At 62.2% G+C, this 57,024-nt stretch carries 51 protein-coding genes (1 of these 51 only partly in view); 25 read left to right on the top strand and 26 right to left on the bottom strand.

The genetic code is table 11. The features are described 5' to 3' along the window. Positions 1–317 precede the first annotated feature (317 nt). Positions 318–575 carry a hypothetical protein gene (locus BLU85_RS27235; protein ID WP_092205584.1) on the top strand — a complete coding sequence of 86 codons (258 nt, stop codon included), beginning with the start codon at positions 318–320 and terminating at the stop codon, positions 573–575. 134 nt (positions 576–709) lie between these two features. On the opposite strand, the gene BLU85_RS27240 is transcribed toward BLU85_RS27235, so the two are convergent. The 9 genes from BLU85_RS27240 to BLU85_RS27280 form a co-directional block, all read right to left on the bottom strand. Then, complete coding sequence (locus BLU85_RS27240) at positions 710–1,690, bottom strand: peptide ABC transporter ATP-binding protein (protein WP_092205583.1); 981 nt, start codon at positions 1,688–1,690, stop codon at positions 710–712. Then, positions 1,690–2,658 (bottom strand): ABC transporter ATP-binding protein, encoded by a 969-nt coding sequence (locus BLU85_RS27245; RefSeq protein WP_053118412.1) that lies wholly within the window; start codon positions 2,656–2,658, stop codon positions 1,690–1,692. Before BLU85_RS27245 ends, BLU85_RS27240 begins: the two co-directional genes overlap by 1 nt. Before the next feature lie 10 nt (positions 2,659–2,668). Next, on the bottom strand, positions 2,669–3,580 hold the full coding sequence (locus BLU85_RS27250) for an ABC transporter permease subunit (RefSeq protein ID WP_060739191.1): 912 nt from the start codon (positions 3,578–3,580) through the stop codon (positions 2,669–2,671). 10 nt (positions 3,581–3,590) lie between these two features. Further along, entirely contained in the window at positions 3,591–4,601 is a 1,011-nt protein-coding gene (locus BLU85_RS27255) for an ABC transporter permease subunit (RefSeq protein ID WP_053145585.1), read from the bottom strand. 75 nt (positions 4,602–4,676) lie between these two features. Continuing rightward, positions 4,677–6,272: an ABC transporter substrate-binding protein gene (locus tag BLU85_RS27260; RefSeq protein WP_092205582.1), complete on the bottom strand. Its 1,596-nt coding sequence runs from the start codon at positions 6,270–6,272 to the stop codon at positions 4,677–4,679. Between the two features lie 74 nt (positions 6,273–6,346). Beyond that, positions 6,347–7,762 carry an OprD family porin gene (locus BLU85_RS27265; RefSeq protein ID WP_092205581.1) on the bottom strand — a complete coding sequence of 472 codons (1,416 nt, stop codon included), beginning with the start codon at positions 7,760–7,762 and terminating at the stop codon, positions 6,347–6,349. 171 nt (positions 7,763–7,933) lie between these two features. Beyond that, positions 7,934–9,535 carry an ABC transporter substrate-binding protein gene (locus BLU85_RS27270; RefSeq protein ID WP_092205580.1) on the bottom strand — a complete coding sequence of 534 codons (1,602 nt, stop codon included), beginning with the start codon at positions 9,533–9,535 and terminating at the stop codon, positions 7,934–7,936. Between the two features lie 399 nt (positions 9,536–9,934). Continuing rightward, positions 9,935–11,560, bottom strand: a complete 1,626-nt coding sequence (locus BLU85_RS27275; RefSeq protein WP_092205579.1) for an ABC transporter substrate-binding protein — start codon at positions 11,558–11,560, stop codon at positions 9,935–9,937. Positions 11,561–11,815: 255 nt separating this feature from the next. Then, positions 11,816–13,417 carry an ABC transporter substrate-binding protein gene (locus tag BLU85_RS27280; RefSeq protein WP_092205578.1) on the bottom strand — a complete coding sequence of 534 codons (1,602 nt, stop codon included), beginning with the start codon at positions 13,415–13,417 and terminating at the stop codon, positions 11,816–11,818. Positions 13,418–14,514: 1,097 nt separating this feature from the next. On the opposite strand from BLU85_RS27280, the gene BLU85_RS27290 reads away from it, so the two are divergent. Further along, entirely contained in the window at positions 14,515–14,907 is a 393-nt protein-coding gene (locus BLU85_RS27290) for a DUF6124 family protein (protein ID WP_092204985.1), read from the top strand. A 186-nt stretch (positions 14,908–15,093) separates the two neighbouring features. On the opposite strand, the gene BLU85_RS27295 is transcribed toward BLU85_RS27290, so the two are convergent. Further along, a complete protein-coding gene (locus tag BLU85_RS27295) occupies positions 15,094–15,810 on the bottom strand; it encodes an SIMPL domain-containing protein (protein WP_092204986.1) in 717 nt (238 codons plus the stop codon). Between the two features lie 404 nt (positions 15,811–16,214). Between BLU85_RS27295 and BLU85_RS27300 the strand changes: the two genes are divergently transcribed. The 4 genes from BLU85_RS27300 (at position 16,215) to BLU85_RS27315 (ending at position 21,034) form a co-directional block, all read left to right on the top strand. After that, positions 16,215–17,474 (top strand): ATP-binding protein, encoded by a 1,260-nt coding sequence (locus BLU85_RS27300; protein ID WP_072410828.1) that lies wholly within the window; start codon positions 16,215–16,217, stop codon positions 17,472–17,474. Continuing rightward, positions 17,471–18,031: a response regulator transcription factor gene (locus BLU85_RS27305; RefSeq protein WP_003177957.1), complete on the top strand. Its 561-nt coding sequence runs from the start codon at positions 17,471–17,473 to the stop codon at positions 18,029–18,031. Before BLU85_RS27300 ends, BLU85_RS27305 begins: the two co-directional genes overlap by 4 nt. Before the next feature lie 251 nt (positions 18,032–18,282). Beyond that, positions 18,283–20,010 (top strand): ABC transporter ATP-binding protein/permease, encoded by a 1,728-nt coding sequence (locus BLU85_RS27310; RefSeq protein ID WP_072410830.1) that lies wholly within the window; start codon positions 18,283–18,285, stop codon positions 20,008–20,010. Between the two features lie 277 nt (positions 20,011–20,287). Then, positions 20,288–21,034 carry a FadR/GntR family transcriptional regulator gene (locus tag BLU85_RS27315; protein WP_072410832.1) on the top strand — a complete coding sequence of 249 codons (747 nt, stop codon included), beginning with the start codon at positions 20,288–20,290 and terminating at the stop codon, positions 21,032–21,034. A gap of 147 nt (positions 21,035–21,181) precedes the next feature. Here the strand turns inward: BLU85_RS27315 and BLU85_RS31505 are convergent, their stop codons facing one another. Next, on the bottom strand, positions 21,182–21,370 hold the full coding sequence (locus tag BLU85_RS31505; protein ID WP_256572899.1) for a hypothetical protein: 189 nt from the start codon (positions 21,368–21,370) through the stop codon (positions 21,182–21,184). Between the two features lie 481 nt (positions 21,371–21,851). Between BLU85_RS31505 and kdgD the strand changes: the two genes are divergently transcribed. The 5 genes from kdgD to BLU85_RS27345 all read left to right on the top strand — a co-directional run bounded on the left by kdgD (position 21,852) and on the right by BLU85_RS27345 (position 28,554). After that, positions 21,852–22,763 (top strand): 5-dehydro-4-deoxyglucarate dehydratase, encoded by a 912-nt coding sequence (gene kdgD / locus BLU85_RS27325; RefSeq protein ID WP_014336610.1) that lies wholly within the window; start codon positions 21,852–21,854, stop codon positions 22,761–22,763. Positions 22,764–22,892: 129 nt separating this feature from the next. After that, positions 22,893–24,338, top strand: coding sequence for an aldehyde dehydrogenase family protein (locus tag BLU85_RS27330; protein ID WP_092204987.1), 1,446 nt, complete (start codon positions 22,893–22,895; stop codon positions 24,336–24,338). A gap of 85 nt (positions 24,339–24,423) precedes the next feature. Then, positions 24,424–25,788: an MFS transporter gene (locus BLU85_RS27335; RefSeq protein ID WP_092204988.1), complete on the top strand. Its 1,365-nt coding sequence runs from the start codon at positions 24,424–24,426 to the stop codon at positions 25,786–25,788. A gap of 13 nt (positions 25,789–25,801) precedes the next feature. Beyond that, positions 25,802–27,355 carry a galactarate dehydratase gene (garD, locus tag BLU85_RS27340; RefSeq protein WP_092204989.1) on the top strand — a complete coding sequence of 518 codons (1,554 nt, stop codon included), beginning with the start codon at positions 25,802–25,804 and terminating at the stop codon, positions 27,353–27,355. Between the two features lie 257 nt (positions 27,356–27,612). After that, positions 27,613–28,554 (top strand): AEC family transporter, encoded by a 942-nt coding sequence (locus tag BLU85_RS27345; protein ID WP_092204990.1) that lies wholly within the window; start codon positions 27,613–27,615, stop codon positions 28,552–28,554. Positions 28,555–28,684: 130 nt separating this feature from the next. On the opposite strand, the gene BLU85_RS27350 is transcribed toward BLU85_RS27345, so the two are convergent. The 6 genes from BLU85_RS27350 to gatC all read right to left on the bottom strand — a co-directional run bounded on the left by BLU85_RS27350 (position 28,685) and on the right by gatC (position 33,914). Further along, positions 28,685–29,065, bottom strand: coding sequence for a carboxymuconolactone decarboxylase family protein (locus tag BLU85_RS27350; RefSeq protein ID WP_025211835.1), 381 nt, complete (start codon positions 29,063–29,065; stop codon positions 28,685–28,687). Then, entirely contained in the window at positions 29,062–30,123 is a 1,062-nt protein-coding gene (locus tag BLU85_RS27355) for a calcium/sodium antiporter (RefSeq protein WP_092204991.1), read from the bottom strand. Before BLU85_RS27355 ends, BLU85_RS27350 begins: the two co-directional genes overlap by 4 nt. A gap of 49 nt (positions 30,124–30,172) precedes the next feature. After that, the gene (locus BLU85_RS27360; protein WP_092204992.1) at positions 30,173–30,550 is read right to left on the bottom strand and encodes a septal ring lytic transglycosylase RlpA family protein; all 378 of its coding nucleotides are present in this window, start codon (positions 30,548–30,550) and stop codon (positions 30,173–30,175) included. Positions 30,551–30,702: 152 nt separating this feature from the next. Then, positions 30,703–32,148 carry an Asp-tRNA(Asn)/Glu-tRNA(Gln) amidotransferase subunit GatB gene (gene gatB / locus BLU85_RS27370; RefSeq protein WP_092204993.1) on the bottom strand — a complete coding sequence of 482 codons (1,446 nt, stop codon included), beginning with the start codon at positions 32,146–32,148 and terminating at the stop codon, positions 30,703–30,705. Between the two features lie 10 nt (positions 32,149–32,158). Then, positions 32,159–33,610 (bottom strand): Asp-tRNA(Asn)/Glu-tRNA(Gln) amidotransferase subunit GatA, encoded by a 1,452-nt coding sequence (gene gatA / locus BLU85_RS27375; protein WP_092204994.1) that lies wholly within the window; start codon positions 33,608–33,610, stop codon positions 32,159–32,161. Positions 33,611–33,626: 16 nt separating this feature from the next. After that, the gene (gatC, locus tag BLU85_RS27380) at positions 33,627–33,914 is read right to left on the bottom strand and encodes an Asp-tRNA(Asn)/Glu-tRNA(Gln) amidotransferase subunit GatC (RefSeq protein ID WP_020297123.1); all 288 of its coding nucleotides are present in this window, start codon (positions 33,912–33,914) and stop codon (positions 33,627–33,629) included. Between the two features lie 214 nt (positions 33,915–34,128). On the opposite strand from gatC, the gene mreB reads away from it, so the two are divergent. The 8 genes from mreB (at position 34,129) to tldD (ending at position 45,394) form a co-directional block, all read left to right on the top strand. Further along, entirely contained in the window at positions 34,129–35,166 is a 1,038-nt protein-coding gene (gene mreB / locus BLU85_RS27385) for a rod shape-determining protein MreB (RefSeq protein ID WP_002555108.1), read from the top strand. A gap of 141 nt (positions 35,167–35,307) precedes the next feature. Next, positions 35,308–36,447 carry a rod shape-determining protein MreC gene (gene mreC, locus BLU85_RS27390; RefSeq protein ID WP_092204995.1) on the top strand — a complete coding sequence of 380 codons (1,140 nt, stop codon included), beginning with the start codon at positions 35,308–35,310 and terminating at the stop codon, positions 36,445–36,447. Next, on the top strand, positions 36,444–36,932 hold the full coding sequence (mreD, locus tag BLU85_RS27395; RefSeq protein WP_092204996.1) for a rod shape-determining protein MreD: 489 nt from the start codon (positions 36,444–36,446) through the stop codon (positions 36,930–36,932). Before mreC ends, mreD begins: the two co-directional genes overlap by 4 nt. Positions 36,933–36,969: 37 nt before the next feature. Next, a complete protein-coding gene (locus tag BLU85_RS27400) occupies positions 36,970–37,566 on the top strand; it encodes a Maf family protein (RefSeq protein WP_092204997.1) in 597 nt (198 codons plus the stop codon). Positions 37,567–37,622: 56 nt separating this feature from the next. Next, a complete protein-coding gene (gene rng / locus BLU85_RS27405; RefSeq protein WP_018613976.1) occupies positions 37,623–39,080 on the top strand; it encodes a ribonuclease G in 1,458 nt (485 codons plus the stop codon). Positions 39,081–39,140: 60 nt separating this feature from the next. Next, entirely contained in the window at positions 39,141–42,944 is a 3,804-nt protein-coding gene (locus BLU85_RS27410; RefSeq protein ID WP_092204998.1) for a YhdP family protein, read from the top strand. A 138-nt stretch (positions 42,945–43,082) separates the two neighbouring features. Then, complete coding sequence (locus BLU85_RS27415; RefSeq protein ID WP_092204999.1) at positions 43,083–43,946, top strand: carbon-nitrogen hydrolase family protein; 864 nt, start codon at positions 43,083–43,085, stop codon at positions 43,944–43,946. Between the two features lie 5 nt (positions 43,947–43,951). Next, on the top strand, positions 43,952–45,394 hold the full coding sequence (gene tldD, locus BLU85_RS27420; protein ID WP_003197828.1) for a metalloprotease TldD: 1,443 nt from the start codon (positions 43,952–43,954) through the stop codon (positions 45,392–45,394). 147 nt (positions 45,395–45,541) lie between these two features. Here tldD and yjgA read toward each other — a convergent pair whose 3' ends face one another. Beyond that, positions 45,542–46,066 (bottom strand): ribosome biogenesis factor YjgA, encoded by a 525-nt coding sequence (gene yjgA, locus BLU85_RS27425; protein WP_003197830.1) that lies wholly within the window; start codon positions 46,064–46,066, stop codon positions 45,542–45,544. Between the two features lie 108 nt (positions 46,067–46,174). Here yjgA and pmbA point away from each other — a divergent pair, with 108 nt between their 5' ends. The 6 genes from pmbA (at position 46,175) to BLU85_RS27455 (ending at position 51,495) form a co-directional block, all read left to right on the top strand. After that, complete coding sequence (gene pmbA / locus BLU85_RS27430) at positions 46,175–47,521, top strand: metalloprotease PmbA (protein WP_060739165.1); 1,347 nt, start codon at positions 46,175–46,177, stop codon at positions 47,519–47,521. A gap of 205 nt (positions 47,522–47,726) precedes the next feature. Further along, entirely contained in the window at positions 47,727–48,122 is a 396-nt protein-coding gene (locus BLU85_RS27435; protein ID WP_053118468.1) for a hypothetical protein, read from the top strand. After that, positions 48,115–49,491 carry a class II fumarate hydratase gene (locus BLU85_RS27440; protein WP_092205000.1) on the top strand — a complete coding sequence of 459 codons (1,377 nt, stop codon included), beginning with the start codon at positions 48,115–48,117 and terminating at the stop codon, positions 49,489–49,491. Before BLU85_RS27435 ends, BLU85_RS27440 begins: the two co-directional genes overlap by 8 nt. A gap of 27 nt (positions 49,492–49,518) precedes the next feature. Continuing rightward, positions 49,519–49,959, top strand: a complete 441-nt coding sequence (locus tag BLU85_RS27445) for a hypothetical protein (protein ID WP_060739163.1) — start codon at positions 49,519–49,521, stop codon at positions 49,957–49,959. A 2-nt stretch (positions 49,960–49,961) separates the two neighbouring features. After that, a complete protein-coding gene (locus BLU85_RS27450; RefSeq protein WP_092205001.1) occupies positions 49,962–50,585 on the top strand; it encodes a superoxide dismutase in 624 nt (207 codons plus the stop codon). A gap of 19 nt (positions 50,586–50,604) precedes the next feature. Next, positions 50,605–51,495, top strand: coding sequence for a ZIP family metal transporter (locus BLU85_RS27455; protein WP_092205002.1), 891 nt, complete (start codon positions 50,605–50,607; stop codon positions 51,493–51,495). An 81-nt stretch (positions 51,496–51,576) separates the two neighbouring features. Here the strand turns inward: BLU85_RS27455 and BLU85_RS27460 are convergent, their stop codons facing one another. From BLU85_RS27460 to lptC, 8 genes are all read right to left on the bottom strand, one after another. Beyond that, the gene (locus BLU85_RS27460) at positions 51,577–51,852 is read right to left on the bottom strand and encodes an HPr family phosphocarrier protein (RefSeq protein ID WP_092205003.1); all 276 of its coding nucleotides are present in this window, start codon (positions 51,850–51,852) and stop codon (positions 51,577–51,579) included. A gap of 15 nt (positions 51,853–51,867) precedes the next feature. Next, positions 51,868–52,725 carry an RNase adapter RapZ gene (rapZ, locus tag BLU85_RS27465; RefSeq protein WP_092171547.1) on the bottom strand — a complete coding sequence of 286 codons (858 nt, stop codon included), beginning with the start codon at positions 52,723–52,725 and terminating at the stop codon, positions 51,868–51,870. 2 nt (positions 52,726–52,727) lie between these two features. Further along, on the bottom strand, positions 52,728–53,192 hold the full coding sequence (gene ptsN, locus BLU85_RS27470) for a PTS IIA-like nitrogen regulatory protein PtsN (protein ID WP_092205004.1): 465 nt from the start codon (positions 53,190–53,192) through the stop codon (positions 52,728–52,730). A gap of 12 nt (positions 53,193–53,204) precedes the next feature. Further along, positions 53,205–53,513, bottom strand: a complete 309-nt coding sequence (gene hpf, locus BLU85_RS27475; protein ID WP_003178005.1) for a ribosome hibernation-promoting factor, HPF/YfiA family — start codon at positions 53,511–53,513, stop codon at positions 53,205–53,207. Between the two features lie 76 nt (positions 53,514–53,589). Continuing rightward, positions 53,590–55,083 (bottom strand): RNA polymerase factor sigma-54, encoded by a 1,494-nt coding sequence (locus tag BLU85_RS27480; protein WP_092205005.1) that lies wholly within the window; start codon positions 55,081–55,083, stop codon positions 53,590–53,592. A 164-nt stretch (positions 55,084–55,247) separates the two neighbouring features. Continuing rightward, complete coding sequence (gene lptB, locus BLU85_RS27485) at positions 55,248–55,973, bottom strand: LPS export ABC transporter ATP-binding protein (protein ID WP_072410876.1); 726 nt, start codon at positions 55,971–55,973, stop codon at positions 55,248–55,250. Then, positions 55,973–56,518 carry a lipopolysaccharide transport periplasmic protein LptA gene (gene lptA / locus BLU85_RS27490; RefSeq protein ID WP_092205006.1) on the bottom strand — a complete coding sequence of 182 codons (546 nt, stop codon included), beginning with the start codon at positions 56,516–56,518 and terminating at the stop codon, positions 55,973–55,975. The genes lptB and lptA overlap by 1 nt, the downstream gene beginning before the upstream one ends. After that, positions 56,505–57,024 carry the 3' portion of an LPS export ABC transporter periplasmic protein LptC gene (gene lptC / locus BLU85_RS27495; protein WP_092205007.1) on the bottom strand. It continues 50 nt past the right edge of the window, so the window shows 520 of its 570 coding nt (coding positions 51–570); its start codon lies off the right edge, out of view; it ends in the stop codon at positions 56,505–56,507. Before lptC ends, lptA begins: the two co-directional genes overlap by 14 nt.

Here is a 57,024-nt window from a genome sequence, read left to right on the forward strand (position 1 = left end):
GCTCGCTCCCACATTGGTTCTGTGCCAATCCTCAATCTCTCGGTCACTCATGACCCCTTGTGGGAGCGAGCTTGCTCGCGATGGCGGAGGGTCAGCTTGCCTGGATGTGGGATGTGCTGCCCATCGCGAGCAAGCTCGCTCCCACACTGGGGGTTGTCGTTAGTTGGATTGGAGATAACCCTTATTCGAAACCAATCTGTCGAGCAGCGGCATTCTGGCTGTTAGGCAGCGTCCTATCTGGTGAACCGACCTGTTCAGAACTAGATTTCTTGAGCGCCGTCAGGCCTCGGCTTCATCCGGAAAAGAAGGAGTTGGCTATGAACAAGCTTCTACGCATGATGTTTTTGCTGAAGGTTTTGGTGATGCTGTCCCTGGGCTCTACCGCCGCATGGGCCGAATGCGATGAGCATGAGCAGCACGCGTCGAGTGGGCAAGTGGCGCAAGGCGAGATGATGCTTGCCGCGACCACCACAGAGGAGTCGGGTGATCAGGATAATGATGACTCGACCATCGACCAGGAGCCCGACGACGGTGGAGATAGTGGTGAGGACGACGAAGGCGATAGCCAGACGTAGAGTCGAGACGAATAAAAAACCCTCCTGCCCGGCTATTGCTTCGTAGGGCGGAGGGTTTTTCAGGTGTTCAGTTTGATGCATTACCCGCGGCGAGGGAGCAAGCTCCCTCGCCACAAGTGCGCTATCTGCTTGCCTTACGCCGCGCCTTCGAGGAACCGCTCGGCGTAGTGACAGGCCACCAGACGGTTATCGAGCGGGCGAAGCGCCGGTTCTTCGGTCTTGCAACGCTGGGTGGCGTACGGACAACGCTTGTGGAAGGCGCAGCCGGGCGGTGGGTTGAGCGGGTTGGGCAGTTCGCCGACGATCTTGATCTTCGGCTTGTTCGGGTCCGGGTGGATGGTCGGCGTGGCCGACAGCAGCGCCTGGGTGTACGGGTGCAGCGGGCGGCTGTAGATGGACTCGTTGGGGCCCATCTCCACCGGGCGACCGAGGTACATCACCATCACGTCGTCGGCCACGTGTTGCACCACCGCCAGGTTGTGGGAAATGAACACGTAGGCGGTGTTGAATTCCTGCTGCAAATCCATGAACAGGTTCAGCACCTGGGCCTGGATCGACACGTCCAGCGCCGATGTCGGTTCGTCCGCCACCAACACCTTGGGTTGCAGCATCATGGCGCGGGCCAGGGCGATGCGCTGGCGCTGGCCGCCGGAGAACATGTGCGGGTAGCGCTGGTAATGCTCGGGACGCAAGCCCACCTGCTTCATCATCGCCTGGACTTTTTCCCGCCGTTCGGTGGCCGACAGGTTGGTGTTGATCAGCAACGGCTCGGCCAGCTGATCGCCGATCTTCTGCCGTGGGTTGAGGGACGCATAGGGGCTCTGGAACACCATCTGCACGTCTTTGCGCAATTGCTTGCGTTCGGCCTTGTTGGCACCGGCGACTTCCTGGCCGGCGATTTTCAGGGAGCCGGAGGACGGCTCCTCGATCAGCGTCAGGGCCCGGGCGAGGGTGGATTTGCCGCAACCGGATTCACCCACCACGGCCAGGGTCTTGCCGGCTTCCAGTTCGAACGACACACCGTTGAGGGCGCGCACGGTCGCATGGCCCTTGAACATGCCACGGGACACTTCGTAATGACGGGTCAGGTCACGGGCGGTAAGTACGACGGCCATCACGCCACCTCCTGGTTCAACGGGTAGAAGCAACGGGCGAGGCTGTTGGATTTCGGATCGAGGGCCGGGCGTTGTTGCCGGCAGTTGTCCTGCACGTACGGGCAGCGCGGCGACAGCAGGCAGCCTTGCGGACGGTCGTAGCGACCGGGCACGATGCCCGGCAGCGTGGCCAGGCGCTCGGCGCCCATGCTGTGTTCCGGGATCGCCGCCAGCAGCGCTTCGCTGTACGGGTGGGCCGGGATGTCGAACAGCTCGGGCACCTGGCCTACTTCCACGGCCTGGCCGGCGTACATCACGCACACGCGCTGGGCGGTTTCAGCCACCACGGCCAGGTCATGGGTGATCAGCACCAGGCCCATGTCCTGTTCTTTTTGCAGGGCCAGCAGCAGGTCCATGATCTGGGCCTGGATGGTCACGTCGAGGGCGGTGGTCGGTTCGTCGGCGATCAGCAACTTTGGCTCGCCGGCAATCGCCATGGCAATTGCCACGCGCTGGCTCATGCCGCCGGACAGCTGATGCGGGTAAGCGTCCATGCGGCTGGCAGCGCCCGGGATCTCGACTTTTTCCAGCAGTTCGATGGCGCGCTTGCGGGCGGCCTTGCCGGACATCTTCAGGTGCAGGCGCAGCACTTCTTCGATCTGGAAACCCACGGTGTAGCTGGGGTTGAGTGCGGTCATCGGGTCCTGGAAGACCATCGCCAGGTCTTTGCCGACGATCTGCCGACGCTGACGGTTGCTCAGCTTGAGCATGTTCTTGCCGTCGAAGTTCAGCGCATCGGCGGTGACAATGCCGGGGTGCTCGATCAGGCCCATCAGCGCCATCATGGTCACGGATTTACCCGAGCCCGATTCGCCGACGATCGCCAGGACTTCGCCTTTTTCCACGCTCAGGTCCAGGCCATCGACCACCGGCACGGCGGTGGCGTCGCCGAAGCGAACGTTGAGATTCTTGATTTCTAGCAGTGACATGGGAATCTCCTCAGGCGGCATTCTTGAGTTTCGGGTCCAGCGCATCGCGCAGACCGTCGCCCATCAGGTTGATTGCCAGCACGCTGAGCAAAATGGTCAAGCCAGGCAGGCTCACGACCCACCAGGCGCGTTCGATGTAGTCCCGGGCCGAGGCCAGCATGGTGCCCCACTCCGGGGTTGGCGGCTGTACGCCGAGGCCGAGGAAGCCCAGGGCGGCGGCGTCGAGGATGGCCGAGGAAAAGCTCAGCGTCGCCTGGACGATCAGCGGTGCCATGCAGTTGGGCAGCACGGTGATGAACATCAGGCGCGGCAGGCCGGCACCGGCCAGGCGCGCGGCGGTCACGTAGTCGCGGTTCAGTTCGCCCATCACGGCGGCGCGGGTCAGGCGCACGTAGGACGGCAGCGAGACGATGGCGATGGCGATGACGGTGTTGATCAGGCCTGGGCCGAGGATGGCGACAATGGCCACGGCCAGCAGCAGCGAAGGCAGGGCCAGCATGATGTCCATCAGGCGCATGATGGTCGGGCCGAGGATGCGCGGGAAGAACCCGGCGAACAGCCCCAGCAGGATGCCCGGGATCAGCGACATCACCACCGACGACAAACCGATCAGCAGCGACAGGCGCGAACCCTGGATCAGCCGCGACAGCAAATCGCGGCCCAGTTCGTCGGTGCCCAGCAGGAACTGGATCTGCCCGCCTTCAAGCCACGCCGGTGGCGTCAGCAGGAAATCGCGGTACTGCTCGCTCGGGTCGTGAGGCGCGACCCACGGCGCGAAGAGCGCGCAGAACACCACCAGGATCATGAACAGCAGCCCGGCCACGGCACCCTTGTTGCGGGAAAACGCGTGCCAGAATTCTTTGTACGGGGACGGGTACAGCAGGCTTTGATCGACTGCTACCGCGGTAGTTGGAGTACTCATGGTTTTGATCTCAGCGCTGGTGACGGATGCGTGGGTTGGCAAAGCCGTAGAGGATGTCCACGACGAAGTTGACCAGAATCACCAGGCAGGCGATTAACAGGATGCCGTTCTGCACCACGGGGTAGTCCCGGGCGCCGATGGCTTCGATCAGCCACTTGCCGATGCCCGGCCAGGAGAAGATCGTTTCGGTCAGGACTGCACCGGCCAGCAGCGTGCCGACTTGCAGGCCGACCACGGTCAGCACCGGGATCAGTGCGTTGCGCAGGCCATGCACGAACACCACGCGCGACGGCGACAGGCCTTTGGCCTTGGCGGTACGGATGTAGTCTTCACGCAGCACTTCGAGCATCGAAGAGCGGGTCATGCGGGCGATCACCGCCAGCGGAATGGTGCCCAGCACGATGGCCGGCAGGATCAGGTGGTGCAGGGCATCGAGGAACGCGCCCGGCTCGTCGGCCAACAGCGTGTCGATCAGCATGAAGCCGGTTTTCGGCTCGATGTCGTAGAGCAGGTCGATCCGTCCCGACACCGGCGTCCAGCCCAGGGACACCGAGAAGAACATGATCAGGATCAGGCCCCACCAGAAGATCGGCATCGAATACCCCGCCAGGGAGACGCCCATCACCCCATGGTCGAACAGGGATCCTCGCTTGAGTGCCGCGATCACCCCGGCCAGCAGGCCCAGGATACCGGCGAACAACAGGGCGGCCATGGACAGTTCCAGGGTCGCGGGAAACAGGGAGCTGAACTCGGTCCATACGCTTTCACGGGTACGCAGCGATTCGCCGAGGTCGCCGTGGGCCAGCTTGCCGATGTAGTCCAGGTACTGGGCATACAGCGGTTTATTGAGGCCAAGGCGTTCCATTGCCTGTGCATGCATTTCGGGATCGACCCGACGTTCGCCCATCATCACTTCCACGGGGTCGCCGGGGATCATGCGAATCAACGCGAAGGTCAGCAAGGTGATGCCGAAGAACGTGGGGATCAATAATCCCAGTCGGCGGGCAATAAAACTAAACATCTTCAGGTGTACCTCATCAGCCGGTTAGGCGTGCCCGGCAGCTCTTGGGTCAAGAGCGGCCGGGCGTTTTCTTATCTACTTCACCTGGGTGGTGGCGAAGTTGTTGGTGGTGAGCGGGCTAATCACATAACCCTCTACGTTGTTGCGCATGGCCGTGAACATACGGGTGTGAGCCATGCTGATCCAAGGCAGGTCCTGGTTGAAAAGCACCTGGGCCTGCTCATAGAGCTTGATACGCTCCTCGGGGTTCACTGTGGCGCGAGCCTGGTCGATCAGTGCCTGGAACTTCTCGTTGCACCAGCGCGCGTAGTTTTCGCCGTTCTTGGCGGCCTCGCAACTGAGCATAGGCGTCAGGAAGTTATCCGGGTCGCCGTTATCACCCGCCCATCCGGCGGAGACCATGTCGTGCTCGCCGTTTTTCGCGCGCTTGAGCATTTCGCCCCATTCCATCACGCGAATGTCGACCTTGATCCCGACCTTCGCCAGGTCCGCCTGCATCATCTGTGCACCGAGCATCGGGTTGGGGTTGGTCGGGCCGCCGCCGTTGCGGGTGAACAGGGTGAACACGGTGCCTTCCGGCACGCCGGCTTCCTTGAGCAGCTCGCGGGCCTTGTCGAGGTTGCGGGGCGGGTTCTTCAGGTCGTGGTTGAAGCCCAGCAGCGTCGGCGGGTACGGGTTGACCGCCACGGTGGCGTTGCCCTTGCCGAACAGCGCGTTGACGTAGGCTTCCTTGTCGAAGGCCAAGTCGATGGCTTGGCGCACCCGCACGTCGCTCATGTATTTGTGGCTGGTGTTCAGGGCGGTGTAGGAGACGGTCATCGCGTCCAGTTCAGCGACCTTCAGGTTCGGGTCTTTCTTGATGCTGGGGATGTCATCGGGTTTGGGGTACAGCGCGATCTGGCACTCGTTGGTCTTGAGCTTCTGCATGCGCACGTTGTTGTCGGTGGCGATGGCCAATACCAGGGCATCGGCCGGTGGCTTGCCACGGAAGTAGTCCGGGTTGGCCTTGAAGCGAACCTGGGCGTCCTTGTTGTAGCGTTGGAAGATGAACGGCCCGGTGCCGACCGGCTTGCTGTTGAGGTCGCCGGCCTTGCCGGCCTTGAGCAACTGGTCGGCGTATTCGGCCGGGTAGATCGAGGAAAAGGCCATGGCGATGTCGGCCAGAAATGGCGCTTCGCGGCGGGTCAGGCTGAACTTGACCGTGTGCTCGTCGACCTTCTCGACGCTTTTGAGCAGTTCCTTGAAGCCCATGCTTTCAAAGTAGGGGAAGCCCACGCTCGACAGTTTGTGCCACGGGTGGTTCGGGTCCAGCTGGCGCTGGAAGCTCCAGACCACGTCGTCGGCGTTCATGTCGCGGGTCGGCTTGAAGTATTCGGTGGTGTGGAACTTGACGCCCTTGCGCAGGTGGAAGGTGTACGTCAGGCCATCGTCACTGATGTCCCAGGATTCGGCCAGGGCCGGAATCACCTCGGTGGTGCCGGGCTTGAAATCGGCCAGGCGATTGAAAATGGTTTCCGCCACGGCATCGGCGGTGACTGCAGTCGTGTACTGGACCATGTCGAAGCCTTCCGGGCTGGCTTCTGTGCAAACCACCAGGGGTTTGGCTGTGGCGCCAACGGCGACGCTCAGCAATGCGGCGGCGATGGCGGCGCGTAGGGGAATCATGTTCATCGTCAATCCTCTGCAATCGGGTCAGTGGCAAAGACCGGGCGGACGACCTCGTGAGTCGACCGCCCGGTGGCAGTTTAGAGAATGTTGAACGGAATGGTGGTGACCAGGCGGAACTCGTTGAGGCTGCCGTCGGCCTGGTTTTCGCTGGCGCGGTGTGCGGTGTAGGTCGCACGGATCGCGGTGGCTTTCAGAGGGCCGCTCTGTACGGCATAGGACGCGCCGACGCCGTATTCGTAGTGGTGCTCGCCGTCCATCGCCCGTACATCGCTGTAACCGGTGCTGTTGTAGTGCGTACCGTCGATACCCCAGCCGCGCGCCTGGTAGACGTTGAACTTCAGGCCTGGCACGCCGTATTCAGCCATGTTCAGGCCGTAGGCGATCTGGAAGGATTTCTCGTTCGGGCCGTTGAAGTCCGACAGCAGGGAGTTGGCCAGGTAGATGCCGTTGGTTTCGTGCAGGTAGTCGAAGTACTCGTTACCGTTCACTTCCTGGTACGAGAACGTCAGGCTGTGGGCCTGGTGCGTCAGGCCGAACGACAGGGAGTAGGTGTCGTTGTCGATTTCGCCCAGCTTGCTTTTGCCCGAGTCCACGGTCTTGTAGTAGTTCAGGCCGGTGGTCAGGCTCAGCACCGAGCTGTCGCCCAGCTCATGGGTGGCGCCGAAGTAGTACTGGTTCCACATGTCCTCGGCCTGGGTCGCCCAGAGGCTGGTCTTCAGGCTGGCCAGTGGCTGGTAGGTGATACCGGCGGTGTTGACGTGATCGGTCTCGACGCTGCTGTCACCGTATTCGGAGCGGAACTTGCGCAGGCTCTCTTCGGTACGCGGCGAGTTGCGATCGAAGGTGGCGATGTCGAAGCCCAGGTTTTCGAATTCTTCGCTGTGCAGGCTCACGCCCTGGAAGCTGGAGGGCAGGGCACGGTTGCCGATGACGTCGACCATCGGGCTGCTGAAGTTCTGACGGCCGGCGGTCAGGGTGGTGTTGGAAATGCGGGCCTTGACGTTCGCCAGGCCCAGCTTGCTCCACTGGCCCACGGCGTCGCCGCCTTCGCGGGTCAGGGTACGGTTGTTGCCGGCGCCAGGACGGGTGGTCGGCGCGCCGCCGTTGTTGGATGCCAGGTCCTTGCGGTCCTGGTCCAGGGCGATGGCGTTGTAGGCGGCCAGTTCGGTGCTGAAGCCCACGGTGCCCTCGGTGAAACCCGAGTTGTACTTGATGATGGTGCCTTGCAGCCAGTTGATCCGGCGGTCGGTCTCGCGTGCTTCACCGTTCTTGCGATAGGTGAGTTTCGTGCCGCGCTTGAATTGCTCGTTGGCGTACCAGTTGCGCGTGGTGCCCGTGATGGACTGGCCGTCGATGAAACCCTTGGCTTCGCTTTGCTCGCTGGTGGTCTTGAGGGTCACCGGGGTGACCGCCTGGCTCTGGGATTCTGCAAACGCTGTTGCGCTAATGCTGCTGATGGCCAAGGCCAATATCGCGGTGTTGCTCAGTTTCATCGGTAACGCTCCTTTTCTTTCTTTTTTAATGCCGTTCTTTTTTGGTGATACGGCTATCGGTTTTACAACTCATTCACAGCTTGCAAACGTTTGCCTGGTGCCTGATTGGCGAATTACGGCAAGACGTCGGCATGGGGCTTCCATAGGAAGCCCGCGCTGTGTGGCTAACGGTTATGGGTTCAGGCTGACGCCCGAAAAGACATTGCGACCGAAGGGGCTGACTTTGAACCCTTCGACTTTGGCACTCAGCGGCTGGTTGACCGTCGAGTGGGCAACAGGAGTGATCGGCACTTGCTGCTTGAGCAGTTGCTGGGCCTGTTTGTAGAGCACGGTGCGCTGGTCGCGGTCGGTGACGACCTTGGCCTGCTTGATCAGCTTGTCGTAGTCCTGGTCGCACCACATGGAGTAGTTGTTGCCGCCAATGGCGTCGCAGCTGTACAGCGTGCCGAGCCAGTTGTCCGGGTCCCCGTTGTCACCGGTCCAACCGATCAGGCTGACGTCGTGCTCGCCGTTCTTGGTGCGCTTGATGTACTCGCCCCATTCGTAGCTGACGATCTTCACTTTCAAGCCGATCTTCGCCCAGTCGGCCTGGAGCATCTCGGCCATCAGCTTGGCGTTGGGGTTGTACGGACGTTGCACGGGCATGGCCCAGAGAGTGATTTCGGTGCCTTCCTTGACCCCGGCGGCCTTGAGCAACTCCTTGGCTTTTTCCGGGTTGTAGGCGACGTCCTTGATGGTGTCGTCGTAGGACCACTGCGTCGGCGGCATGGCGTTGACCGCCAGTTGTCCCGCGCCCTGGTACACGGCATTGAGAATGCCTTGCTTGTTCACCGCCATGTCCAGCGCACGGCGCACTTCGACCTGGTCGAACGGCTTGTGGCGGGTGTTGTAGGCGATGTAGCCGAGGTTGAAGCCCGGTTTTTCGATCAGTTGCAGCTTGGGGTCGTTCTTCAAGGCCGGTACGTCGGCCGGACGTGGATGCAGGGTGACCTGGCACTCGTTGGCCTTGAGCTTCTGCACCCGCACCGAGGCGTCGGTGTTGATGGAGAAGATCAGGTTCTTCAGCTTGACCCGCTCCGGCGCCCAGTACTGCTGGCTGGCGACGTAGCGGATGTTGGAGTCTTTCTGGTAGCTCTTGAACTCGAACGGCCCGGTGCCGATCGGCTTCTGGTTGATGTCGCTCGGCTTGCCGCTCTTGAGCAACTGGTCGGCGTATTCGGCCGACAGGATCGCGGCGAAGCTCATGGCGATGTTCTGGATGAACGCGGCGTCCACGCTGTTGAGGGTCATGACCACGGTCAATGGCCCGGTCGCTTCCACCTTGGCGATGTTCTTGTTCAGGCTCATGCCGTTGAAGTAGGGGAACTCGGTGGGGTAGGCCTTGCGGAACGGATGCTGCGGATCAAGCATGCGGTTGAAGGTGAACAGCACGTCGTCGGCGTTGAAATCCCGGGTCGGTGTGAAGTAGTCGGTGGTGTGAAATTTCACCCCTTCGCGCAGGTGGAAGGTGTACTTCAAGCCGTCTTCGGAAATGTCCCAGCGGGTTGCCAGGCCTGGGACGACGTTGGTCGCGCCTTTTTCGAACTCGGCCAGGCGGTTGTACAGCGGTTCGGCGGCATCGTTGTCGGTGGCCGTGGTGTATTGCGCGGTGTCGAAACCGGCGGGGCTGCCTTCGGAACAGAACACCAGGCTACCGCCGGCGGCCTGGGTCGCGGATGTCGCGGCCAGCAGGCCGGTGCCCAGCAATGCGGATAAAACCAAGGTATGGCGCATGATGCTCCCTCTCTCGTTCGGGGTGTTTTAACAGTGAACCGGCGTCCTTCCGGGGACAGGTCCGGGACACTGAGCTCATTCCATTGCGTAGCGATGCCGCAGGGCTGGCAAGTCGTCCAAGTGCCGACGGTATGAGCCGTGGGCCGGGCGGTAAATGCGCAATGCCTGAAAGACTTGTGGGAAAAGGCGATACGTCCCAAACCAACTGCTGTGGTACGCAGTGCTTTTGGATGTAGGCGTTTTCCTAGGTCTTGGCGTAAAGCAACGGTATGCCGTGGGGGCGAGCCCTGCTCGCGATGGCGTTGCTTACCGCTCCACCATCGCGCTCAAAAGAGGGGCCGCTACGCTCGAAGCGTCGGACCGGCCCAGCGGGAGCAAGCTCCCTCGCCACAGGTCACCTTAGTTGCTGACGCTGACGCCGTAGAAGGAGTTCAAGCCAAAGGGGCTGATCTTGAAGTCCTGCACGTTGGCGCGCATGGGTTGGAACACCGTCGAGTGAGCGATGGGTGTCATCGGAACAGCATCTTTGAGGATGTGCTGCGCCTGTTTGTACAGCTCGGTGCGTTTGGATTGATCCGAAGTGCGCTTGGCTTGCTTGACGATGTCGTCGAACTTCTTGTCGCACCATTTCGAGAAGTTGTTGCCCTGCAGCGAGTCGCAGCCAAACAACACGTTGAGCCAGTTGTCCGGGTCACCGTTGTCGCCGCTCCAGCCGATCAGCATGGCGCCGTTTTCACCACCTTTGGAACGCTTGATGTACTCGCCCCACTCGTAAGTGACGATCTTGGCCTTGATCCCGATCTTGGCCCAGTCGGACTGCAGCATTTCAGCCATCAGCTTGGCGTTCGGGTTGTAGGGACGCTGGACCGGCATGGCCCACAAGGTGATCTCGGTGCCTTCCTTGATACCGGCTTCCTTGAGCAGTTCCTTGGCTTTCTCCGGGTTGTACGCCGCGTCCTTGATGGTGGTGTCGTAGGACCACTGGGTCGGCGGCATGGCATTGACGGCCAGTTGGCCGGCGCCCTGGTACACCGAGTCGATGATCTGCTGCTTGTTGACGGCCATGTCCAGTGCCTGGCGCACTTTCAACTGGGCCATCGGGTTGGGCTGGTCGCTGCCCTTGATCTTGTCCATCACGTTGTAGGCGATGTAGCCCAGGTTGAAGCCCGGTTGGTCCGGCATCTTCAGGTTCTTGTCTTCCTTGATCGCCTTGAGGTCGGCCGGGCGTGGGAAGAGCGTGACCTGGCATTCATTCTTTTTCAGCTTCTGGATACGCACTGACGGGTCGGTGGTGATGGCGAAGATCAGGTTGTCGATCTTCACGTCTTCCGGAAGCCAGTATTCCTTGTTGCCGGTGAAGCGGATGTTCGAGTCTTTCTGGTAGCTCTTGAACACGAACGGGCCGGTGCCGATCGGCTTCTGGTTGATGTCGGAAGGCTTGCCTTCCTTGAGCAACTGGGCGGCGTACTCGGCGGACTGGATGGAAGCGAAGTGCATGGCCATGTTCTGGATGAACGCGGCGTCTACAGCGTTGAGGGTGAACTTGACGGTCTTGTCGTCGAGCTTCTCGACCTTGGCAATGTTGGTGTCCATGCCCATGTCGGTGAAGTACGGGAATTCGGTCGGGTACGCCTTACGGAACGGGTCATCCTTGTTGATCATGCGATTGAAGGTGAACAGTACGTCGTCGGCGTTGAACTCGCGGGTCGGCTTGAAGTACGGCGTGGTGTGGAACTTGACGCCTTCACGCAGGTGGAAAGTGTAGGTCAGGCCATCTTCGGAAATATCCCACTTGGTCGCCAGGCCAGGAATCACAGCGGTGCCGCCGCGTTCAAACTGGGTCAGACGATTGAATACGGTCTCTGCAGAGGCGTCGAAGTCGGTTCCGGTGGTGTACTGACCAGGGTCAAAACCGGCTGGGCTCCCTTCGGAGCAGAACACCAGGTTAGTCGCGGCTTGGGCGAAAGATGCGCTGGCTAATAAGCTCGCGCCGACTAAAAACGGGATGACCGCTTGTTTAAGCATGTTGGCCTCATGATTTGTTGTCATTTTTTGATTTGAGGGCGACCTCGTGAGTCGTCCTGCGGATACTTATGCAGGCCCCATACCCAATGCAAGATCCAGAGCGGTCACAAGTCCGAAACAGTGGCACGAACGTACCTTAATGTCGCATCCGTGTAACTTCCGACGCATTTGATCGTTTGCGCGCGTTTTTTAGGGGCGAATTGCGCCCTTTTCCGGTGCGTCGCGGCGCTTCGATGCGCCGGAAAAGGGCGGGTATTACTTCTTCAAACCCACGCCGTAGAAGGGTGTGAGGCCGAATGGGCTGAGTTTGAAATCCACCACGTTCCTGTTTATCGGCTGGAAGACCGTGGAGTTGGCGATGGGTGTGATCGGCACCTGTTGCTTGAGGATTTTCTGCGCTTGCTGGTACAGATCGATCCGCTGCTGGCGGTCGGTGGACACCTTGGCCTGCTGGATCAAACGGTCGTAGGCCGGGTCGCACCACTTGGCGTAGTTGCTGCCCTTGACCGCCGCGCAGCTGTACAGCACCCCCAGCCAGTTGTCGGGGTCGCCGTTATCGCCGGTCCAACCGTAGATCATTGCGTCATGTTCGCCATTTTTTGCACGCTTGATGTACTCGCCCCATTCATAACTGACGATGTTGGCCTTGATACCGATCTTGGCCCAATCCTGCTGGATCATCTGTGCCGACATTCGTGCATTGGGGTTGGACGCGCGTTGCACCGTCATCGCCCATAAATTGAGGGTGGTACCCGGCGCAACCCCGGCCTCCTTGAGTAGCGCCTTGGCCTTGGTCACGTCGTGGGGGGCGTCCTGGATGCTCGGGTCGAACGACCACTGGGCCGGTGGCAAGGCGTTCTGCGCCAGTTGACCGGCGCTCTGGTACACGGCCTTGATAATCGCCGGCTTGTCGATGGCCATGTCCAGCGCCTGACGGACCTTGAGCTGGTCCAGGGGCGGGTGTGTCACGTTGTAGGCCAGGAAACCCAGGTTGAAACCCGGCTGCTTGAGCACCTGCAGGTTCGGATCCTGTTCGATCACCTCGATGTCGGCCGGGCGTGGGTAGCCACTGACCTGGCATTCACCGCGCTTGAGCTTTTGCAGGCGCACGGCGGCGTCCGGGGTGATGGAGAAAATCAGGTTGTCGAGCTTCACGTCCTCGGGTTTCCAGTACGCCGTGTTGGCGGCGTAGCGGATCTGCGAGTCCTTCTGGTAGCGCTTGAACACGAACGGCCCGGTGCCGACGGGTTTCTGGTTGAGGTCGCCGGCCTTGCCTTCCTTCAACAACTGCGCTGCGTATTCGGCGGACTGCACGGAGGCGAAACTCATCGCCAGGTTTTGCACGAAGGCGGCGTCAACGTTGTTCAGGTTGAAGCGCACGGTGTGCTCGTCGACTTTCTCGACGCTTTTGATCGTGGTGTTCAGGCCCATGTCGGTGAAGTACGGCGACTCGGTGGGGTAGGCCTGGCGGAACGGGTGCTGCGGGTCGAGCAGGCGCTGGAAGGTGAACAGCACGTCGTCGGCGTTGAAGTCGCGGGTGGGGGTGAAGTAGTCGGTGGTGTGGAATTTCACGCCTTCGCGCAGGTGGAAGGTGTAGGCCAGGCCGTCGGGCGATACGTCCCAGCTTGTGGCTAGTCCGGGTTCGACCTCGGTGCCGCCGCGCTTGAACTGGGTGAGGCGGTTGAAGACGGTTTCGGCCGAGGCATCGAAGTCGGTGCCGCTGGTGTATTGGCTGGGGTCGAACCCGGCGGGGCTGGCTTCGGAGCAGTAGACCAGGGTGGTGGCGGCTTGGGCCATTGGGGCGCAGCTGATCAGGGCCAGGGTGAGCAGGAGGGGCTTGAAGGTGGTTCTGTCCATGAAATCCCTTGGGGGGTGGTGAGGTTTTCAGGAGAGTAGCGTTGCGGGTGGGGTGTTGGAAATATCGAAAAGTGAGGGGGACCGTTGGGTTTGGGTATAGCGCTTTTCGACGAGGCGGCCTGATAGCCGACCTGTCTCTCCCGGGCGTACACCTGTCAGGTCTGTGGGAGCAAAGCTTGCTCGCGAGGCGGCCTGATGGCCGGCCTGTCTCCCAGGCATACTTCGATCAAACTGTGGGAGCGAGCTTGCTCGCGATGGCGGCCTGACAGCCGGCCAGGATGTTGTTGACGGAGTACATATCCATTGCTGCGGTAACGGCGGCTTATGGTTCCGCTCTTACAGCGGGTCACTTTTGGCAAACGCCCCAAAAGTAACCAAAAAGTCTTTGCCCCACCACTCGGCACCTCGCCTAGGCTCGGTGTGCCCTCACTCCGGCATTGCTCCGTGGGCCCGCCGCGAAGGGCCATCCATGGCCCAGCGCGGCTATCCCGGCATCCATGCCGGGATGCCCACTGCGCAATACCTGCGTTCGGCCAGCGTGGTCAACGGGGCCCCCAGATCAAAAGCCCGCCGAGGCGGCCTTATAGCCGACCTGGTTCTTGATGGAGACCGCGTTTCCCCTGTGGGAGCGGGCTTGCCCGCGAAGGCGGCCTGACAGCCGGCCTGGTTCCCTCGGGTGTACCCGATTCACTGGTTGAAGCAATACGCCTCCGTCTCGTCGAACAGCTAACCCCGTGGCGAGGGAGCTTGCTCCCGCTGGGGCGCGAAGCGGCCCTAAAAGCAGCGACTCCATCCAGCTGACACAACGCGGCGCTTGGGTTGGGGCTGCTGCGCAGCCCAGCGGGAGCAAGCTCCCTCGCCACGGGGTTTGCGGTGGGGCGGAAGGCTGGTTAAATCATTCAGGTTTGTCGGAAGGATCCGCTTTCCAGAACGAAAGATCCGACAAGCTTTTAAGGTTGTCCCTCGGAAGTGGGCTCTCTAGCCTATTGCGTGTCGCTGCGAAACAGCGGCCGGGAGTGGGAACCCGAAATTAATAGGTCGTAAGCCTCACGACCATAACGGCAAGTGATGGCTCCAATTTCATCAGGAGCATTCGCATGAACGAAGGAAAGACTGAACCGAATTTCAACAGAACAAATCCATTGGCGGATTTCGACGCCATCGAAGACCTACTCAAAGACCGCGCCGCCGCCGAGCGTGCCCTCGATCATTACCTGAATCCAAAAAAACCGGAGCCAAGCACCGATCAGCGCATCGATAGCCTGTTTTCAGTCACCGCCAAAGCCGACACCGATACGCTGCTCACCAGCACCTCGGAAACCCTGGCCTCGATAAAAGCCATGGCCGAGGACTTGGCTTTCGAAGTGGAGGGCACGCGTCGGAGCGTGGCGTTGGGGATTCATCAGTTGGTGGAGCTGTGCCAGTTGCTGGTGGACAAGGCATTGGATCAGGTCGAGACACCGGCCAGTTCGGCCTGCCCGCCCACTTAAGGTCGGGCACCGTCCTGTGGCGAGGGGATTTATCCCCGCTGGGCTGCGAAGCAGACCCAGGCCTGACACCTCGGTGTGTCAGGTAGATTGAGTCGCTGCCTTTGGGGCTGCTGCGCAGCCCAACGGGGATAAATCCCCTCGCCACAAGGGTGTTTCACTGGGCTGGATGTCTCTGTCAGACAACCATCACTGCAACAACACCTCAACCACCCCATCCGCCGTCATCGTCACCTTGCTGGTACCCGCTTCCACGTCAGGTGTCACGGACTCAGCATCCATGGACGCGCCTTTCATCATCATCTGCGGGCGCATGTACGGTTGTGGGTAGCCGTTGGTATTGAAGTTCAGGTTGACGATCTTGTAACCCTTGCCGCCCAGGGCTTCGGTGGCCAGTTGAGCGCGGGCCTTGAAGGCGTTGACGGCGTCTTTGAGCAGGGCGTCTTCGCTGCTCTGGCGGGTGGCGGTGGCGATGGCGAAGTCCATGCCGCCCATCTTCATGTCGCCCAGCAGCTCGCCGGTGAGTTTGGACAGTGCCGCGAAGTCGGCGCTTTCCAGGCGCAGTTCGGCGCGTTCGCGCCAGCCGGTGATTTTCCCGCCTTTGTTGTCGTAGATCGGGTAGCTGTTGCGGCTGCCCTGGCGCAGGGTGATGTCCTTGACCTCTTTAGCCTGGCCAATGGCTTTGTTCACCGTGGTGGTGATCGCGGCGGCGAGTTTGGCCGGGTCGGTGTTCTGTTCTTCGGTGTAGAGGGTGACGATCATCAGGTCACGGGCCACTTCCTGGCTGGCTTCGGCGCGCAGGGAAATCTGGTTGTAGTGAAGCTCGTCGGCGGCCAGGGCCGGCAGGCTGGCGACGGTGCCGAGGCTGAAGGCGAGCAGGGCGGCGGGGCGACTGAACGTGTGCATGAAAGCTCCTTGGGATGAGGCGCAGGGGTGAGGTCCGGGCCTGCGTGAAGGATAAGACTCTAGCTTTTATGGGTGGGTTCGCACAGTTACAACTTCTATACAGATACCTGAAGCCAATGAAGAGCCCCGTGGCGAGGGAGCTTGCTCCCGCTGGAATACGTCGTAGGAGCTGACGAGTGCAACGAGGCTGCGATCTTGTTCCGGCTAATTGAGTCGTGAGCGAAGGATCAAAAGATCGTAGCCTTCGGCAGCTCCTACACGCAGGCCAGCGGGAGCAAGCTCCCTCGCCACAAGGGGTATATGCAGCATTGAGAGCTGTGGCGCTTTGCCGCATATCTGCCGCTGCAACCCGCGCCTTGGTTATACTCCGTGCGATCCGCCTGGAGCGCTCATCAGGAGAGCTCATGCTCGCCCCTTTGCAAATGACTTCCGCTTCCCGCCAGAACCTCTGGCGCCTGACATTCATCCGTATTCTGGTCCTGGCGGCCCAGGCCGGCTCCGTGGGACTCGCCTATTGGTTCGACCTGCTGCCGCTGCCCTGGCTGCAGTTGGCGATCACCCTGGTCTGTTCCAGCGTGCTGTGCGCGCTGACGGCGATTCGCCTGCGTGCCTCGTGGCCGGTGACCGAGCTGGAATATGCGGTGCAACTGGCGTGTGACCTGTTTATCCACAGCGCGCTGCTGTATTTCTCCGGCGGCTCCACCAACCCCTTCGTCTCTTATTACCTGGTGCCGCTGACCATCGCCGCCGTGACGTTGCCGTGGCGGTTTTCGCTGATCCTTTCCGGCATCGCCCTGGCCCTGTACACCTTGCTGCTGGTGCGCTTCTACCCGCTGGAAACCTTTCCCATCGCCCGGGAAAACCTGCAGATCTATGGGATGTGGCTGAGTTTCGCCCTGGCGGCGGCGGTCATCACGTTTTTTGCCGCGCGCATGGCCGAGGAGCTGCGCCGTCAGGAAGAGCTGCGGGCTATCCGCCGTGAAGAAGGCCTGCGGGACGAGCAATTGCTGGCCGTGGCGACCCAGGCCGCCGGCGCCGCCCATGAACTGGGTACACCGCTGGCGACCATGAGTGTGCTGCTCAAGGAAATGCGCCAGGACCATCACGACCCGGCACTGCAGGACGATCTCAGCGTGCTTCAGGACCAGGTCAAGCTCTGCAAGGAAACCCTGCAATACCTGGTGCGTGCCGCCGAGGCCAATCGGCGGCTGGACATCGACATGCAGGCAGTCACCTTCTGGCTCGACGATGCGCTGAACCGCTGGCACCTGATGCGCCCGGAAGCCAGTTATCGCTTCCAGTGCCTGGGCAAGGGCGTGGTGCCGCGCATGGCACCGCCGCCGGACCTGACCCAGGCGCTGTTGAACCTGCTGAACAATGCCGCCGATGCCTGTCCCGACAACCTAGAAGTGGCGTTGGACTGGAACGCTTATGAATTGACCATCTGCATTCGCGACCACGGCGCCGGCGTGCCGCTGGCGATTGCCGAGCAGATCGGCAAGCCGTTCTATACCACCAAGGGCAAAGGTTTCGGCCTGGGCCTGTTCTTGAGCAAAGCCAGCGTGACACGCGCCGGCGGCTCGGTGAAACTCTACCCCCATGAGGAAGGCGGCACGCTCACCGAGCTGCGCCTGCCCCATGCCGACCGAGGAGACGAAACATGAGTGACGAGATCCAAGTCGACGGCGAAGAACTGCCGCACCTGTTGCTGGTGGATGACGACGCCACGTTTACCCGCGTCATGGCCCGGGCCATGTCCCGTCGCGGCTTTCGCGTCAGCACCGCCGGTTCCGCCGAGGAAGGCCTGACCATCGCCCAGGCCGACCTGCCGGACTACGCCGCCCTGGACCTGAAAATGGATGGCGATTCCGGCCTGGTGCTGCTGCCCAAGTTGCTGGAGCTGGACCCGGAAATGCGCGTGGTGATCCTCACCGGTTATTCGAGCATCGCCACGGCGGTCGAGGCCATCAAGCGCGGCGCCTGCAATTACCTGTGCAAACCGGCGGATGCCGATGACGTGCTGGCGGCGCTGTTGTCCGAGCACGCCGACCTCGACACCCTGGTGCCGGAAAACCCCATGTCGGTGGATCGCCTGCAATGGGAGCACATCCAGCGGGTGCTGACCGAGCACGAAGGCAATATCTCCGCCACCGCCCGCGCCCTGGGCATGCACCGGCGGACCCTGCAGCGCAAATTGCAAAAGCGTCCCGTGCGTCGCTGAACCTGCGCTGAACAGGTGTTGTCCACCCTCGCGACATATCGGGCCGTTGCTTTATGATCGGCCCCAGCGTCATGTATCACAAATACTGTTCCTTTTTGACGGCGTCTGTTGCCGTCATGCTGCGTTGCCGCTCCTCGCCATAGCGGGCTATGACTCGTCGCGGCGCCTTGCCTGACGACAACAGCCACTCGTCAAAAAGAAACGTATTTGCGAAACATGACACTAGTTCTTTTCTTTATCGAGCCTTAACCATGAATCAGAACGCTGAATATTCCGCGGTCAATGACGCGGTGCGCGGGCAGTTTTTCCGCCGTGTCTGGCAAATGACCACGCCGTACTGGCGCAGTGAGGAGAAGGGCAAGGCCTGGACGCTGTTGATCGCCGTCATCGCGCTGTCGCTGTTCAGCGTGGCGATTTCGGTGTGGATCAACAGTTGGTACAAGGATTTCTACAACGCCCTGCAGGAGAAGAACAGCGCGGCGTTCTGGCAGTTGATCCTGTATTTCTGCGGCATCGCGGCGGTGGCGATCCTTGGCGCCGTCTACCGCTTGTACCTCACGCAGATGCTCACCATTCGTTGGCGGGCCTGGCTGACCGAGCAGCATTTCGCCCGCTGGCTGGGCAACAAGAATTACTACCGGCTGGAGCAGGGCGGCTATACCGACAACCCGGACCAGCGGATTTCCGAAGACCTCAACAGTTTCACCACCAATACCCTGGGCCTGGGGCTGGGATTGCTGCGCACCGTGGTCAGCCTGGTGTCGTTCTCGATCATCTTGTGGGGCGTGTCCGGCAGCATCGAAGTGTTCGGCTACACCATCCCCGGCTACATGTTCTGGTGCGCCCTGGTGTATGCGGCGGTGGGCAGTTGGCTGACGCACCTGATCGGCCGACGCCTGATCGGGCTGAACAATAACCAGCAACGCTTCGAAGCCGACCTGCGTTTCTCCATGGTCCGGGTGCGTGAAAACGCCGAGAGCATTGCGCTGTACAACGGCGAGCCGAACGAGAACCGCCGCCTGAGCGGGCGCTTCGGCCTGGTCTGGCATAACTTCTGGGACATCATGCGGGTGTCCAAACGCTTGACGTTCTTCACCTCCGGCTACGGCCAGATCGCGATCATCTTCCCGTTCATCGTGGCCGCGCCGCGCTACTTCGCCGGCAAGATCCAACTGGGCGAGCTCATGCAGATCAACTCGGCGTTCGGCAATGTGCAGGAGAACTTCAGCTGGTTCATCAGCGCCTACGCCGACCTTGCCGCGTGGCGCGCCACCTGCGATCGTCTGTTGAGCTTCCGCCAGGCCATGAGTGACAACGAAGACCGCGTGCCGGCCATCGATGTGCAGAACCAGGGGAGCGCGTTGGCGGTTCATAACCTCGGCTTGGATCTGGCCGACGGTCGTCATCTGCTCGACAACGCCGATATGAGCGTGGCGCCGGGCGAGCGGGTCATGCTCAGCGGTCGTTCCGGCAGTGGTAAATCGACCCTGTTTCGCGCGATGGGGCATTTGTGGCCTGCGGGGCACGGGACGATCCGGCTTCCGGCGGCGCGTTACCTGTTCCTGCCGCAGAAGCCCTATCTGCCCATTGGCAGCCTGCGGGAAGTGTTGAGTTATCCACAGGCTGGCGACGTCTACCCCAACGAACGTTATGCACAGGTGCTGGAAACCTGCCGCCTGCCGCACCTGATCCCGCGGCTGGATGAAAGCAACCACTGGCAGCGCATGCTCTCGCCTGGCGAGCAGCAACGCCTGGCCTTTGCCCGTGCATTGCTTTATGCACCGCAATGGTTGTACATGGACGAAGCCACGTCGGCGATGGACGAAGAAGACGAGGCGACGCTGTATCAGGCGCTGATCGACCAGTTGCCGGGCCTGAGCATCGTCAGCGTCGGCCACCGAAGCAGTTTGAAACGTTTCCATCCGCGACATGTGCGTATCGAAAATGGCCAACTGGTGGAGCGCACCGTGACAGCATAAACACCCAAAACCTGTGGGAGCGAGCTTGCTCGCGATAGCGATGTATCAGTTGATATTGATGTGGCTGACCCACCGCCATCGCGAGCAAGCTCGCTCCCACAAGGGTTTGTGGTGAATCGGATGTTCATGTCTACAACCGATCCAATGTGGGAGCGAGCTTGCTCGCGATGAAGGCGACTAGGTGTCAGCCCTCGACTCGCCACTGCTCCCACGGTGATCGTACAACCACGTTGCGCTATGATGTTGTCATTCAGCCGCTTGCCGAGACACAGACACAATGGAAAACCCGATCGACGTACCCCGCCTTCCCCGCAAGCGCCGCAGCCTGGCGCAGGAGCTGGTGACGGTGCTGACCGAGCAGATTCGCGACGGCCTGCTCAAGCGTGGCGATAAATTGCCCACCGAGTCGGCGATCATGGAAGCCCATGGCGTCAGCCGCACCGTGGTGCGCGAGGCGATTTCCCGGTTGCAGGCCGCCGGCCAGGTGGAAACCCGCCATGGCATCGGCACCTTCGTGCTGGACACGCCCAGCCCGAGCGGTTTTCGCATCGACCCGGCCACGGTCGTCACCTTGCGGGACGTGCTGGCGATCCTGGAGTTGCGCATCAGCCTGGAAGTGGAATCCGCCGGGCTCGCGGCGCAGCGCCGTAGCGACGAGCAACTGGCGACGATGCGCGCCGCCCTCGACGCCTTGAAGGAAAGCGCCGCCCACGCCAGCGATGCGGTGGCCTCGGACTTCGCCTTCCACCTGGAAATCGCCCTGTCCACCGGCAACCGCTACTTCACCGACATCATGACCCACCTGGGCACTAGCATCATCCCGCGTACCCGGCTGAACTCGGCGCGCCTGGCCCACGACGACCACCAGCACTACATGGATCGCCTGAGCCGCGAGCACGAGGAAATCTATGAAGCCATCGCCCGCCAGGACTCTGACGCGGCCCGTGCGGCCATGCGCTTGCACCTGACCAACAGCCGCGAAAGGCTGCGCCAGGCCCATGAAGAGGCCCAGGCCCAAGGTTGATCTGACCAGCCGAGCCACCGCTATCGCGAGCCGGCTCGCTCCCACAGTGATTTCTTGTGGTCACTGGATTCAGGTCCGCCACAATCCCCCTGTGGGAGCGAGCCTGCTCGCGATGGCGTCCGGTCAACCGCCGCCGTGCCTGGGCGCCTAGGGCTCTATCTTCAACTTCACCGACGGATCGGAATACAAGTCATACCCCGATTCATTGGCAAACCGGTAGCGCAGTTCAACCTGTCGGCCCAGGTACTTTTGCAGTTCTGCCTTGGGCACGGTGACTTTCAGCCCCGTCAGTTTCACCATGCCGTCGTTGGCATCGTCCCAGGTGCCGGCCGCCACCTGCTGGCCGGACCAGTCGGGATGATCCTTGTTGGCGCCGAGAATCGGGTAGACCGACCAATCGGCGGAGATTTCATTCGAGTCAGGAATCTGGACTTCCAGATTGGCCCCAGCTTCGACAGGTTGATCGTGACCTTCTCGGCGGGTTTGTTGCCTGAGAACTGGTTGAGGATGGGCAGTGCAAAGTTCGCCATGGTGTCTCTCCCTGTGAGGCGACCGTGCGCATACGGTGACTCACTGTTAGATAGCAAGCCAGAAAACACTGGCCGGGCGGTCGCACGGCCACTGCTGCGTTATGCCTCCAACACACCGTCACGCCTACTGGCAGAGTCGACAGTGCTGACGAACGGTTTGTCGGCCTTTTTACCCATCGATGACGAAATGCAGTTGACGCAGATTATTTAAGTTGTACGATGACCTACAACTTCTGGCCGAAGCTTAACCATCTCACACACATTTTGCGTCCCAGGGTGTTCGAATAATGAATCCACAAGAACTGAAGTCCATCCTCTCGTCTGGCCTGCTGTCGTTCCCGGTCACCGATTTCACTGCCCAAGGCGATTTCAATCGCGACAGCTACATCAAGCGCCTCGAGTGGCTGGCCCCGTATGGCGCCTCTGCATTGTTCGCAGCGGGCGGCACCGGTGAATTCTTCTCCCTGGCCGCCAGCGAGTATTCGCAGGTCATCAAGACCGCCGTCGATACCTGCGCCACCAGCGTGCCAATCCTCGCCGGTGTTGGCGGTGCCACCCGCCAGGCCATCGAATACGCTCAAGAAGCCGAGCGCCTGGGCGCCAAGGGCCTGCTGCTGCTGCCGCACTACCTGACCGAAGCCAGCCAGGACGGCGTTGCCGCCCACGTTGAAGCCGTGTGCAAATCGGTAAAAATCGGCGTGGTGGTGTACAACCGCAACGTTTGCCGCCTGAACGCCACTCAGTTGGAACAACTGGCCGAGCGCTGCCCGAACCTGATCGGCTACAAGGATGGCCTGGGCGATATCGAACTGATGGTGTCGATCCGTCGTCGCCTCGGCGACCGTTTCAGCTACCTGGGCGGCCTGCCGACCGCTGAAGTCTACGCCGCGGCCTACAAGGCCCTGGGCGTGCCGGTCTACTCCTCGGCGGTGTTCAACTTCATCCCGAAAACCGCGATGGACTTCTACCACGCCATTGCCCGCGACGATCACGAGACCGTCGGCAAAATCATCGACGACTTCTTCCTGCCTTACCTGGACATCCGTAACCGCAAGGCCGGTTACGCGGTGAGCATCGTCAAGGCCGGCGCGAAGATCGTTGGCTATGACGCGGGCCCTGTGCGCACGCCGTTGACCGACCTGCTGCCAGAAGAATACGAAGCCCTGGCCGCGCTGATCGACAAGCAAGGCAAGCAGTAACAGACCCGCCGAGGCCGCTGAGTGATCAGCGGCTTTTTGCGTAAGGTTTGTTCGTTCCCACGCTCCCCGTGGGAATGCCACCAGGGACGCTTTGCGTCCCTAGACAGCTTTTGTAGAAGGAGTAGCTCCGTGGCAGATTCAAAGCGTTTCGATAACTACATCAACGGTCAGTGGGTGGCCGGTGCCGACTATTGCACCAACATCAACCCGTCTGACTTGTCCGATGTCATCGGTGAATACGCCAAGGCTGACGCAGCGCAAGTCAATGCCGCCATCGAAGCCGCCCGCGCCGCCTTCCCGGCCTGGTCGACCTCGGGCATCCAGGCCCGTCACGATGCCCTGGACAAAGTTGGCAGCGAGATCCTCGCCCGCCGCGAAGAACTCGGCCAACTGCTGGCCCGGGAAGAGGGCAAGACCCTGCCTGAAGCCATCGGCGAAGTGACCCGCGCCGGCAATATCTTCAAATTCTTCGCCGGTGAATGTCTGCGCCTGTCGGGCGATTACGTGCCGTCAGTGCGCCCGGGCGTCAACGTCGAAGTCACCCGTGAAGCCCTCGGTGTGGTCGGCCTGATCACCCCCTGGAACTTCCCGATCGCCATCCCCGCGTGGAAGATCGCCCCGGCCCTGGCCTATGGCAACTGCGTGGTGATCAAGCCGGCCGAGCTGGTGCCGGGCTGTGCCTGGGCCCTGGCCGAGATCATTTCCCGCGCCGGCTTCCCGGCCGGTGCGTTCAACCTGGTGATGGGCAGTGGCCGCGTCGTCGGTGAAGTCCTGGTCAACAGCCCGAAAGTCGACGGCATCAGCTTCACCGGTTCCGTGGGCGTGGGCCGGCAGATCGCGGTCAACTGCGTGTCGCGCCAGGCCAAGGTGCAGTTGGAGATGGGCGGCAAGAACCCGCAGATCATCCTCGACGACGCCGACCTCAAGCAAGCCGTCGAGCTGGCGGTGCAGAGCGCGTTCTACTCCACCGGCCAACGTTGCACGGCCTCCAGTCGCCTGATCGTCACCGCCGGCATCCACGACAAGTTCGTTGCGGCCATGGCCGAGCGCATGCAATCGATCAAGGTCGGTCATGCGTTGAAGGCCGACACCGACATCGGCCCGGTGGTTTCCGAAGCCCAGCTCAACCAGGACTTGAAGTACATCGACATCGGCCAGAGCGAAGGCGCGCGGCTGGTCAGCGGTGGTGGTTTGGTGACGTGCGATACCGAAGGTTACTTCCTGGCGCCGACCCTGTTCGCCGACAGCGAAGCGTCGATGCGCATCAGCCGCGAAGAGATCTTCGGCCCGGTGGCCAACGTCGTGCGCGTGGCCGACTACGAGGCGGCGCTGGCCATGGCCAACGACACCGAGTTCGGTCTGTCCGCCGGTATCGCCACCACCTCGCTGAAGTATGCCAACCACTTCAAGCGCCATTCCCAGGCGGGCATGGTGATGGTCAACCTGCCGACCGCCGGCGTGGATTACCACGTGCCGTTCGGCGGGCGCAAAGGTTCGTCCTATGGTTCGCGTGAGCAAGGTCGCTACGCGCAAGAGTTCTACACCGTGGTTAAAACTTCTTACATCGGATCGTAAGTGCGACACCGCCAGGGCGGGTGATCCCGCCCTGGCGTCACAATCTGCTGACCCGCATAAAAATAAATAGTGGGAGTACATTTACATGCAAGCGAGCAAGCCGACACACGTCCGCTATTTGATCCTGCTCATGCTGTTCCTGGTGACGACGATCAACTATGCCGACCGTGCCACCATCGCCATCGCAGGCTCCAGCCTGCAAAAAGACCTCGGCATCGATGCCGTCACCCTCGGTTATATCTTCTCCGCTTTCGGCTGGGCCTATGTGGCCGGGCAGATTCCCGGCGGCTGGCTGCTCGACCGTTTCGGGTCGAAAAAAATCTATGCCTTGAGCATTTTCACCTGGTCGCTGTTCACCGTGCTGCAAGGCTATGTGGGTGAATTCGGCATGTCCACGGCCGTGGTTGCGCTGTTCATGCTGCGCTTCCTGGTTGGGCTGGCCGAAGCGCCGTCCTTCCCGGGCAACGCACGGATCGTCGCCGCCTGGTTCCCCACCGCGGAACGCGGCACCGCCTCGGCGATCTTCAACTCGGCGCAGTATTTCGCCACCGTGCTGTTCGCACCGTTGATGGGCTGGATCGTCTACCGTTTCGGCTGGCAGCACGTGTTCATCGTGATGGGCGTGATCGGCATCGTGTTCTCGCTGATCTGGCTGAAAGTGATCTACAGCCCGCGCCAGCACCCGATGATCAACGAAGCCGAGTTCAATCACATCGCCGCCAATGGCGCGATGGTCGACATGGACCAGGACAAAGGCAAGGACAAGAAAACCGACGGTCCGAAGTGGGATTACATCCGCCAACTGCTGACCAACCGCATGATGCTCGGTGTCTATCTGGGCCAGTACTGCATCAACGGCATCACGTACTTCTTCCTGACCTGGTTCCCGGTGTACCTGGTGCAGGAGCGCGGCATGACTATCCTCAAGGCCGGTTTCATCGCGTCCTTGCCGGCCATCTGCGGCTTTATCGGCGGCGTGCTGGGCGGGGTGATTTCCGACTACCTGCTGCGCAAGGGCCACTCGCTGACCTTCGCTCGCAAAGCGCCGATCATCGGCGGCCTGCTGGTCTCCAGCAGCATCGTGGCCTGCAACTACGTGGACATCGAATGGATGGTGGTGGGCTTCATGGCCCTGGCGTTCTTCGGTAAAGGCGTGGGCGCACTGGGCTGGGCCGTGGTGTCCGACACGTCGCCAAAACAGATCGCCGGCTTGAGCGGTGGACTGTTCAACACTTTCGGCAACCTGGCATCGATCACTACGCCAATCGTCATTGGCTACATCATCAGCGCCACCGGTTCGTTCAAGTGGGCACTGGTGTTTGTCGGTTGCAACGCGCTGGTGGCGGTGTTCAGCTACCTGGTCATCGTAGGGCCGATCAAGCGTGTGGTACTCAAGGAACCGACGGCCAAGGATGCCGAGATCTCCAGCCTGTCTGAAGCGAAATCCTGAAGGAGCGGCGTCAATGCAACTGATTGAACATGCCGATTCGCCGCGTTACATCCGCTTGCATGAGCGGGACAACGTGGTAATCGTCGTCAATGACCAGGGCGTACCGGCCGGGACCGAGTTCCCGGACGGCCTGGTCACCGTGGACTTTGTACCGCAGAGCCACAAGGTCACCCTGGAGGATATTCCCCAGGGTGGCGAGGTGATTCGCTACGGCCAGGTCATTGGCTATGCGCTGCAGCCGATTCCTCGTGGCAGTTGGGTCAAGGAAGACCAGTTGCGCATGCCCACCGCGCCGCCGTTGGACAGCCTGCCGTTGTCCACCGACGTACCGGCGGCCGATGCGCCGTTGGAGGGTTACACCTTCGAGGGTTATCGCAACGCCGACGGCACCGTCGGCACGCGCAACATCCTGGGCATCACCACCACGGTGCAGTGCGTGACCGGGGTGCTGGACCATGCGGTCAAGCGTATCAAGGATGAGCTGCTGCCCAAGTACCCGAACGTCGATGACGTGGTGGCGCTGACCCACAGCTATGGCTGCGGCGTGGCGATCACCGCCACCGACGCGTACATCCCGATCCGTACCGTGCGCAACCTGGCACGCAACCCGAACCTGGGCGGCGAGGCACTGGTGATCAGCCTGGGCTGCGAGAAATTGCAGGCCGGTCAGGTGATGCATGAGGGCGACAGTTCGGTGGACCTCAGCGAGCCGTGGTTGTATCGCTTGCAGGATTCCAGTCACGGTTTCACCGAAATGATCGAGCAGATCATGGAATTGGCCGAGACCCGCCTGAAGAAACTCGACCTGCGCCGTCGTGAAACCGTGCCGGCCTCGGAGCTGATCCTGGGCATGCAGTGCGGCGGCAGCGATGCGTTTTCCGGCATCACCGCCAACCCGGCGCTGGGTTATGCCTCGGACCTGTTGCTGCGGGCGGGGGCGACGGTGATGTTTTCCGAAGTCACCGAAGTGCGCGATGCGATCTACCTGCTGACCTCCCGGGCGCAAACCCAGGAAGTCGCCCAGGAGCTGGTGCGGGAAATGGACTGGTACGACCGCTACCTGGCCAAGGGCGAGGCCGATCGCAGTGCCAACACCACGCCGGGCAACAAGAAGGGCGGGTTGTCGAACATCGTCGAAAAATCCCTGGGCTCGATCGTCAAGTCTGGCAGCAGCGCGATCAACGGCGTGCTCGGCCCGGGCGAGCGTTTCAAGCAAAAGGGCCTGATCTTCTGCGCCACGCCGGCCAGTGATTTTGTCTGCGGCACCTTGCAACTGGCGGCGGGGATGAACCTGCATGTCTTCACCACCGGCCGGGGTACGCCCTACGGCTTGGCCATGGCCCCGGTGGTGAAGGTCTCGACCCGCACCGAACTGGCCCAGCGCTGGCCGGACCTGATCGACATCGACGCCGGTCGGATCGCCACCGGACGGGCGACCATCGAAGAGTTGGGCTGGGAGCTGTTCCACTACTACCTGGACGTGGCCAGCGGCAAGAAGCAGACCTGGGCCGAGCGGCACAAGCTGTACAACGACATCACCTTGTTCAACCCGGCGCCGATTACTTGATCTGTTGACCACTGAAGAACCAATGTGGGAGCGAGCTTGCTCGCGATGGCGGCGGCACATTCGATACCTGTGCAGGCTGAAACACCGCTATCGCGAGCAAGCTAGCTCCCACAGGGGATTTGTGGCGAATGCAGGTTCTGTATTCAGCCAAAAAAAAGGGAAGCGAGCCTGCTCGCGATAGCACTTCACCAGACGCCAATGCCGTGAGTGGCTTATTATTAGCCACCTAACGACACCCCCTCTCAAGGTCCCCCGGCATGCTGGCAATTTTCCTCGAAACCCTGAACGTCACCGCGCCGGTGTTCGCCATGCTGTTTCTGGGGGTGTTGCTCAAGCGCGTCGACTGGATCAACGACAACTTCATCCACATCGCCTCGTCCCTGGTGTTCAACGTCACCATGCCGGCGCTGTTGTTCCTCGGCATCCTGCACGCGGACCTGCATGCGGCGTTACAGCCGGCTCTGTTGATCTATTTCTCTGTCGCCACCCTGGTGAGCTTTGCGATGGCCTGGGGCTGGGCGATCTGGCGTTGCCCGCGGGAAGATCGCGGCATCTACACCCAAGGTGCGTTTCGCGGCAACAACGGGGTCATCGGCCTGGCGCTGGCGGCGAGCATGTATGGCGACTACGGGATTTCCCTGGGAGCGATTCTCGCGGCGCTGGTGATCCTGTTCTACAACACCTTGTCGACCATCGTGCTGGCGGTCTATAGCCCGGTGATCAAGTCCGATCCGTGGAGCATTTGCAAAAGCGTGATCAGCAATCCGCTGATCATCAGTGTGATCGTCGCCGCGCCGTTCGCCTATTGGCAGATCGGTGTGCCGAACTGGTTCGAGACCTCGGCCAAGTACTTGTCGCAAATGACCTTGCCCCTGGCGCTGATTTGCATCGGCGGCACGCTATCGCTGGCGGCCCTGCGCAAGAGCGGCAAGATGGCCCTGAGTTCGAGCCTGGTGAAAATGGTCGGCCTGCCGCTGGTGGCCACGCTGGGCGCCTGGCTCTGGGGCTTTCGCGGGGCGGAACTGGGGATCCTGTTCCTGTACTTCGGCAGCCCCACCGCCGCCGCCAGCTTCGTCATGGCCCGGGCGGCCGATGGCAACCATGAACTGGCGGCGGCGATCATCGTCATCACCACCTTGATGGCGGCGATTACCACCAACCTGGGGATCTTTGTGTTGCAGTGGGGTGGGTGGATCTAGGCTTGGGCTTGCTCTTGAGGTCCAATCGCGAGCGAGCTCGCTCCCACAGAAGGTTCGTGGTGTACACACATTTTGTGTTCAGCGCCGGTCAACTGTGGGAGCGAGCTTGCTCGCGATAGCGATCTAACGATCACTCCGGCTTCTGGTAACTATCGATCACTTCCTGCGCCGCCCGAAACGCATCGATCGCCGCCGGCACGCCCGCGTACACCGCGCAATGCAGCAACGCCTCGCGAATTTCTTCCACCGTGCAACCGTTGTTCAGCGCGCCGCGCACATGGCCCTTGAGTTCCTGCGGGCACTTGAGGGCGGTGAGGGCGGCGAGGGTGATCAGGCTGCGGGTCTTCAGTGGCAGCCCCTCGCGTTGCCAGACGCTCCCCCAGGCATGTTCGTTGACGAAGTCCTGCAACGGCTGGGTGAACTCGGTGGCGTTACCCAGGGCGCGGTCGACGAACGCGTCGCCCATGACCTGGCGACGCATGTCCAGGCCGGTCTTTGGAGTGTCGGTCATGGCAAATCCCTCTTGTGGTGTTGGCGGCGCCAGGCGCGCAGGGAGGTGAACAGCAAAAACGCGAGCAGAGCCGGCAGCACATAGAACAGCATCAGCCGTTCCAGTTGGCCGGCCAGGGGCATGCCGGTGGTGAATGACACCACGTGCAGCCCGTAGGCCAGGTACAAGCCCAGGAACAAAAGGCCTTCGGCGCGGGTGACGCGATAACCGGAATAGAACACCGGCAAGCACAGCACCGCCACGCCGAGCATCACCGGCAGGTCGAAATCCAGGGCGTTCGGCGAGACCGACAGTGGCGTGGGCGCGGCGAGGGCGGTGACCCCCAGCACGCCCAGCAGGTTGAACAGGTTGCTGCCGATCACGTTGCCCACCGCAATGTCCCGCTGGCCCCGCAAGGCGGCGATCAGCGACGTGGCGAGTTCCGGCAGCGAGGTGCTGACGGCGACGATGGTCAGGCCGATGATGCGTTCCGAGAGCCCGAGGTCCGTCGCCACTTCCACCGCCGCTCCCAGCAACAGGTGCCCGGCGAAAACCAGCATCGCCAGGCCCGACGCGATCATCAACACACTCTTGATCCAGGACCGGTGGGCCACGTCGCCCCCCACCGGATGCGGTCGTCCCGAATGCCGTGACTGGCGCAGCAACAGCCCGAGGTACACCGCCAGGGCCAGCAGCAGCCAGATGCCGTCCAACCGGGTCAGTTCTTCATTCCAGGCCAGCACGAACACCAGCAGGCTGGCACCGATCATCAGCGGGATGTCCAGGCGCACCAGTTGGCGCGAGACGCGCAACGGAATGATCAGCGCCGACAACCCAAGGGTGACGAGGATATTGAAGATGCTGCTGCCGATCACGCTGCCCACGGCGATGTCGGCGTTTTGTGCCAGGGTCGCCTGCAGGCTGACGGCCATTTGCGGCGCGCTGCTGCCGAAGGCGACGACGGTCAGGCCGATGATCAGCGGTCGTACCTGCAAGCGGGCCGCCAGGCCCACGGCGGCGCGCACCAGCAGTTCGGCACCGCCGATCAGCAACAGCAGGGCGCCGAACAATTCGATCAGGCTGAGCAGCGGTAGGGCGGTGAGTAGGGTAATGGCCGGGCTCCGTCTATCAATCGTCGAGGGCTTGCACGCGCACCCGTGCGGTGCCGCTACGCAAAATGCCCAGTTGCTCGGCGGCTTCGCGGGACACGTCGATCAAACGGCCTCGGGAGTATGGGCCACGGTCGTTGATGCGCACCACCACGCTGTTATTGTTGCCCAGGTTGGTGATTTTCACCCGTGTGCCGAACGGCAACTGGCGATGGGCGGCGGTCAGGCCGTGCTGGTCGAAACGCTCGCCACTGGCGGTGCGCTTGCCATGGTGCCTGGCACCGTAATAAGAGGCGACGCCGGTCTGGTCGTAGCCGTGTGGATCGACCGTCCCGCTCTGGCTGGCGCAACCGGCCAGCAGGGACAGCAGGGCGCAGGCGCCGAGGAGACGCTTCATTCGAAAGTTTCCAAATACAAATGTGGGAGCGAGCTTGCTCGCGAAGAGGCCAGCACATTCAACATCGGTGTTGACTGACATGCCGCTATCGCGAGCAAGCTCGCTCCCACAAAGGAGATTGGAGCCAGATTTGAAGGCTGGCTCCATGTCCATCAGCCCTCGAGCTTGCTTTTGAGCAGTTCGTTGACCTGCTGCGGATTGGCCTTGCCCTTGGAGGCTTTCATGGCCTGGCCGACGAAGAAGCCGAACATCTTGCCCCGCTTGGCTTCGTCTGCCGCCCGGTATTGTTCGACCTGCTCGGCGTTGGCCGCGAGCATTTCATCGAGCACGGCGGAAATGGCGCCGGTGTCGGTGACCTGCTTCAAGCCGCGCTTCTCGATGATCTCGTCGGCGCTGCCTTCACCATTGGCCATGGCTTCGAACACCATCTTGGCGATCTTGCCGGAAATGGTGTTGTCCTTGATCCGCACCAGCATGCCGCCCAGTTGCTCGGCCGAGACCGGCGACTCATCGATTTCCAGGCCCTGCTTGTTCAACAGGCTGCCCAACTCGACCATCACCCAGTTGGCCGCCAGCTTGGCGTCGCCGCCGATGCTCACGACTTTTTCGAAGTAATCGGCCTGTTCGCGGCTGGTGGCCAGGACGTTGGCGTCATAGCTCGACAGGCCGAACTGCGCCTGGAAGCGCTCGCGTTTCTGCGGCGGCAGTTCCGGCAGGGTGGCGCGCACGTCATTGAGGAACGAGTCCTCGATGACCACCGGCAGCAGGTCCGGGTCGGGGAAGTAACGGTAGTCGTTGGCTTCTTCCTTGCTGCGCATCGGACGGGTCTCGTCCTTGTTCGGGTCGTACAGGCGGGTTTGCTGGATGACCTTGCCGCCGTCCTCGATCAGTTCGATCTGGCGCTGGATCTCGCTGTTGATCGCCTTCTCGATGAAGCGGAACGAGTTGACGTTCTTGATCTCGCAGCGGGTGCCGAACTCGACCTGGCCCTTGGGCCGGATCGACACGTTGCAGTCGCAGCGCAGCGAGCCTTCGGCCATGTTGCCGTCGCAGATGCCCAGGTAGCGCACCAGCGCGTGGATCGCCTTGACGTAGGCCACGGCTTCCTTGGCGCTGCGCATGTCCGGCTCGGAAACGATCTCCAGCAGCGGCGTGCCGGCACGGTTCAGGTCGATGCCGGTGGCACCGTTGAATTCTTCGTGCAGGCTCTTGCCGGCGTCTTCTTCCAGGTGCGCCCGGGTGATGCCGACACGCTTGACCGTGCCGTCTTCCAGGGCGATGTCCAGGTGGCCCTTGCCGACGATCGGCAATTCCATCTGGCTGATCTGGTAGCCCTTGGGCAGGTCCGGGTAGAAGTAGTTCTTGCGGGCGAACACGTTGTGCTGGCCGATCTCGGCGTCAATCGCCAGGCCGAACATCACCGCCATGCGCACGGCTTCGGCGTTGAGCACCGGCAGCACGCCGGGCATGCCCAGGTCGACCAGGCTGGCCTGGGTGTTGGGCTCGGAGCCGAATGTGGTGGAGCTACCGGAAAAGATTTTCGACCGGGTGGTGAGCTGGGTATGAATCTCCAGCCCGATCACGACTTCCCATTGCATGTGTTTCTCCTCAGAAGCCGGTTGGGGTGCGGGTGTGCCAGTCAGTGTTCAACTGATACTGGTGAGCCACGTTGAGCAGGCGGCCTTCCTGGAAATACGGCGCGAGCAGTTGCACGCCCACCGGCAGGCCATCGACGAAACCGGCCGGCATGGACAGGCCCGGCAAGCCGGCGAGGTTGGCGGTGATGGTGTAGACGTCTTCCAGGTACTCGGCGACCGGGTCGCTGTTCTTGGCGCCGAGCTTCCAGGCCGGGTTCGGCGTGGTCGGGCCGAGGATGATGTCGACCTCGTTGAAGGCGGCCATGAAGTCGTTCTTCACCAGGCGGCGGATTTTCTGCGCCTTGAGGTAGTAGGCGTCGTAGTAGCCGGCGGACAGCGCATAGGCGCCGACCATGATCCGGCGCTGCACTTCGGCACCGAAGCCTTCGCCACGGGAGCGCTTGTACAGGTCGACCAGGTTTTCCGGGTTCTCGCAGCGATAGCCGAAGCGCACACCGTCGAAGCGCGACAGGTTCGAGGAGGCTTCCGCCGGGGCGATCACGTAGTACGCCGGAATCGCGTGCTGCATGTTCGGCAGGCTGATTTCCTTGATGACCGCGCCGAGCTTCTCCAGCTCTTTGACGCTGTTGTGGACCCGTTCGGCGATGCGCGGGTCGAGGCCGGCGCTGAAGTATTCCTTCGGCACGCCGATGCGCAGGCCTTGCAGCGAGCCGTTGAGGCTGGCGCTGTAGTCCGGCACGGGCTCATCGATGCTGGTGGAGTCGTTCGGGTCGAAGCCGGCCATGCCTTGCAGCAGGATCGCGCAGTCTTCGGCGGTGCGCGCCAGCGGGCCGCCCTGGTCGAGGCTGGAGGCGTAGGCGATCATGCCCCAGCGCGAGACGCGACCGTAGGTCGGCTTGAGGCCGGTGAGGTTGGTGAACGCCGCTGGCTGGCGAATCGAGCCGCCGGTGTCGGTGGCGGTGGCGGCCGGCAACAGGCGCGCGGCCACGGCGGCGGCGGAACCGCCGGACGAGCCGCCCGGTACGTGTTCCAGGTTCCACGGGTTCTTTACCGCGCCGTAGTAGCTCGACTCGTTGGCCGAGCCCATGGCGAATTCGTCCATGTTGGTCTTGCCCAGGGTCACGGTGCCGGCGGCGGCCAGCCTGGCGACCACAGTGGCGTCGTACGGGGCCTTGAAGTTGTCGAGCATCTTCGAGCCGCAGCTGGTGCGGATGCCCTGGGTGCAGAACAAGTCCTTGTGGGCAATCGGCGCACCGAGCAGGGCGCCGGTTTCACCGTTGGCACGGCGGGCGTCGGCGGCCTTGGCCTGGCTCAGGGCCAGTTCCTGGGTGAGGCTGATGAAGCTGTTGAGCTGCGGGTCGAGCTGGGCGATGCGCGCCAGCAGGACCTGGGTCAGCTCTTCGGAAGAAAACTTTTTGTCGGCGAGTCCGCGGGCGATCTCGGCCAGGGTCATGTGATGCATGAGAGGCTCTTTCCCTTTAGTCGATGACTTTCGGAACCAGGTACAGGCCGTTTTCGACCGCTGGTGCGATGGACTGGTAGGCCTCGCGGTGATTGGACTCGGTCACGACGTCGGCGCGCAGGCGCTGGCTGGCTTCCAGTGGGTGGGCCAGCGGTTCGATACCGTCGGTGTCGACCGCCTGCATCTCGTCGACCAGCCCTAGAATGCTGTTCAGGGCAGAAGTAATGTGTGGAAGATCGGCTTCATTGAGGCCCAGGCAGGCCAGATGAGCGATTTTTTCCACGTCGGAGCGTTCAAGCGCCATGGGATTCTCCAGTGGAAAACAAAACGGACGCAGTCTGTCCGTGTGTTAGATTGTCGGAACACTACCGCATTTCTACGGCCCTACGGCCGCGATTGTGGGGTTTGGTGCGCAGAAAAGCGGTCAATTTAACATATTGGCGCCTTGCCCAAAATCCCTGTCGTTGTTAGAGTTTGCCGCACTTTTTTACCCACGCGTTGCCTAGGGTCCCTTTCCCATGTTCAAGAAACTGCGTGGCATGTTTTCCAGCGATCTTTCCATCGACCTGGGCACTGCCAACACCCTTATTTACGTGCGCGAGCGCGGTATCGTCCTGAATGAACCCTCGGTCGTGGCCATCCGCACCCACGGTAACCAGAAGAGTGTCGTGGCTGTCGGTACGGAAGCCAAGCGCATGCTGGGCCGTACACCGGGCAACATCGCGGCCATTCGCCCAATGAAGGACGGCGTGATCGCCGACTTCAGCGTCTGCGAAAAGATGCTGCAGTACTTCATCAACAAGGTTCACGAAAACAGCTTTCTGCAGCCCAGCCCTCGTGTGCTGATCTGCGTTCCGTGCAAGTCCACCCAGGTGGAGCGTCGCGCTATCCGCGAATCGGCCCTCGGTGCCGGTGCCCGTGAAGTGTTCCTGATCGAAGAACCCATGGCCGCTGCCATCGGTGCCGGCCTGCCGGTGGAAGAAGCCCGCGGCTCGATGGTCGTCGACATCGGTGGCGGTACCACCGAAATCGCGCTGATCTCCCTCAACGGTGTGGTCTACGCCGAATCCGTACGTGTGGGCGGCGACCGTTTCGACGAAGCGATCATCACTTACGTGCGTCGCAACTACGGCAGCCTGATCGGCGAATCCACCGCCGAGCGTATCAAGCAGGAAATCGGCACGGCCTACCCGGGTGGTGAAGTGCGTGAAGTCGACGTGCGCGGTCGCAACCTGGCCGAAGGCGTTCCACGGGCCTTCACCCTCAATTCCAACGAGGTGCTCGAAGCGCTGCAAGAGTCGCTGGCGACCATCGTCCAGGCCGTCAAGAGCGCCCTGGAGCAGTCGCCACCGGAGCTGGCCTCGGACATCGCCGAGCGCGGCCTGGTGCTGACCGGTGGTGGCGCGCTGTTGCGTGACCTCGACAAGCTGTTGGCCCAGGAAACCGGCCTGCCGGTGATCGTTGCCGAAGACCCGTTGACCTGCGTTGCCCGCGGCGGTGGCCGTGCATTGGAAATGATGGACAAGCACACCATGGACCTGCTCTCCAGCGAATAAGCCTGGCGCAGTGGTCTATGTTGTTCGCTCTCGGGCAGCACTTTGCAGTGCTGCCCGTTGGCGTTTATCTTCTGTCATTCGTATCCAGGCCGGTTTGATGCCGTATGAATAAAGAAAACATTTGCCTGGGAGGAGCGGCCTATTAAACCGCTTTTCGCCAAAGGCCCCTCATTGGGCGTGCGCCTGCTGGTGCTGACCGTGCTATCGGTCGCGCTGATGGTGGTCGATGCCCGCTTCACGCTGCTCAAGCCTGTACGCAGCCAGATGTCGCTGGTGTTGATGGAATCCTATTGGATCACCGACCTGCCGCAGCGCTTGTGGCAAGGTGTCGCCAGCCAATTTGGCAGCCGGACCGAACTGGTCGCCGAAAACGAAAAACTCAAGACCGAAAACCTGCTGTTGCAGGGGCGCATGCAGAAGCTGGCGGCCCTCACCGAGCAGAACGTGCGGCTGCGCGAGTTGCTCAACTCCTCGGCACTGGTCAATGAGAAGGTCGAAGTGGCCGAGTTGATCGGCATGGACCCCAACCCCTTCACCCACCGGATCCTGATCAACAAGGGCGAACGCGACGGTGTGGTCCTCGGCCAACCGGTGCTCGATGCCCGGGGCCTGATGGGCCAGGTGGTGGAGTTGATGCCTTATACATCTCGCGTGCTGCTGCTGACCGATACCACCCACAGCATTCCGGTGCAGGTCAACCGCAACGGCCTGCGGGCGATTGCCAGCGGCACCGGCAACCCGGAGCGCCTGGAGCTGCGGCACGTGGCCGATACCGCCGATATCAAGGAAGGCGACCTGCTGGTCAGCTCCGGCCTCGGCCAGCGTTTCCCGGCCGGGTATCCGGTGGCGACGGTCAAGGAAGTCATCCATGACTCCGGCCAGCCGTTCGCCATTGTGCGCGCGGTGCCGACGGCCGCGTTGAACCGCAGTCGTTACCTGCTGCTGGTGTTCAGCGACACCCGGACACCCGAGGAGCGCGCCAACGAAGCCGCGGCGGCCCAGGAAGCCCAGGACCGGCAGGGCGGCGAGTCGGCTGCCCCGGCTACGGCTGTGCCGGCGCCAGTCCCAGCCATCGTGCCAAAACCACCCGCGCCTGCACCGGCTCCGGCGGCTCCGGCAACGACGCCGGCCGCCGCACCGGCCGCGCCTGCTGCGAAACCGACCCGGTCGAGCACCCACGCGCCCGCCGCGCAGCCTGCTCAGCCGGCCCGGCCCGCCGCCAAACCGCCAGCCTCCACGCCGGCCACCGCGCCCGCCACCAGGGGAGCACGAGAAGAATGAGCAGTACCCAATCCGGTAACGGCTGGATAGTCTGGTTGACCTTCGCCATTGGCCTGTTGCTCAGCGTTTCGCCGCTGCCGCAATTCATGGAAATCCTGCGCCCACTGTGGCTGGCCCTGTTGCTGGCTTTCTGGGCGCTGGCCCTGCCCCACAAGGTGGGCATGGTCACCGCCTGGTGCCTGGGCCTGGCCGAGGATGTGCTCTACGGCACGCTGCTGGGGCAGAACGCGTTGATCCTGACGCTGATCACCTTCCTGGTGCTGTCGCTGCAACAACGCCTGCGGATGTTCCCCATGTGGCAGCAGTGCCTGGTGATCCTGGTGATCTTCGGCCTGGCGCAACTGGTGCAGCTGTGGCTCAGCGCGCTGACCGGCAATCGCCAGCCAACCCTGGCGCTGGTATTGCCAGCCCTGGTCAGTGCCTTGCTCTGGCCATGGGTCAGCTTCGGTTTGCGTGGCCTGCGCCTGCGTTTCAAAATCAACTGATTCGGTCAGGCATTGGCCTTGATAGGGAGATGTCTTGATGAAACCGCTTTACCTCGCCTCAGGCTCGCCGCGTCGGCGTGAGCTGCTCACGCAGATTGGCGTGCCCTTTACCGCCATCGGCGCGGACATCGATGAAACACCCCTGGATCACGAAACCCCCTCGGCCTATGTCGAGCGCCTGGCGCGCGGCAAGGCCGAGGCTGGGCGGCGAGCCCTGGACGCCGGTGTGGATGGCTGCGTGCTCGGCGCGGACACTGCCGTGGTGCTGGAGGGGCGGATTCTCGGCAAGCCAGTGGACCAGGCCGGCGCCTTGTCCATGCTGCTGAGCCTGTCCGGTCGCGACCATGAAGTGCTGACCGCCATTGCTGTGCTGGACGGCTCGCGCTGCGAATCACGGGTGGTGCGCAGTCGGGTGCGTTTTCGCTCCATCACCGAACAGGAAGCGATGGTCTATTGGGCCAGCGGCGAACCCCGGGACAAGGCCGGCAGCTATGGTATCCAAGGGCTGGGCGCGGTGTTCGTCGCCGGGCTCGAAGGCAGCTATTCGGCCGTGGTCGGCCTGCCCCTGTGCGAAACCGCAGAACTGCTGGGCCATTTCGGCATACCCTGTTGGCAAACCTTGAGCGCGCGCTGAGCGCCGTCTGACTTGATGCGGCCATTATCGTGAACATGCCTGAACGAGACCCTGCCATGAGTGAAGAGATCCTGATCAACATCACGCCGATGGAATCGCGCGTGGCGGTGGTTGAAAACGGTGTGCTGCAAGAGGTCCACGTCGAGCGCACGCAAAAGCGTGGCATCGTAGGCAATATCTACAAGGGCAAGGTGGTGCGAGTGCTGCCGGGCATGCAGGCGGCCTTCGTCGACATCGGCCTGGACCGCGCGGCGTTCATCCATGCGTCGGAAATCTCCATGCGCGAAGGGCCGGCCGTGGAGAGCATCAGCGCGCTGGTGCATGAAGGCCAGAGCCTGGTGGTGCAGGTCACCAAGGACCCTATCGGCTCCAAGGGCGCCCGCCTGACCACGCAACTGTCGATTCCATCGCGCTACCTGGTGTACATGCCGCGCACCGCCCACGTCGGCATTTCCCTGAAGATCGAAGACGAAGCCGAGCGCGAGCGCCTCAAGCAGGTGGTCAGCGACTGCGTGGAAAAAGAAGGCATCAAGGAAGCCGGTGGGTTCATCCTGCGCACCGCCGCCGAAGGGGCCGGGGCCGATGAGATCCTCATGGACATCCGCTACCTGCGAAGGCTTTGGGACCAGATCGCCGCGCAGATCAAGACCATCGCCACCCCCAGCGTGATCTACGAAGACCTGGGCCTGGCACTGCGGACCTTGCGCGACCTGGTCAGCCCCAAGATCGAGAAAATCCGCATCGACTCCCGGGAAACCTTCCAGAAAACCACGCAGTTCGTCGCCGAACTGATGCCGGAAATCGCCGATCGCCTGGAACATTACCCTGGCGAGCGACCGATTTTCGACCTGTACGGGGTCGAGGACGAAATCCAGAAAGCCCTGGAGCGCAAGGTGCCGCTCAAGTCCGGCGGTTACCTGGTGGTCGATCCGGCCGAAGCCATGAGCACCATCGACGTCAACACCGGGGCGTTCGTCGGCCACCGCAACCTGGAAGAAACCATCTTCAAGACCAACCTGGAAGCCGCCACGGCGATTGCCCGCCAACTGCGCCTGCGCAACCTGGGCGGGATCATCATCATCGACTTCATCGACATGGAAGATGAAGAGCACCAGCGCCAGGTGCTGCGGACCCTGGAAAAACAACTCGAACGCGATCACGCCAAGACCAACATCATCGGCATCACCGAACTGGGCCTGGTGCAGATGACCCGCAAGCGCACCCGCGAAAGCCTCGAGCAGGTACTGTGCGAACCGTGCAGCAGTTGCCAGGGGCGGGGCAAGCTCAAGACCCCGGAAACCGTGTGTTACGAAATCTTCCGGGAAATCCTCCGGGAGGCGCGCGCCTACCAGGCGACCGGCTATAGAGTGTTGGCCAACCAGAAAGTAGTGGATCGCCTGCTCGACGAGGAGTCAGGCAATGTCGCGGAGTTGGAAGCGTTTATCGGACGCACGATTCGTTTCCAGGTCGAAACCATGTATTCCCAGGAACAATACGACGTGGTGTTGCTCTGAAGAGCTTGGGAAGCGGCGGGCCCGCGGATTTGATTGTCTTTGCCAGGGGAGCCCACTGACATGGAGCGTCTGACACGCTTGATCGCGACGCTGACCCGTTGGGGGCTGGGGCTTTGTGCCCTGTTGCTGGTGTTGCTGGCGTTGTACGTCAGCCTCGGTCGCGAGCTGGTCCCGCTGGTGGCCGAATACCGGGCCGAGGTCGAGAACCGCGCGGGTGCCGCCTTGGGCATGCCCGTGCGCATCGGTAGCCTGGACGGCAGTTGGGACGCGTTGGCGCCGATCCTGGCGGCGCGCGACGTGGTGGTCGGCGAGGGCCCCAACGCCTTGCACCTGGACCAGGTGCGGGCCGTGCCTGACCTGTGGGACAGCCTGCTGGCGCGTCAGGTGCGCATCGCCCACCTGGAAGTCAGTGGCCTGAAGCTCAGCCTCAAGGAGGGCGCCGACGGCAAGTGGGCTTTGGAAGGCCTGCCGGTGAAGGACGAGCAGCCCCTCGATCCGCAGCAACTGCTCGAACGCATGCAAGTGGTCGCCAAGCTCTCGGTGCTCGATAGCCAGGTGACCTTGCAACCGGTCGAGCAACCGCCGCTGACCTTGACCTACGTCGGCTTGAGCCTGCGCACCGGTGCCACCCGCCAGCGCCTGGATGCACGCCTGACCCTGCCTGACGGGCAGCCGGTGGCGATCAACCTGCGCACCCGCCTGCGCGCCAGCGACTGGAAGAACGGCCAGGCCGACGCCTATTTGAGCCTGCCGCAAAGCGACTGGTCCAAATGGCTGCCGAAACGCCTGACCCAGCAATGGAATTTCTCCCGGATCCAGGCCGGCGGTGAGCTCTGGCTCAGTTGGGGCGAGGGCACGGTGCAAAGCGCAGCCATGCGCCTGAACGCACCGCAGCTCCAGGGTGCCTACGGCGAACGCAAGCCGGTACAGATCCACAACCTGGCCCTCAACGCTTATTTCCAGCGCGGTAGCCAAGGGTTCACCGCGACCTTCGATTCCCTGGCGATGAACCTGGGCGAGACCCGCTGGGAATCGCACCTGCAACTGCAACAAACCGCCGCCACCGAGCAGGCCGAGGAGCGTTGGCACCTGCAGGCCGACCGCCTCGACCTGACCCCGCTCACGCCTTTGCTCAATGCCCTGGCACCGTTGCCCGAAGGCCTGGCCACGACGATTGACCGGCTCAAAGTGACCGGTGGCCTGCGCAACGTGCTGCTGGACTTCCGGCCGCAGAACACCGGTGACCAGAAAGTCAGCTTCGCCACCAACCTGGATACCGTGGGCTTTGATGCCTATCGCGGCGCTCCGGCGGCGCGCAACGTTTCCGGGAGCCTGAGCGGTGACCTGGGCGGCGGCGAGCTGCGCATGGACAGCAAGGATTTTTCCCTGCACCTGGATCCGATCTTCGCCAAGCCCTGGCAGTACTTGCAGGCCAATGCCCGGCTGACCTGGAAGCTCGACAAGCAAGGCTTCACCCTGATCGCGCCATACCTGAAGGTGCTGGGCGAGGAGGGCCGGATTGCCGGCGACTTCCTGATTCGCCTGCATTTCGACCACAGCCAGGAAGACTACATGGACCTGCGGGTCGGCCTGGTGGACGGTGACGGGCGCTACACCGCCAAGTACCTGCCGGCGGTCCTCAGTCCGGCGTTGGATGAGTGGCTGCGCACGGCCATCGTCAAGGGCGCGGTGGACGAGGGCTTTTTCCAGTATCAGGGTTCGCTCAACCACGGTGCCGTGGACGCGGCGCGCAGCATCAGCCTGTTTTTCAAGGTGCATGACGCCGAACTGGCGTTCCAGCCGGGCTGGCCTTCGGTCAGCAAGGTCAGCGGCGATGTCTTCGTCGAAGACAGCGGCGTGCGCATCTATGCCAGCCAGGGGCAGTTGCTCGATACCCAGGTCAAGGATGTTTCGGTGAACATTCCCCATGTACCGACTGGCCAGAGCTCTCATCTGCTGCTGGACGGCGGGTTCGCCGGTGGGCTGGGCGACGGTTTGAAAATCCTCCAGAGCGCACCGATCGGGACCGCCGAGACATTCGCCGGCTGGGAAGGCGAGGGCGACCTGAAAGGCAGCGTGAAGTTGGATATCCCGCTGGTCAAAGGCGAGCAACCGAAGATCCTGGTGGACTTCGCCACCGACCAGGCTCGTCTCAAGCTCAGCGAGCCGGCGCTGGAGCTGACCCAGCTCAAGGGCGATTTCCGCTTCGACAGCAACAAGGGCCTGAGCGGCAAGGGCATCAGCGCCCGGGCATTCGACCGGCCCGTGACCGCGCAGATTTTCGCCGAGGGCCGTGCCGGTGCGCTCAACACGCGGGTCTCCGCGTCCGGGCAGGTGGAGATCAATAAGCTCACCAGTTGGCTGAACGTCACCCAACCGTTGCCGGTATCGGGCGTCGTGCCCTACCAGTTGCAAGTGATCCTCGACGGTGCCGACAGCCAGCTGTCGGTCAGCTCCAACCTCAAGGGCGTGGCCGTAGACCTGCCGGCCCCCTTCGGCATGGCCGCCGATGTCGGGCGCGACACGGTGTTTCGCATGACCCTGCAGGGGCCGGAACGGCGTTACTGGGTCGATTATGGTGACCTGGCCAGCTTCACTTACGCTGCGCCAAGCGGGAAATTCACCGACGGTCGCGGCGAGTTGCTGCTGGGCGCCGGCGATGCGGTGCTGCCTGGCGCCAAGGGGTTGCGGCTGCGGGGCACGTTGTCGGAGCTGGATGTAAATCCCTGGCAGGACCTGGTGAACAAGTACGCCGGCCAGGATCCGGGCGGCAGCGCCAAGCAATTGCTCAGCAGCGTCGATCTGACCGTCGGCAAGCTCACGGCCATGGGCACCACCCTGGACCAGGCGTCGGTGCAACTGGATCGCAAGCCGGACGCCTGGGCCTTGCGGCTCGACAGCCAGCAGGCCAAGGGCAATGTCAACCTGCCGGACGCCAAGGCCGCACCGATTGGCATCAAGCTTGACTACGTTCGCCTGCCGGCCCCAGACCCGACGGTCCAGGCAGATGAAAACGCCCCGGACCCGTTGGCGTCGGTCGATCCCGGCAAGATCCCGGCGATGGATATCGCCATCGACCAGTTGTTCCAGGGCCCTGACCTGATTGGCGCGTGGTCGTTGAAAGTGCGCCCGACCGCCAAGGGCATTGCGCTGAATAACCTGGACATGGGCCTCAAGGGCATGGTGTTGAATGGCAGTGGCGGCTGGGAAGGTACGCCTGGTGCCACCAACAGTTGGTACAAGGGACGGATCGGCGGCAAGAACCTGGCCGATGTGCTCAAGGGCTGGGGGTTCGCACCGAGTGTGACCAGCCAGGCCTTCCGCCTGGATGTCGATGGTCGCTGGCCCGGTTCGCCGGCGTGGGTCGCCACCAAACGCTTCTCCGGCAGCCTCGACGCGTCGTTGACCAAGGGCCAGTTCGTCGAAGTCGAAGGCAGCGCCCAGGCGTTGCGGGTATTCGGCCTGTTGAACTTCAACTCCATCGGCCGACGCTTGCGCCTGGACTTCTCCGACCTGTTCGGCAAAGGCTTGAGTTACGACCGGGTCAAGGGGCTGCTGGTGGCGAGCGACGGTGTGTACGTGACCCGCGAACCCATTACCCTGACCGGGCCGTCGAGCAACCTGGAACTCAATGGCACGCTGGACATGGTGGCCGACCGCGTCGACGCCAAGCTGCTGGTGACGTTGCCCGTGACCAACAACCTGCCGATCGCCGCGCTGATTGTCGGTGCACCGGCGGTGGGCGGGGCGCTGTTTCTGATCGACAAACTGATCGGTGACCGCGTGGCGCGTTTTGCCAGCGTAAGATACGACGTCAAGGGACCGTGGAAAGAGCCGAAGATCACTTTCGACAAGCCGTTTTGACAGACGATGGGATAACCCCTGTGGGAGCGAGCTTGCTCGCGATAGCCGTGTATCAGTCACATTTCCTTTGCGGATCCTGCGCTATCGCGAGCAAGCTCGCTCCCACAGGGGAATGATGCAAGAAATGAGGGAGGCACCATGGCAGTCGCCGTGATTCAAATGGTCAGCCAAAGCGACGTGCTCGCCAACCTGGCCCGTGCCCGGGTGTTGCTGGAGCAGGCTGCCGCCGGCGGCGCGAGGCTGGCAGTGCTGCCGGAGAATTTCGCGGCGATGGGGCGACGGGACATCGCCGATATCGGCCGTGCCGAAGCCTTTGGTCAGGGACCGATCCTGCCGTGGTTGAAACAGGTCGCCCGTGACCTCAAGTTATGGATTGTGGCCGGCACGCTGCCGTTGCCGCCGGTGGGCCAGCCCGAGGCCAGGTCCCATGCCTGTTCGTTGCTGGTCGACGACCAGGGCCAGATCGTGGCGCGTTATGACAAGCTGCACCTGTTCGATGTGGATGTGGCGGACAATCGCGGGCGCTATCGCGAGTCGGATGACTATGCTTATGGTGCCAACGTGGTGGTTGCCGATACCCCCGTCGGCCGGGTGGGCCTGACGGTTTGTTATGACTTGCGGTTTCCGGAACTCTACAGCGAGCTGCGGGCGGCCGGGGCCGAGTTGATCACGGCACCGTCGGCGTTTACCGCGGTGACCGGCGCGGCCCATTGGGACGTGCTGATCCGCGCCCGGGCCATCGAGACCCAGTGCTACGTGCTGGCGGCCGCCCAGGGTGGCGTGCATCCTGGGCCTCGGGAAACCTTTGGCCATGCCGCGATTGTCGACCCCTGGGGCCGCGTGCTGGCACAACAGGATCAAGGCGAGGCCGTGCTGGTGGCCGAGCGCGACAGCAGCGAACAAGCGTCCATCCGGGCGCGCATGCCGGTGGCCAGCCATCGGCGCTTTTTCTCGCAGGGCGCTCGACAGCGGCCTGTCCAAGACGACGAACCCAAGGCGTAAAACATATGAGCGGGTTGTTATCCTCAGTCAGTGAACACCTTTTAGCCCCTGGCGGCGTGACGCTTGAAAGCCTGCAAGGCGTGCTGGGCGATCTGGCCGGCCCGGGCATCGATGCCGCCGACCTGTATTTCCAGGGCCAGATTTCCGAGTCCTGGTCGCTGGAGGACGGCATCGTCAAGGAAGGCAGTTTCAACCTTGACCAGGGTGTGGGCGTGCGCGCCCAGTCCGGGGAAAAGACCGGTTTCGCCTACAGCAACGCCATCACCCTTGAAGCCCTGGGGGCCGCGGCCCGTGCGGCCCGCTCGATCTCCCGCGCCGGGCAGAATGGTACGGTCCAGGCGTTCAGCAGCCAGGACGTGGCGCAACTCTATGCCCCGGACAACCCGCTGGAGGTCATGAGCCGCGCCGAGAAAGTCGAATTGCTCAAGCGCATCGACGTCGCCACCCGTGCCCTCGACCCGCGCATCCAGCAGGTGTCGGTCAGCATGGCCGGGGTCTGGGAGCGGATCCTGGTGGCTTCCACCGATGGCGGCCTGGCGGCGGACGTGCGACCGCTGGTGCGTTTCAATGTCAGCGTCATCGTCGAGCAGAACGGTCGTCGTGAGCGCGGTGGCCATGGCGGTGGCGGGCGCACCGATTACCGTTATTTCCTCAGTGAAGACCGCGCCATGGGCTACGCCCGTGAGGCGCTGCGCCAGGCCCTGGTCAACCTGGAAGCCATCCCGGCCCCGGCCGGCACATTGCCGGTGGTGCTCGGCTCCGGCTGGTCCGGTGTGCTGCTGCACGAAGCGGTGGGCCACGGCCTGGAGGGCGATTTCAACCGCAAGGGCAGTTCGGCCTACAGCGGGCGCATGGGGGAAATGGTCGCTTCGAAACTCTGCACCATTGTCGATGATGGCACCCTGGCCGGGCGTCGTGGCTCCCTGAGCGTCGACGATGAAGGCACGCCAACCGAATGCACCACGCTGATCGAGAACGGGGTGCTCAAGGGTTACATGCAGGACAAGCTCAACGCCCGGCTGATGGGCGTGGCACGCACCGGCAACGGTCGCCGCGAGTCTTACGCGCACCTGCCGATGCCGCGCATGACCAATACCTACATGCTGGGTGGCCAAAGCGACCCGGCGGAAATCATCGCCTCTGTGAAAAAAGGCATCTATTGCGCCAACCTCGGCGGCGGCCAAGTGGACATCACCAGCGGCAAGTTCGTGTTCTCCACCAGCGAGGCCTACCTGATCGAAGACGGCAAGATCACCGCACCGGTCAAGGGGGCGACCCTGATCGGCAATGGGCCGGAGGCGATGAGCAAGGTGTCGATGGTCGGTAACGACCTGGCGCTGGACAGCGGTGTGGGGACGTGTGGCAAGGACGGGCAATCGGTGCCGGTGGGCGTCGGCCAGCCGACCCTGAAGATCGATGCGATTACCGTGGGTGGCACGGGCGCATAAGGATGATACGGTCCCCTAGAGCTGCGTAGGAGCTGTCGTAGGAGCTGTCGAGTGCAACGAGGCTGCGATCTTTCCCCAGACACTTGAGTCTCAAGCGAAAGATCAAAAGATCGCAGGCTTCGCCAGCTCCTACGGACCCGGTGAAACTCAGCGCAAGCCGCGTTGGGTCTCGTCCAGCTCACGGATGTACTTGAAGATTTTACGGCTCGAGGCCGGTGGCTTGTTCTGCGCCAGTTCGTGCTGGGCCTGACGGATCAGGGAGCGCAATTGCTGGCGATCGGCCTCCGGGTAGTCGATGACGAATTTTTCCAGCACGCCGTCGTCGCCTGCGATCAAGCGATCGCGCCAGCGCTCCAGGTTGTGGAAGCGTTCGTTGTACTGCCGGGTGGAGGCATCGAGTTGATCGAGCAGCACCAGGATGGCGTCAGTGTCCTGATCGCGCATCAGTTTGCCGATGAATTGCAGGTGCCGTTTACGCGCGATATTCGCGGTGTGCTTGGGCGCATCGGCCAGGGCCCGACGCAAGGCGTCGGTCAAAGGCAGTTTGGCCAGCAAGTCAGGCTTGAGTGTTGTCAGGCGCTCGCCGAGGTCAACCAGAGCATGCAGCTCGCGTTTGACCTGGGATTTGCTTTTTTCACCCTCGTAGAGGGAATCGTCGTAAGAATCAACCATGGTGGCAGTCCGCAAAGAAACGCCGCCATGATAACCAGTCGGGGGCCGCTTGTCCGGCCCGGTCGCTCGATGGCCATCACCGAAAACAGAATTTGAGTGGAGAACACCATGAGTGCAGTTCAAAGCGTCGGCCCGCAGGCATTGCCGGCACTGCAGGAACAAGTCGAGCAGATCCTCGCCGAGGCCAAGCGACAAGGCGCCAGTGCGTGCGAGGTGGCGGTGTCCCTGGAGCAGGGCCTGTCGACGTCGGTACGCCAGCGCGAGGTGGAAACCGTCGAATTCAATCGCGACCAGGGCTTTGGCATCACCTTGTACGTGGGCCAGCGCAAAGGCTCGGCCAGCACGTCGGCCAGCGGCCCGGACGCTATTCGCGAAACCGTCGCCGCGGCACTGGCGATTGCCCAGCACACCTCCGAAGACGAAGCCTCGGGCCTGGCCGATGCCGCGCTGATGTGCAAGGAACTGCGCGACTTCGACCTGTTTCACGCCTGGGACATCACCCCTGAACAGGCCATCGAACAGGCGCTGCGTTGCGAAGCGGCGGCATTCGATGCCGATTCGCGGATCAAGAATGCCGACGGTACGACGCTCAATACCCACCAGGGCTGCCGTGTCTACGGCAACAGCCACGGCTTCATCGGCGGTTATGCATCGACCCGCCACAGCCTCAGTTGCGTCATGATTGCCGAAGCCAACGGCCAGATGCAGCGTGATTACTGGTACGACGTCAACCGCCAGGGCACCTTGCTGGCGGACCCGGTGAGCATCGGCCAGAAAGCCGCGCAACGGGCGGCCAGCCGCCTGGGTGCACGGCCGGTGCCGACCTGCGAAGTGCCAGTGCTGTTTTCTGCCGAGCTGGCCGGTGGCCTGTTCGGCAGCTTCCTGTCAGCGGTGTCCGGCGGCAACCTGTATCGCAAGTCGTCATTCCTCGAAGGCGCGCTGGGCCAGAAACTGTTCCCGGAATGGATGACCATCGACGAGCGTCCGCACCTGATGCAGGCTATGGGCAGCTCCGCGTTCGACGGCGATGGCCTGGCCACCTACGCCAAGCCGTTCGTGGAAAAAGGCGAGCTGGTGTCCTACATCCTCGGCACCTATTCGGGACGCAAACTCGGCATGCCGAGCACCGCCAATGCCGGTGGCGTGCATAACCTGTTCGTGACCCATGGCGAAGAAGACCAGGCCGCCTTGCTGCGGCGCATGGGCCGGGGCCTGCTGGTGACGGAACTGATGGGCCATGGCCTGAACATGGTCACCGGCGACTATTCCCGTGGCGCGGCGGGTTTCTGGGTCGAGAATGGCGAGATCCAGTTCCCGGTCCAGGAAGTCACCATCGCCGGGAACATGCGCGACATGTTCAAGCAGATCGTGGCCGTGGGGAATGACCTGGAACTGCGCAGCAACATCCGCACCGGCTCGGTACTGATCGAGCGGATGACAGTGGCGGGTAGCTGACCTTCGATCGCAGAAAAAAAAGGCGCGTCATCCAAGTGGGTGACGCGCTTTTTTATGTTCGCAGATCCCTGTTTGGACCGGGGGACACGGTGGACGCCCTGTGGTGAGGGGATAAATCCCCTCGCCACAATGATGCGCTCCCAGGCTTGTGTTGCTTCTTATTATCATCTAATAATTAATCTCATTCGCCGAGTGAGCCCCGGTCATGAGTTCTGCCCTGCACGAACAACCCTACCTTGAAAGCTGGCGCTGGATGAGCCGCCAGATCCGTTGCGCGATGAACCCGGACGAACCGCGGCTGATCGAGCACTACCTGGCCGAGGGCCGCTATCTGGCCTGTTGCACCGCCACCTCGCCGTGGATGATCTCCGAAACCGCCTTCCGCCTGCTGCTCGACACCGCTTCGGATGTCGCGCTGCCCTGGCATTGGCGCAGCCTCTGCCTCGACCAGGCCTGGCGCCCCCTGCGTGACCTCGAACGCCAATCACTGTGCCGCTGCCGCCTCAAGCGCTGGCAGAGCCATGCCTGGGCGCTGGCGACCTGCGCCCTGGCGCCATCGATTCCCCTTATTGAACTGGTGCAAGGATCTCCCGATGAGTAATACCCGTATCGAACGCGACAGCATGGGCGAGCTGCACGTCCCGGTGGACGCCCTCTATGGCGCCCAGACCCAGCGTGCCGTGGATAACTTCCCGGTCAGCGGCCAGCGGATGCCAGCGCCATTCATCCGCGCCCTGATCCTGGCCAAGGCCGCGGCCGCCCGGGCCAACGTGGAGCTGGAACAGATCAGCGCGGCCCAGGGCAAGGCCATAGTCGATGCCGCCCTGGGGCTGCTCGAAGGCCGTTTCATGGATCATTTTCCGGTGGATATCTTCCAGACCGGCTCCGGCACCAGCTCCAACATGAACGCCAACGAAGTGATCGCCACCCTCGCCAGCGGCCTGCTGGGAGAGACGATCAACCCGAACGACCATGTCAACTGCGGCCAGAGCAGCAACGACATCATCCCCACCAGCATTCATGTCAGTGCCGCGCTGGCCTTGCATGAGCAACTGCTGCCGGCGTTGTTGCACCTGGTGCAGGTGATCGAGCGCAAGGCCGAAGAAGTCCATCCGTTCATCAAGACGGGTCGCACCCACCTGATGGATGCCATGCCGGTGCGCCTGAGCCAGGTGCTCGACGGTTGGGCGCAACAGCTCAAGGCCAATATCGGCCACTTGCAGGACCTGCTGCCGAGCCTGCAATCCCTGGCCCAGGGCGGTACGGCGGTCGGCACGGGGGTCAATGCCCATCCGCGTTTCGCCGAGCTGTTCAGCCAACAACTGACGCAATTGACCCACGTGCAATTCACCCCGGGCAAGAACCTGTTCGCGCTGATCGGCTCCCAGGACACCGCGGTGGCGGTTTCCGGACAGCTCAAGACCACGGCCGTGTCGCTGATGAAAATCGCCAACGACCTGCGCTGGATGAACTCCGGGCCGCTGGCGGGCCTGGGCGAGATCGAACTCGAAGGCCTGCAGCCGGGCTCCTCGATCATGCCCGGCAAGGTCAACCCGGTCATTCCTGAAGCCACCGCGATGGTCGCGGCCCAGGTGATCGGTAACGACACGGTGATCACCATTGCCGGTCAATCGGGCAACTTCGAATTGAACGTGATGTTGCCGATCATCGCCCAGAACCTGCTGAGTAGTATCGCCCTGATGTCCAGCGCCAGCCGCTTGCTCGCGGACAAGGCCATCGCCACGTTCAAGGTCAACGAAGCCAGGCTCAAGGAAGCGTTGTCGCGCAACCCGATCCTGGTGACCGCGCTGAATCCGATCATCGGTTACCAGAAGGCCGCTGAAATCGCCAAGAAGGCTTATCAGCAAGGCCGACCGGTCATCGATGTCGCCCTGGAACACACCGACCTGTCTCGCAGCGAACTCGAAGTCCTGCTGGACCCGGAGAAGCTCACCGCCGGCGGCGTGTAACCCCGACACCTGTGTGGAGGACTCACCATGGAACACTGGAAACGTACGATCGAACGGGCCAATCGCTGTTTCATGCTGGGCGAGCTGGTGGATGCCCGCGAAGCCTACCTGCAAGCCCTGGCGCTGGCCCAAGTGTTGTTCGAGCGCTGGGCGGATGCCGACGAAGCGGTCGCGGCTTGCGTCGTCTCCCATCACAACCTGGCGGACCTGCACTTGCGCCTGAACCAGCCGGAGGAGAGCGCCGAATACTTGTGTGCGATCCACCAACGGTTGTTGCAGACGATGCAGGACGAACGCCTGGCACCGGCCTTGCGCGCCGCCGCGCAGCGCCAGAGCCACAAGACTTACGTCGAACTGCTGAATTTCATCAGCGAGCACGGTGAATACCCACGCACCCAGCGCCTGCTGCATTGCAATGCCGCCACGCCCCGGCAGCGCAATGCCCCTCTTCATCATGGAGTTCATTGAACATGGCTTTTACCTTGCCTGCATTGCCCTACGCCTACGACGCCCTGGAACCGCACATCGATGCGCAAACCATGGAGATCCACTACACCAAGCATCACCAGACCTACATCAATAACCTCAACGCGGCGGTGGACGGTACCGAGTACGCCGGATGGCCCGTCGAAAAACTGGTGTCCAGCGTGGGGCAGTTGCCGCCCAGCCTGAAGGCTGCGGTGATCAACCAGGGTGGTGGCCATGCCAATCACTCGTTGTTCTGGGAGGTGATGACGCCCCAGGGCGGCGGTCTGCCCGAGGGTGCCCTGGCGGCGGCGATCGATGCGCAACTGGGCGGTGTCGAACGTTTCAAGGAAGCATTCACCAAAGCGGCGCTGACCCGTTTCGGCAGCGGCTGGGCCTGGTTGAGCGTGACCCCGCAAAAGACCCTGGTGGTAGAGAGCAGCGGCAACCAGGACAGTCCGCTGATGAATGGCAACACGCCGATTCTTGGCCTGGACGTCTGGGAGCATGCCTATTACCTGCGCTACCAGAACCGTCGTCCGGAATACATCAGCGCCTTCTACAACGTGATCAATTGGCCTGAAGTCGCCCGACGCTATCAGGCGGCGCTGGCGTCGAGTCCTTCATGAACCCCCTCCAAGGCTGACTATGGATACTCAAACACTGGCGATTGGAAGCGGACGGATGTTCCGCTATGCCTTGGGGTCGTTGTTGCTGTTGGCCGGGATGACGTTGTTGGCGGCCCAGGGCCTGGCGTGGCTGGACCTGGAGCCCAGGCTGTTGCGAGCCCTTCAGGGCGGCGGACTTTGTGCCTTGGGCACCGCGCTGGGAGCCGTGCCGGTGCTGGTCATCCGGCGCATGCCCCAGGCCGTGAGCGATTCGCTGCTGGGCTTCGGGGCCGGGGTGATGCTCGCGGCCACGGCGTTTTCGCTGATCGTGCCGGGCATTGCCGCGGCGCAGCAGTTGGGCTTCACGCCTTGGGCGGCCAGCGGCCTTATCTGTTTTGGCATTCTGTCGGGGGCGTTCGGGCTTTACCTGATGGACCGCAAGGTCTCGGCCAGCCCCGAAAGGCTGGTGGCGGCGCCGGGACGCCCGATCATTGCGCCGCGGATCTGGCTGTTCGTGTTCGCCATCATCGCCCACAACATTCCAGAAGGCATGGCGGTGGGCGTGTCGGCGGGCGGCGGCATGCCGGATGCCGACAGCCTGGCGATGGGCATCGCCTTGCAGGATGTCCCCGAAGGGCTGGTGATCGCGCTGGTACTGGCCACGGCGGGCATGTCGCGGGTCAAGGCGTTCCTGATTGGCGCGGCGTCAGGGTTGGTCGAGCCCGTGTTCGCGCTGCTGTGCGCCTGGTTGGTGAGCCTGGCCGAGCTGCTCTTGCCCCTGGGCCTGGCGTTGGCGGCTGGGGCGATGCTGCTGGTGGTGACCCATGAGGTCATTCCCGAATCCCGCCGCAATGGTCACGAGAAACTGGCGAGCCTGGGTTTGTTGGTGGGGTTTTGCCTGATGATGGTGCTGGATACGGCGTTGGCGTGACAGGGGGAATCTGTGTGACAGGGATCATCCGTGGGAAGGGACCATTTGTGGCGAGGGGATTTATCCCCTCGCCACAGGGGGTTATTCGCCTTCGTCGAAATATCGGTTGATCAGGTCTACCAGGGCATCCATCGCTTCCTGTGCCTGATCCCCTTCAGTGCTCAGGTGGATCTTGGTGCCCTTGCCGGCGGCGAGCATCATCATCGCCATGATGCTTTTGCCGTCGACCGTGGATTCCGGCGTGCGGCCGACCCTGATGGTGGTGTCCTTGAACTGTCCCGCGACTCCGACAAACTTGGCCGACGCTCGGGCATGCAAACCCAGCTTGTTGATGATTTCAATTTCCTGAGCAGGCATCGCGGTGTGAATCCTTTAGCTGAGGTCGCGGTGGCGAACCTGGACATTCTTCAGGGATTTTTGCAGGAGCTGACCGAGGCGTTCGGTCAGGTAGACGGAGCGGTGATGGCCGCCGGTACAGCCGATGGCGATCGTGACATAGGCGCGGTTGCTCGCGGCAAAGCGGGGTAGCCATTTGAGCAGGTAGCTGGAGATGTCCTGGTACATTTCCTCGACGTCCGGCTGTGCGGCCAGGTAGTCGATCACCGGTTGATCGAGCCCGGACTGCTCGCGCAGTTCCGGTTTCCAATAAGGGTTGGGCAGGCAGCGCACATCGAACACTAGGTCGGCGTCTACCGGCATGCCACGCTTGAAGCCGAACGACTCCACCAGGAATGCCGTGCCCGGTTCCGGTTGGTTCAGCAGGCGCAGCTTGATGGTGTCGCGCAACTGATACAGGTTCAGGTGCGTGGTGTTGACCTTCAGGTCCGCCAGGTCGGCGATCGGCCCCAGCAGCTGGCTTTCATCTTCGATGGCTTCGGCCAGGGAGCGGTTGGCGTTGCTCAGCGGGTGACGCCGGCGGGTTTCGGAAAAACGCTTGAGCAGCGTCTCTTCATCGGCATCCAGGTACAACACATCGCATTGAATATGCCGGCTGCGCACTTCTTCCAGCAGTTCTGGAAAGCGCGACAGATGGCTCGGCAGGTTGCGCGCATCGATGGACACCGCCACCAGCGGCTGCGCCAGCTCGGTGTGGATCAGGGCGCGCTCGGCCAGTTCCGGCAGCAGGCCGGCGGGCAGGTTGTCGATGCAATAGTAGCCGCTGTCCTCAAGCACGTTGAGGGCCGTGCTTTTACCGGAGCCGGAGCGGCCACTGACGATGATCATGCGCATGTTTAATGACCGTTCTGCTCGTCCAGGACCACCTGGTACAGAGCTTCGTTACTCGACGCGCCGCGCAGTTTCTCGCGCACTTCCTTGCGGTCCAGCATGCTGGCGATCTGGCGCAGCAGCTCGAGGTGCGCATCGGTCGCCGCTTCCGGAACCAGCAATACGAACAGCAGGTCGACCGGAGCGCCGTCGATGGCATCGAAATCTATGGGGGCTTCAAGGTGCAACAGTGCGCTGATGGGCGCGATACAACCCTTGAGGCGGCAATGGGGGATGGCGATGCCGTTGCCAAAACCGGTGGAACCGAGTTTTTCACGGGCAACCAGCGCCTCGAAGACGTCCTGCATTCCCAGATCCGGCACTTCGCGGTGGATCAGGTTGGCAGTTTGTTCGAGGGCTTTCTTTTTACTGCCGCCCGGCGCGTTCACCAGGGAACGGCCGGGGGTCAGGATGTTTTCTAGTCGGATCATGGATTGGGGGGGTTAACGACCGGTCGCGCCCTGGAGGAGGCTCTGGGTCTTTTCCTTATGCTTTTTGAGTTGGCGATCCAGCTTGTCGGTCAGCAGGTCAATCGCGGCGTACATGTCTGTGTGCTCTGCGTTGGCGACCACTTCTCCGCCGGGGATATGCAGCGTGGCTTCGATTTTCTGCAGCAGCTTCTCGACGTTCATCGTGACTTGCACGTTGGTGATCTTGTCGAAATGCCTCTCCAACCGGTCGAGTTTTTCGCCGATGTAGGTGCGCAGGGGTTCGGTCACTTCCAGTTGGTGTCCACTGATGTTGACTTGCATACAGCTTCTCCTTCGTTGCCAGTGCATAAAGCGGCAGGCAGAAATGCCTGCCACTGGAACGCTGTGGCGTGGCCTGTTACATCAACCGCTTGCGTTCGCTCGAAGGCGCGATCCCGAGGGATTCGCGGTATTTGGCGACGGTACGGCGGGCCACCTGAATGCCTTGTGCCTCCAGTAAACCAGCGATCTTGCTGTCACTCAACGGCTTTTTCTGATTTTCCGCGGCCACCAGTTTTTTGATGATCGCGCGGATGGCCGTGGACGAGCATTCGCCGCCTTCGGAGGTGCTGACGTGGCTGGAGAAAAAGTATTTCAATTCATAGATGCCCCGGGGGGTATGCATGAATTTCTGGGTGGTCACCCGGGAAATCGTCGACTCGTGCATGCCCACTGCCTCGGCAATGTCATGCAGGACCAACGGTTTCATCGCCTCATCGCCGTACTCCAGGAAGCCGCGCTGATGCTCGACGATCTGGGTGGCCACTTTCATCAGGGTTTCGTTGCGGCTTTGCAGGCTTTTGATGAACCAGCGGGCTTCCTGCAACTGGTTGCGCATGAAGGTGTTGTCGGCGCTGGTGTCGGCGCGCTTGACGAAGCCGGCGTACTGGGCGTTGACCCGCAGCTTGGGCACCGACTCCTGGTTGAGCTCCACCAGCCAGCGATCGTTGTGCTTGCGCACGATCACGTCGGGTACCACGTACTCAGGCTCGGTGGATTCGATCTGCGAGCCGGGGCGCGGGTTGAGGCTCTGGACCAGCTCGATGACCTGGCGCAGCTCATCTTCCTTGAGCTTCATGCGCCGCATCAACTGGCTGTAGTCGCGACCGCCCAGCAGGTCGATGTAATCGGTGACCAATCGCTTGGCTTCGGCCAGCCATGGCGTCTTGGCAGGCAACTGGCGCAGTTGCAGCAGCAGGCACTCGCCCAGGTTGCGGGCGCCGATGCCGGCCGGTTCGAATTGCTGGATGCGATGGAGGACGGCTTCGATCTCGTCCAGCTCGATGTCGAGCTCGGGGTCGAAGGCTTCGAGGATCTCTTCGAGGGTCTCGTCCAGGTAGCCCTGGTTGTTGATGCAGTCGATCAGGGTTACGGCGATCAGGCGATCGGTGTCGGACATCGGCGCCAGGTTCAGTTGCCACAGCAGGTGGCTTTGCAGGCTTTCGCCGGCCGAGGTACGGGTGGTGAAGTCCCACTCGTCGTCATCGCTGCTGGGCAGGTTGCTGGCGCTGGTCTGGTAGACGTCTTCCCAGGCCGTGTCCACGGGCAGCTCGTTGGGGATGCGCTCGTTCCATTCGCCATCCTCGAGGTTATCCACCGTCGGGGCGGCTTCCTGGTAGGACGGTTCCGGGACCTCGGTATTGGTCTTCTGCTCGACGTTGTCGGCCAGCGGATCGGTGTTGTCGAAGTCGTCGCCTTCTTCCTGGCGTTCGAGCATCGGATTGGACTCCAGGGCCTCCTGGATTTCCTGTTGCAGGTCCAGGGTCGACAATTGGAGCAGGCGGATGGCCTGTTGCAGCTGCGGTGTCATCGTCAGCTGCTGGCCCATTCTCAAGACTAGCGATGGTTTCATGGCAGGGGCTTAACACCTTATTCGCCGGCGCACATGCGCCATCCACTACAGGGCGCCGGAGCGCCAAACTTAAGCAAATTATATGCCTGAAACTGAAGTGTTTGCCTAGAGCGTCGCCATAATAAAATTAAACGACGCCCAGGCAATTCGCCAGACACGTGTGCTTACAGACGGAACTCATGGCCCAGGTAGACTTCCTTGACCAGGTCGTTGGCCAGGATCGCGGCGGAGTCACCTTCGGCGATCAGTTGGCCGTCATTGACAATGTAGGCGGTTTCGCAGATATCCAGGGTCTCGCGCACGTTGTGGTCGGTGATCAGCACGCCGATGCCCTTGGCCTTGAGGTGATGGATGATCTGCTTGATGTCGCCCACCGAGATCGGATCCACGCCGGCGAACGGTTCGTCGAGCAGGATGAACTTCGGTGCGGTGGCCAGGGCGCGGGCGATTTCCACGCGGCGCCGTTCGCCACCCGACAGGCTCATGCCCAGGTTGTCGCGAATGTGGCTGATGTGGAATTCCTGCAGCAGGCTTTCCAGTTCCTGGCGACGGCCGGCCTTGTCGAGCTCCTTGCGGGTCTCGAGGATCGCCATGATGTTGTCGGCAACCGACAGTTTGCGGAAGATCGACGCTTCTTGCGGCAAATAGCCGATCCCGGCCTTTGCCCGGCCATGCATCGGCTGGTGGCTGACGTCCAGGTCGTCGATCAGCACGCGACCCTGATCGGCCTGGACCAGGCCGACGATCATATAGAAGCAGGTGGTCTTGCCCGCGCCATTGGGGCCGAGCAGGCCGACGATCTGGCCGCTGTCGATGGACAGGCTGACATCGCGCACGACTTGCCGGCCCTTGTAGCTCTTGGCCAAGTGCTGGGCTTTCAGAGTTGCCATTACTGGGCCTTCTGCTCGGTTTTCTTTTTAGGCTGGATCACCATGTCGATCCGCGGACGCTGCTCGGTCACTTTGCTGCCGGTGGCGCGGCCGGCGCTGGCCAGTTTCTTGACGGTGTCGTAGACGATTTTCTCGCCCTGGGTGACGTTGTTGTCCTTGTCGACGACCTTGGCGCGGTCGATCAGGACCACGCGATCCTGGGCGGCGTGGTACTGGATAGTTACCCCGTAGCCCTGTACCGGCTTGGTATCGCCCGCGGTTTGCAGTTGCTCGAAGTAGGCCAGGTTGCCCACCGAGGTCACCACATCGATATCGCCGGTCGGGGTGCGGGTGATGGTCACGGTGTTGCCGGTGACCTTCATCGAACCCTGGGTGATGATCACATCGCCTTTATAGGTGGCGACGCCATTCTTGTCGTCGAGCTGGGCGTCGTCGGCCTGGATGCGGATAGGCTGGTCGCGGTCGTTGGGAAGAGCCCAGGCGCTCGCGCTTCCCAGTGCTGCGCCCAGACTGAGCAAAATAGGGAGGGTTTTAGCGAGCTTCATACTGTCCTCTTACGTTCGATAGCAGGTGTATCCTGCTTTCCTTCAAATACGCTTTCATTCCCGTGCCGGTCGATACACCCCCGGCGCCGTCGATTCTAACGGGTTGCTCGGTCTGCGCATATTCTTGCTGTGGGAACACGGTCATGCGTGTGCTGGTGATGATGGTCGTGCGGTTTTTCTCGTCGGTCCGGGCGACGCGTACCGAGTCGATCAGTTCCACTTCGGTGCCGCCGGAGTTGACTTCGGCGTGCTCGCTCTGCACGTGCCACGGGAATTCGGTGCCGCGGAACATGTTCAGGTCCGGCTTGGTGACCAGCGTAATGTCAGTGGCCTTTACGTGGTCAACCTTGTCGGACGTCATCTCATATTGCACTTTGCCGTCGGGCAGGTACTGCAGGGTATGGGTGTTGGTCGCGTACCAGTCGATCCGTTCCTCGACCTGGGCGGCGGGCTGGTCGAGAAACCGCTCGGGGCTGATGTTCCAATAGCCCACCGCGGCGAAAATC

Source organism: Pseudomonas sp. NFACC14, assembly GCF_900106885.1.
In the GTDB taxonomy this organism is placed as follows: Bacteria; Pseudomonadota; Gammaproteobacteria; order Pseudomonadales; family Pseudomonadaceae; genus Aquipseudomonas; species Aquipseudomonas fluorescens_AA.

Bases quoted from the DNA above. Each gene is read 5' to 3' on its own strand.
- BLU85_RS27455 (WP_092205002.1), top strand. From the start codon at position 50,605: ATGGATACTCAAACACTGGCGATTGGAAGCGGACGGATGTTCCGCTAT.
- BLU85_RS27440 (WP_092205000.1), top strand. From the start codon at position 48,115: ATGAGTAATACCCGTATCGAACGCGACAGCATGGGCGAGCTGCACGTC.
- BLU85_RS27280 (WP_092205578.1), bottom strand. From the start codon at position 13,417: ATGGACAGAACCACCTTCAAGCCCCTCCTGCTCACCCTGGCCCTGATC.
- BLU85_RS27350 (WP_025211835.1), bottom strand. From the start codon at position 29,065: ATGACCGACACTCCAAAGACCGGCCTGGACATGCGTCGCCAGGTCATG.
- lptA (WP_092205006.1), bottom strand. From the start codon at position 56,518: ATGAAGCTCGCTAAAACCCTCCCTATTTTGCTCAGTCTGGGCGCAGCA.
- BLU85_RS27315 (WP_072410832.1), top strand. From the start codon at position 20,288: ATGGAAAACCCGATCGACGTACCCCGCCTTCCCCGCAAGCGCCGCAGC.
- BLU85_RS27265 (WP_092205581.1), bottom strand. From the start codon at position 7,762: ATGAAACTGAGCAACACCGCGATATTGGCCTTGGCCATCAGCAGCATT.
- tldD (WP_003197828.1), top strand. From the start codon at position 43,952: ATGAGCGGGTTGTTATCCTCAGTCAGTGAACACCTTTTAGCCCCTGGC.
- BLU85_RS27260 (WP_092205582.1), bottom strand. From the start codon at position 6,272: ATGAACATGATTCCCCTACGCGCCGCCATCGCCGCCGCATTGCTGAGC.
- BLU85_RS27295 (WP_092204986.1), bottom strand. From the start codon at position 15,810: ATGCACACGTTCAGTCGCCCCGCCGCCCTGCTCGCCTTCAGCCTCGGC.
- BLU85_RS27255 (WP_053145585.1), bottom strand. From the start codon at position 4,601: ATGTTTAGTTTTATTGCCCGCCGACTGGGATTATTGATCCCCACGTTC.
- BLU85_RS27240 (WP_092205583.1), bottom strand. From the start codon at position 1,690: ATGGCCGTCGTACTTACCGCCCGTGACCTGACCCGTCATTACGAAGTG.
- mreB (WP_002555108.1), top strand. From the start codon at position 34,129: ATGTTCAAGAAACTGCGTGGCATGTTTTCCAGCGATCTTTCCATCGAC.
- BLU85_RS27290 (WP_092204985.1), top strand. From the start codon at position 14,515: ATGAACGAAGGAAAGACTGAACCGAATTTCAACAGAACAAATCCATTG.
- BLU85_RS27415 (WP_092204999.1), top strand. From the start codon at position 43,083: ATGGCAGTCGCCGTGATTCAAATGGTCAGCCAAAGCGACGTGCTCGCC.
- rapZ (WP_092171547.1), bottom strand. From the start codon at position 52,725: ATGCGCATGATCATCGTCAGTGGCCGCTCCGGCTCCGGTAAAAGCACG.
- BLU85_RS27400 (WP_092204997.1), top strand. From the start codon at position 36,970: ATGAAACCGCTTTACCTCGCCTCAGGCTCGCCGCGTCGGCGTGAGCTG.
- lptB (WP_072410876.1), bottom strand. From the start codon at position 55,973: ATGGCAACTCTGAAAGCCCAGCACTTGGCCAAGAGCTACAAGGGCCGG.
- BLU85_RS27275 (WP_092205579.1), bottom strand. From the start codon at position 11,560: ATGCTTAAACAAGCGGTCATCCCGTTTTTAGTCGGCGCGAGCTTATTA.
- BLU85_RS27445 (WP_060739163.1), top strand. From the start codon at position 49,519: ATGGAACACTGGAAACGTACGATCGAACGGGCCAATCGCTGTTTCATG.
- BLU85_RS27345 (WP_092204990.1), top strand. From the start codon at position 27,613: ATGCTGGCAATTTTCCTCGAAACCCTGAACGTCACCGCGCCGGTGTTC.
- ptsN (WP_092205004.1), bottom strand. From the start codon at position 53,192: ATGATCCGACTAGAAAACATCCTGACCCCCGGCCGTTCCCTGGTGAAC.
- BLU85_RS27250 (WP_060739191.1), bottom strand. From the start codon at position 3,580: ATGAGTACTCCAACTACCGCGGTAGCAGTCGATCAAAGCCTGCTGTAC.
- gatB (WP_092204993.1), bottom strand. From the start codon at position 32,148: ATGCAATGGGAAGTCGTGATCGGGCTGGAGATTCATACCCAGCTCACC.
- BLU85_RS27305 (WP_003177957.1), top strand. From the start codon at position 17,471: ATGAGTGACGAGATCCAAGTCGACGGCGAAGAACTGCCGCACCTGTTG.
- BLU85_RS27360 (WP_092204992.1), bottom strand. From the start codon at position 30,550: ATGAAGCGTCTCCTCGGCGCCTGCGCCCTGCTGTCCCTGCTGGCCGGT.
- BLU85_RS27310 (WP_072410830.1), top strand. From the start codon at position 18,283: ATGAATCAGAACGCTGAATATTCCGCGGTCAATGACGCGGTGCGCGGG.
- gatA (WP_092204994.1), bottom strand. From the start codon at position 33,610: ATGCATCACATGACCCTGGCCGAGATCGCCCGCGGACTCGCCGACAAA.
- BLU85_RS27450 (WP_092205001.1), top strand. From the start codon at position 49,962: ATGGCTTTTACCTTGCCTGCATTGCCCTACGCCTACGACGCCCTGGAA.
- BLU85_RS27270 (WP_092205580.1), bottom strand. From the start codon at position 9,535: ATGCGCCATACCTTGGTTTTATCCGCATTGCTGGGCACCGGCCTGCTG.
- BLU85_RS27335 (WP_092204988.1), top strand. From the start codon at position 24,424: ATGCAAGCGAGCAAGCCGACACACGTCCGCTATTTGATCCTGCTCATG.
- BLU85_RS27435 (WP_053118468.1), top strand. From the start codon at position 47,727: ATGAGTTCTGCCCTGCACGAACAACCCTACCTTGAAAGCTGGCGCTGG.
- gatC (WP_020297123.1), bottom strand. From the start codon at position 33,914: ATGGCGCTTGAACGCTCCGACGTGGAAAAAATCGCTCATCTGGCCTGC.
- pmbA (WP_060739165.1), top strand. From the start codon at position 46,175: ATGAGTGCAGTTCAAAGCGTCGGCCCGCAGGCATTGCCGGCACTGCAG.
- BLU85_RS27300 (WP_072410828.1), top strand. From the start codon at position 16,215: ATGCTCGCCCCTTTGCAAATGACTTCCGCTTCCCGCCAGAACCTCTGG.
- kdgD (WP_014336610.1), top strand. From the start codon at position 21,852: ATGAATCCACAAGAACTGAAGTCCATCCTCTCGTCTGGCCTGCTGTCG.
- yjgA (WP_003197830.1), bottom strand. From the start codon at position 46,066: ATGGTTGATTCTTACGACGATTCCCTCTACGAGGGTGAAAAAAGCAAA.
- garD (WP_092204989.1), top strand. From the start codon at position 25,802: ATGCAACTGATTGAACATGCCGATTCGCCGCGTTACATCCGCTTGCAT.
- mreD (WP_092204996.1), top strand. From the start codon at position 36,444: ATGAGCAGTACCCAATCCGGTAACGGCTGGATAGTCTGGTTGACCTTC.
- hpf (WP_003178005.1), bottom strand. From the start codon at position 53,513: ATGCAAGTCAACATCAGTGGACACCAACTGGAAGTGACCGAACCCCTG.
- rng (WP_018613976.1), top strand. From the start codon at position 37,623: ATGAGTGAAGAGATCCTGATCAACATCACGCCGATGGAATCGCGCGTG.
- BLU85_RS27480 (WP_092205005.1), bottom strand. From the start codon at position 55,083: ATGAAACCATCGCTAGTCTTGAGAATGGGCCAGCAGCTGACGATGACA.
- BLU85_RS27460 (WP_092205003.1), bottom strand. From the start codon at position 51,852: ATGCCTGCTCAGGAAATTGAAATCATCAACAAGCTGGGTTTGCATGCC.
- BLU85_RS27410 (WP_092204998.1), top strand. From the start codon at position 39,141: ATGGAGCGTCTGACACGCTTGATCGCGACGCTGACCCGTTGGGGGCTG.
- BLU85_RS27235 (WP_092205584.1), top strand. From the start codon at position 318: ATGAACAAGCTTCTACGCATGATGTTTTTGCTGAAGGTTTTGGTGATG.
- BLU85_RS27245 (WP_053118412.1), bottom strand. From the start codon at position 2,658: ATGTCACTGCTAGAAATCAAGAATCTCAACGTTCGCTTCGGCGACGCC.